This is a genomic window from Flavobacterium hankyongi, assembly GCF_036840915.1.
Classification (GTDB): domain Bacteria; phylum Bacteroidota; class Bacteroidia; order Flavobacteriales; family Flavobacteriaceae; genus Flavobacterium; species Flavobacterium hankyongi.
In genome coordinates this window covers 2075846-2133516 of the sequence record NZ_CP085725.1, presented here as the reverse complement: position 1 = coordinate 2133516, position 57671 = coordinate 2075846, and the positions used below count along the sequence as shown (strand labels likewise).

At 32.8% G+C, this 57671-nt stretch carries 53 protein-coding genes and 2 tRNA genes (2 of these 55 running past the window's edge); 19 read left to right on the top strand and 36 right to left on the bottom strand.

Annotated features, from left to right (window positions below):
• From LJY17_RS09930 to LJY17_RS09920, 3 genes are all read right to left on the bottom strand, one after another.
• A protein-coding gene (locus tag LJY17_RS09930; RefSeq protein ID WP_264543670.1) for a DUF6089 family protein crosses the window boundary here: on the bottom strand, nucleotides 1-281 show its start. The gene continues 406 nt to the left of window position 1, outside the view; 281 of the gene's 687 nt are visible here — the first part of the coding sequence; its start codon is at nucleotides 279-281; the stop codon falls past the left edge of the window.
• Between the two features lie 128 nt (nucleotides 282-409).
• Nucleotides 410-1294 (bottom strand): NAD kinase, encoded by an 885-nt coding sequence (locus tag LJY17_RS09925; RefSeq protein WP_264543669.1) that lies wholly within the window; start codon nucleotides 1292-1294, stop codon nucleotides 410-412.
• A gap of 3 nt (nucleotides 1295-1297) precedes the next feature.
• A complete protein-coding gene (locus LJY17_RS09920; protein ID WP_264543668.1) occupies nucleotides 1298-1957 on the bottom strand; it encodes a CBS domain-containing protein in 660 nt (219 codons plus the stop codon).
• 98 nt (nucleotides 1958-2055) lie between these two features.
• On the opposite strand from LJY17_RS09920, the gene LJY17_RS09915 reads away from it, so the two are divergent.
• The 6 genes from LJY17_RS09915 to clpX all read left to right on the top strand — a co-directional run bounded on the left by LJY17_RS09915 (nucleotide 2056) and on the right by clpX (nucleotide 7537).
• Nucleotides 2056-2781 carry a pyridoxine 5'-phosphate synthase gene (locus LJY17_RS09915; protein ID WP_264543667.1) on the top strand — a complete coding sequence of 242 codons (726 nt, stop codon included), beginning with the start codon at nucleotides 2056-2058 and terminating at the stop codon, nucleotides 2779-2781.
• 4 nt (nucleotides 2782-2785) lie between these two features.
• Nucleotides 2786-3550, top strand: a complete 765-nt coding sequence (locus LJY17_RS09910; RefSeq protein ID WP_264544901.1) for an alpha/beta fold hydrolase — start codon at nucleotides 2786-2788, stop codon at nucleotides 3548-3550.
• A gap of 18 nt (nucleotides 3551-3568) precedes the next feature.
• Nucleotides 3569-3910, top strand: a complete 342-nt coding sequence (locus LJY17_RS09905; RefSeq protein WP_264543666.1) for a phage holin family protein — start codon at nucleotides 3569-3571, stop codon at nucleotides 3908-3910.
• Between the two features lie 183 nt (nucleotides 3911-4093).
• On the top strand, nucleotides 4094-5419 hold the full coding sequence (gene tig / locus LJY17_RS09900; RefSeq protein ID WP_264543665.1) for a trigger factor: 1326 nt from the start codon (nucleotides 4094-4096) through the stop codon (nucleotides 5417-5419).
• Nucleotides 5420-5561: 142 nt separating this feature from the next.
• Nucleotides 5562-6218: an ATP-dependent Clp endopeptidase proteolytic subunit ClpP gene (gene clpP / locus LJY17_RS09895; RefSeq protein WP_264543664.1), complete on the top strand. Its 657-nt coding sequence runs from the start codon at nucleotides 5562-5564 to the stop codon at nucleotides 6216-6218.
• Nucleotides 6219-6304: 86 nt separating this feature from the next.
• Complete coding sequence (gene clpX, locus LJY17_RS09890) at nucleotides 6305-7537, top strand: ATP-dependent Clp protease ATP-binding subunit ClpX (protein ID WP_264543663.1); 1233 nt, start codon at nucleotides 6305-6307, stop codon at nucleotides 7535-7537.
• 47 nt (nucleotides 7538-7584) lie between these two features.
• On the opposite strand, the gene LJY17_RS09885 is transcribed toward clpX, so the two are convergent.
• Nucleotides 7585-9096, bottom strand: a complete 1512-nt coding sequence (locus LJY17_RS09885) for a GH3 auxin-responsive promoter family protein (RefSeq protein WP_264543662.1) — start codon at nucleotides 9094-9096, stop codon at nucleotides 7585-7587.
• Nucleotides 9097-9179: 83 nt separating this feature from the next.
• Here LJY17_RS09885 and LJY17_RS09880 point away from each other — a divergent pair, with 83 nt between their 5' ends.
• Complete coding sequence (locus LJY17_RS09880; protein ID WP_264543661.1) at nucleotides 9180-9974, top strand: DUF2797 domain-containing protein; 795 nt, start codon at nucleotides 9180-9182, stop codon at nucleotides 9972-9974.
• Nucleotides 9975-10004: 30 nt separating this feature from the next.
• Here LJY17_RS09880 and LJY17_RS09875 read toward each other — a convergent pair whose 3' ends face one another.
• Both LJY17_RS09875 and sppA read right to left on the bottom strand, forming a co-directional pair.
• Nucleotides 10005-12644, bottom strand: coding sequence for an AsmA family protein (locus LJY17_RS09875; protein WP_264543660.1), 2640 nt, complete (start codon nucleotides 12642-12644; stop codon nucleotides 10005-10007).
• Between the two features lie 145 nt (nucleotides 12645-12789).
• Nucleotides 12790-14568, bottom strand: a complete 1779-nt coding sequence (gene sppA, locus LJY17_RS09870; RefSeq protein WP_264543659.1) for a signal peptide peptidase SppA — start codon at nucleotides 14566-14568, stop codon at nucleotides 12790-12792.
• A 122-nt stretch (nucleotides 14569-14690) separates the two neighbouring features.
• Between sppA and folK the strand changes: the two genes are divergently transcribed.
• On the top strand, nucleotides 14691-15827 hold the full coding sequence (gene folK, locus LJY17_RS09865; protein WP_264543658.1) for a 2-amino-4-hydroxy-6-hydroxymethyldihydropteridine diphosphokinase: 1137 nt from the start codon (nucleotides 14691-14693) through the stop codon (nucleotides 15825-15827).
• Here the strand turns inward: folK and LJY17_RS09860 are convergent.
• Nucleotides 15824-16357 (bottom strand): RNA methyltransferase, encoded by a 534-nt coding sequence (locus LJY17_RS09860; RefSeq protein ID WP_264543657.1) that lies wholly within the window; start codon nucleotides 16355-16357, stop codon nucleotides 15824-15826. The genes folK and LJY17_RS09860 overlap by 4 nt on opposite strands.
• Before the next feature lie 64 nt (nucleotides 16358-16421).
• Nucleotides 16422-16907, bottom strand: a complete 486-nt coding sequence (locus LJY17_RS09855; protein ID WP_264543656.1) for a DUF1573 domain-containing protein — start codon at nucleotides 16905-16907, stop codon at nucleotides 16422-16424.
• A 143-nt stretch (nucleotides 16908-17050) separates the two neighbouring features.
• On the opposite strand from LJY17_RS09855, the gene mutS reads away from it, so the two are divergent.
• The 4 genes from mutS (at nucleotide 17051) to LJY17_RS09835 (ending at nucleotide 20500) form a co-directional block, all read left to right on the top strand.
• Nucleotides 17051-19654 carry a DNA mismatch repair protein MutS gene (gene mutS / locus LJY17_RS09850; protein WP_264543655.1) on the top strand — a complete coding sequence of 868 codons (2604 nt, stop codon included), beginning with the start codon at nucleotides 17051-17053 and terminating at the stop codon, nucleotides 19652-19654.
• 140 nt (nucleotides 19655-19794) lie between these two features.
• Nucleotides 19795-19867, top strand: a tRNA-Gly gene (locus LJY17_RS09845).
• A 22-nt stretch (nucleotides 19868-19889) separates the two neighbouring features.
• Nucleotides 19890-19974: transfer RNA gene (locus tag LJY17_RS09840), tRNA-Leu, on the top strand.
• Nucleotides 19975-20134: 160 nt separating this feature from the next.
• Complete coding sequence (locus LJY17_RS09835; RefSeq protein WP_264543654.1) at nucleotides 20135-20500, top strand: YegP family protein; 366 nt, start codon at nucleotides 20135-20137, stop codon at nucleotides 20498-20500.
• A 65-nt stretch (nucleotides 20501-20565) separates the two neighbouring features.
• Here the strand turns inward: LJY17_RS09835 and LJY17_RS09830 are convergent, their stop codons facing one another.
• The 3 genes from LJY17_RS09830 to LJY17_RS09820 form a co-directional block, all read right to left on the bottom strand.
• Entirely contained in the window at nucleotides 20566-20793 is a 228-nt protein-coding gene (locus LJY17_RS09830) for a hypothetical protein (protein ID WP_264543653.1), read from the bottom strand.
• A gap of 195 nt (nucleotides 20794-20988) precedes the next feature.
• Nucleotides 20989-23151 (bottom strand): S46 family peptidase, encoded by a 2163-nt coding sequence (locus tag LJY17_RS09825; protein WP_264543652.1) that lies wholly within the window; start codon nucleotides 23149-23151, stop codon nucleotides 20989-20991.
• 71 nt (nucleotides 23152-23222) lie between these two features.
• Nucleotides 23223-24470 carry a 3-deoxy-D-manno-octulosonic acid transferase gene (locus LJY17_RS09820; protein WP_264543651.1) on the bottom strand — a complete coding sequence of 416 codons (1248 nt, stop codon included), beginning with the start codon at nucleotides 24468-24470 and terminating at the stop codon, nucleotides 23223-23225.
• Nucleotides 24471-24563: 93 nt separating this feature from the next.
• On the opposite strand from LJY17_RS09820, the gene LJY17_RS09815 reads away from it, so the two are divergent.
• The gene (locus tag LJY17_RS09815) at nucleotides 24564-25691 is read left to right on the top strand and encodes a DegT/DnrJ/EryC1/StrS family aminotransferase (protein WP_264543650.1); all 1128 of its coding nucleotides are present in this window, start codon (nucleotides 24564-24566) and stop codon (nucleotides 25689-25691) included.
• A 71-nt stretch (nucleotides 25692-25762) separates the two neighbouring features.
• Nucleotides 25763-26782 (top strand): UDP-glucose 4-epimerase GalE, encoded by a 1020-nt coding sequence (gene galE, locus LJY17_RS09810; RefSeq protein ID WP_264543649.1) that lies wholly within the window; start codon nucleotides 25763-25765, stop codon nucleotides 26780-26782.
• A gap of 51 nt (nucleotides 26783-26833) precedes the next feature.
• Here the strand turns inward: galE and LJY17_RS09805 are convergent, their stop codons facing one another.
• From LJY17_RS09805 to fabD, 5 genes are all read right to left on the bottom strand, one after another.
• On the bottom strand, nucleotides 26834-27058 hold the full coding sequence (locus LJY17_RS09805; RefSeq protein WP_264543648.1) for a hypothetical protein: 225 nt from the start codon (nucleotides 27056-27058) through the stop codon (nucleotides 26834-26836).
• Nucleotides 27059-27241: 183 nt separating this feature from the next.
• On the bottom strand, nucleotides 27242-27493 hold the full coding sequence (locus LJY17_RS09800; protein ID WP_264543647.1) for a hypothetical protein: 252 nt from the start codon (nucleotides 27491-27493) through the stop codon (nucleotides 27242-27244).
• A gap of 123 nt (nucleotides 27494-27616) precedes the next feature.
• Nucleotides 27617-28000, bottom strand: a complete 384-nt coding sequence (locus tag LJY17_RS09795) for a DUF3037 domain-containing protein (protein ID WP_264543646.1) — start codon at nucleotides 27998-28000, stop codon at nucleotides 27617-27619.
• The gene (locus tag LJY17_RS09790; protein ID WP_264543645.1) at nucleotides 27978-28769 is read right to left on the bottom strand and encodes a HipA family kinase; all 792 of its coding nucleotides are present in this window, start codon (nucleotides 28767-28769) and stop codon (nucleotides 27978-27980) included. Before LJY17_RS09790 ends, LJY17_RS09795 begins: the two co-directional genes overlap by 23 nt.
• An 87-nt stretch (nucleotides 28770-28856) precedes the next feature.
• A complete protein-coding gene (gene fabD, locus LJY17_RS09785; RefSeq protein ID WP_264543644.1) occupies nucleotides 28857-29726 on the bottom strand; it encodes an ACP S-malonyltransferase in 870 nt (289 codons plus the stop codon).
• A gap of 186 nt (nucleotides 29727-29912) precedes the next feature.
• Between fabD and LJY17_RS09780 the strand changes: the two genes are divergently transcribed.
• From LJY17_RS09780 to LJY17_RS09765, 4 genes are all read left to right on the top strand, one after another.
• Nucleotides 29913-30332 (top strand): hypothetical protein, encoded by a 420-nt coding sequence (locus LJY17_RS09780; RefSeq protein ID WP_264543643.1) that lies wholly within the window; start codon nucleotides 29913-29915, stop codon nucleotides 30330-30332.
• A gap of 135 nt (nucleotides 30333-30467) precedes the next feature.
• Complete coding sequence (locus tag LJY17_RS09775; RefSeq protein WP_264543642.1) at nucleotides 30468-31535, top strand: efflux RND transporter periplasmic adaptor subunit; 1068 nt, start codon at nucleotides 30468-30470, stop codon at nucleotides 31533-31535.
• A 23-nt stretch (nucleotides 31536-31558) separates the two neighbouring features.
• Nucleotides 31559-34771 carry an efflux RND transporter permease subunit gene (locus LJY17_RS09770; RefSeq protein WP_264543641.1) on the top strand — a complete coding sequence of 1071 codons (3213 nt, stop codon included), beginning with the start codon at nucleotides 31559-31561 and terminating at the stop codon, nucleotides 34769-34771.
• Entirely contained in the window at nucleotides 34758-36194 is a 1437-nt protein-coding gene (locus tag LJY17_RS09765; protein ID WP_413614519.1) for a TolC family protein, read from the top strand. The genes LJY17_RS09770 and LJY17_RS09765 overlap by 14 nt, the downstream gene beginning before the upstream one ends.
• A gap of 80 nt (nucleotides 36195-36274) precedes the next feature.
• Here the strand turns inward: LJY17_RS09765 and LJY17_RS09760 are convergent, their stop codons facing one another.
• The 10 genes from LJY17_RS09760 to LJY17_RS09715 form a co-directional block, all read right to left on the bottom strand.
• Complete coding sequence (locus LJY17_RS09760; RefSeq protein ID WP_264543639.1) at nucleotides 36275-36667, bottom strand: DUF1801 domain-containing protein; 393 nt, start codon at nucleotides 36665-36667, stop codon at nucleotides 36275-36277.
• A gap of 135 nt (nucleotides 36668-36802) precedes the next feature.
• Nucleotides 36803-37117: a hypothetical protein gene (locus tag LJY17_RS09755; RefSeq protein WP_264543638.1), complete on the bottom strand. Its 315-nt coding sequence runs from the start codon at nucleotides 37115-37117 to the stop codon at nucleotides 36803-36805.
• 294 nt (nucleotides 37118-37411) lie between these two features.
• The gene (locus tag LJY17_RS09750; protein WP_264543637.1) at nucleotides 37412-37942 is read right to left on the bottom strand and encodes a YceI family protein; all 531 of its coding nucleotides are present in this window, start codon (nucleotides 37940-37942) and stop codon (nucleotides 37412-37414) included.
• A gap of 93 nt (nucleotides 37943-38035) precedes the next feature.
• Nucleotides 38036-38752, bottom strand: a complete 717-nt coding sequence (locus LJY17_RS09745; RefSeq protein ID WP_264544900.1) for a pirin family protein — start codon at nucleotides 38750-38752, stop codon at nucleotides 38036-38038.
• A 259-nt stretch (nucleotides 38753-39011) separates the two neighbouring features.
• On the bottom strand, nucleotides 39012-39587 hold the full coding sequence (locus LJY17_RS09740) for a Crp/Fnr family transcriptional regulator (protein WP_264543636.1): 576 nt from the start codon (nucleotides 39585-39587) through the stop codon (nucleotides 39012-39014).
• Nucleotides 39588-39590: 3 nt separating this feature from the next.
• Complete coding sequence (locus LJY17_RS09735; RefSeq protein WP_264543635.1) at nucleotides 39591-39917, bottom strand: DUF6370 family protein; 327 nt, start codon at nucleotides 39915-39917, stop codon at nucleotides 39591-39593.
• A 210-nt stretch (nucleotides 39918-40127) separates the two neighbouring features.
• Complete coding sequence (locus tag LJY17_RS09730; RefSeq protein ID WP_264543634.1) at nucleotides 40128-41999, bottom strand: peptidase U32 family protein; 1872 nt, start codon at nucleotides 41997-41999, stop codon at nucleotides 40128-40130.
• Between the two features lie 149 nt (nucleotides 42000-42148).
• Nucleotides 42149-43336: a formate-dependent phosphoribosylglycinamide formyltransferase gene (gene purT / locus LJY17_RS09725; protein ID WP_264544899.1), complete on the bottom strand. Its 1188-nt coding sequence runs from the start codon at nucleotides 43334-43336 to the stop codon at nucleotides 42149-42151.
• A 37-nt stretch (nucleotides 43337-43373) separates the two neighbouring features.
• Entirely contained in the window at nucleotides 43374-44561 is a 1188-nt protein-coding gene (locus LJY17_RS09720; protein WP_264543633.1) for a pyridoxal phosphate-dependent aminotransferase, read from the bottom strand.
• 31 nt (nucleotides 44562-44592) lie between these two features.
• Entirely contained in the window at nucleotides 44593-45687 is a 1095-nt protein-coding gene (locus tag LJY17_RS09715) for a fatty acid desaturase family protein (RefSeq protein WP_264543632.1), read from the bottom strand.
• 105 nt (nucleotides 45688-45792) lie between these two features.
• On the opposite strand from LJY17_RS09715, the gene rsmG reads away from it, so the two are divergent.
• Nucleotides 45793-46413 (top strand): 16S rRNA (guanine(527)-N(7))-methyltransferase RsmG, encoded by a 621-nt coding sequence (gene rsmG / locus LJY17_RS09710; protein ID WP_264543631.1) that lies wholly within the window; start codon nucleotides 45793-45795, stop codon nucleotides 46411-46413.
• Nucleotides 46414-46599: 186 nt separating this feature from the next.
• On the opposite strand, the gene pruA is transcribed toward rsmG, so the two are convergent.
• The 10 genes from pruA to LJY17_RS09660 all read right to left on the bottom strand — a co-directional run.
• On the bottom strand, nucleotides 46600-48225 hold the full coding sequence (gene pruA, locus LJY17_RS09705; RefSeq protein ID WP_264543630.1) for an L-glutamate gamma-semialdehyde dehydrogenase: 1626 nt from the start codon (nucleotides 48223-48225) through the stop codon (nucleotides 46600-46602).
• Nucleotides 48226-48359: 134 nt separating this feature from the next.
• The gene (gene apaG / locus LJY17_RS09700) at nucleotides 48360-48746 is read right to left on the bottom strand and encodes a Co2+/Mg2+ efflux protein ApaG (protein ID WP_264543629.1); all 387 of its coding nucleotides are present in this window, start codon (nucleotides 48744-48746) and stop codon (nucleotides 48360-48362) included.
• A gap of 71 nt (nucleotides 48747-48817) precedes the next feature.
• Nucleotides 48818-50068 (bottom strand): DUF5103 domain-containing protein, encoded by a 1251-nt coding sequence (locus tag LJY17_RS09695; protein ID WP_264543628.1) that lies wholly within the window; start codon nucleotides 50066-50068, stop codon nucleotides 48818-48820.
• A 59-nt stretch (nucleotides 50069-50127) separates the two neighbouring features.
• Complete coding sequence (locus tag LJY17_RS09690; protein ID WP_264543627.1) at nucleotides 50128-50898, bottom strand: class I SAM-dependent methyltransferase; 771 nt, start codon at nucleotides 50896-50898, stop codon at nucleotides 50128-50130.
• The gene (gene map, locus LJY17_RS09685) at nucleotides 50898-51722 is read right to left on the bottom strand and encodes a type I methionyl aminopeptidase (protein ID WP_264543626.1); all 825 of its coding nucleotides are present in this window, start codon (nucleotides 51720-51722) and stop codon (nucleotides 50898-50900) included. Before map ends, LJY17_RS09690 begins: the two co-directional genes overlap by 1 nt.
• A gap of 176 nt (nucleotides 51723-51898) precedes the next feature.
• Nucleotides 51899-53269 carry a TolC family protein gene (locus tag LJY17_RS09680; protein ID WP_264543625.1) on the bottom strand — a complete coding sequence of 457 codons (1371 nt, stop codon included), beginning with the start codon at nucleotides 53267-53269 and terminating at the stop codon, nucleotides 51899-51901.
• Complete coding sequence (locus LJY17_RS09675; protein WP_264543624.1) at nucleotides 53269-54618, bottom strand: HlyD family secretion protein; 1350 nt, start codon at nucleotides 54616-54618, stop codon at nucleotides 53269-53271. Before LJY17_RS09675 ends, LJY17_RS09680 begins: the two co-directional genes overlap by 1 nt.
• A 9-nt stretch (nucleotides 54619-54627) precedes the next feature.
• Nucleotides 54628-56280, bottom strand: coding sequence for a peptidase domain-containing ABC transporter (locus tag LJY17_RS09670; RefSeq protein WP_264543623.1), 1653 nt, complete (start codon nucleotides 56278-56280; stop codon nucleotides 54628-54630).
• On the bottom strand, nucleotides 56277-56948 hold the full coding sequence (locus LJY17_RS09665; RefSeq protein WP_264543622.1) for a TetR/AcrR family transcriptional regulator: 672 nt from the start codon (nucleotides 56946-56948) through the stop codon (nucleotides 56277-56279). Before LJY17_RS09665 ends, LJY17_RS09670 begins: the two co-directional genes overlap by 4 nt.
• A gap of 175 nt (nucleotides 56949-57123) precedes the next feature.
• Nucleotides 57124-57671, bottom strand: partial view of a thioredoxin family protein gene (locus LJY17_RS09660; protein ID WP_264543621.1) — the 3' portion only. 19 nt of this gene lie beyond the right edge of the window; the window shows 548 of its 567 coding nt (coding positions 20-567); its start codon lies beyond the right edge, outside the window; the stop codon is at nucleotides 57124-57126.

Below are 57671 nucleotides of genomic sequence, written 5' to 3'. Positions count from 1 at the left end.
TTCTTGAACTGCAACCCTCTTTCTTTTCTTCCGTCTACTTCAGAATCCAAATCGTTTCCTGAAATTTTAGCTTGAATAACTGATGCTCTCCATGAAAATCGTGGGCTTTTATTCCATCTGTACAAAATACCAAAAGCAGGTTCGTTTGGAGCTATATAATTGGTTTTTCCTACATCACCAATGAAATTACTGCCACCACCAAAAACGCCTAATTCGTGAATTTGTGACTGTGCAATATTATATGCTAATAATAAGGTAATTATGTAAAAAAAGTTCTTCATTTTTATAACAGGTTGCAAATATACTAATTATGGGCACTTAACAAAGTAAAACTTTCATTCAAGGATAAAAGTTCTATATTTTATTCAAGTTAAACGAAAAAGTAAGCTTCGTAGTATTTAATATAGTTTTAATTACGTTTGTCTTGCCCAAAAAGAAGTTTGTTTCTTAGTGTTTTTAGAAAAGTTTCTTCTGGAATCTCTACCATGTTTATTTTGAATGGTGTTTTCTTAATTGTCAATACTGATTCATTTTTTACCGAAGCAATTCTTGAATCCAGAGAAACTAAATAATTTTCTTCTCTTCCTGATACCACTAATTTTAAAGTTGTGTTGTCGGGAATGACTAAAGGTCTTGCGTTAAGATTATGTGGGGCAATTGGTGTTATCACAAGGCTTGTAGCGTCTGGAGTTAAAATGGGACCTCCACAACTCATAGAATATCCTGTAGATCCTGTTGGAGTTGAAATTATAACGCCATCGGCCCAATATGATGTAAGATATTCGTTGTTTAAATAAGTTTCAATAGTAATCATCGATGCAGTGTCTTTACGACTCACGGTGATTTCATTCATGGCAAAATTTAAATCACTTATGACATCAATTTTTGGAGTGCCACTTAGACTAAGTAATGTTCTTTTTGAGATTTTATACTCTTTTTTAATAATGAGTTTTAAAATTTTCTCAATATTTTCTTGTTGAACATTAGCTAAAAAACCTAGGCGCCCAGCATTAATGCCTAAAATTGGAATACCTGATTTTCTCACATATGTGACTGCTCTCAAAAATGTACCGTCACCACCAACACTTAAAAGCATATCATATGACTTATCTAAATCTTTGTATGATGAGAAAGTAGGTAAATCAATAGTTATCGCTTTGTTGTCTTGAAGTATTTTTAAAAAATTAGATTCTATCGTGAAATCTACTTTATTGATTTCTAAGAAATGTAAAAGTCGCTCCATTATGGGCGAAGTAGTGTTTTGATAAAATTGTCCAAAAATCGCTACTTTCATAAATTACATATTAAGGTATCGGTCTAAATAGTCAGAGCGTTCTTTTAAAGTTTTTAAATAATCATCTTCTTGATGTTCAGAGATTATTTCATATTCATAACGGCGAAAAGTTTGAATGATCTCGTTTATTCCTCCTTCAGCAATTTTAATAGTGATTTGAACTTTTTCTGTATCTGTATTAGATAAAAATGCGCCTAATAATTTTGCGTTATTCCCTTCTATAATTTGTGAAATTTGGCTAAATGAATAGTCGTTTATGTCTTTTTCTACTATGATAACAGCACCTAATTCTTTTAAGAAAGGAGTCTCATTAAACACCTTAATTACATCTTCAAGTTCATAATAACCAATAAAGTTGTTTTGCTCATCAAGAACTGGTAATACAGTTGTTTCATTTTTAGCAAAATCATCTAAAACATCTAGTAAAACTGAATATTTTCTTGTAAAGAAGCCTTCAAAAGAATATTTGTAATCGACTAATTTTTTTGAAGAGTCAAAATTTTCTACATCTTCTGAAGATACACTACCAATAAAAATACCATTTTCTAAAACTGGAAAATGTGAAAAAGGCAAGTCAAGAAAAAAATCCTGAGCAACAGCAATACTTTCTTGTATATCCAGAGGTTTTAAATCTTGAGTAATATAGTCAGATAAATTGGTCATAATGAATTGTAGTAATCTTCTGCAAAATAATTAAAAAATAAGATAACAGCCTTGTATAAGTTCGTATTTTTGTCGAATCATATAAAAATGACGTCAAAATGACACATAATAATTGTAAGTTAAGCGTAAATATTAATAAAATTGCGACTTTGCGAAATTCACGTGGAGGAAATACACCAAGTGTAATTGAGGCTGCAAAAAAAATTCAAGGTTTTGGGGCACATGGAATAACAATTCATCCACGTCCTGACGAAAGACATATTCGTTATCAAGATGCTCGTGATTTAAAAGATGTAGTTTACACCGAATATAATATTGAAGGTAATCCGCAACACAATTTCATAGATTTAGTATTAGAATGTAAGCCTACGCAAGTTACGCTTGTGCCAGATGCAATTGGTGCATTGACTTCTAATGCTGGGTGGGATACGATTAAAAATCAATCGTATTTGAAAGAAGTAATTGCTGAATTTAAAAGAAACGGGATTCGAACTTCTATCTTTGTTGATCCTATTTTGGAAATGGTTGAAGGAGCTAAAGAAACTGGGACTGATCGAATAGAGTTATATACAGAAGCATTTGCACACGAATATGGTTTGGGAAATAAGAATGGAATTTTGCCTTATGTTGAAGCAGCAAAATTAGCTAATGAATTAGGATTAGGAATTAATGCTGGTCATGATTTGAGTTTAGATAATATTGAATTTTTCAACAAGAATATTCCTGGACTAATGGAAGTTTCCATAGGTCATGCTTTAATTTCTGAATCATTGTATCTAGGTTTAGAAAATGTCGTTAATATGTATTTGCAAAAACTAAAATAATATGTTGCTGCATTCAAATATAGTAGGAGAAGGAAAGCCTCTATTGATTATTCATGGGTTTCTTGGTATGTCTGATAATTGGAAAACTCTGGCTTCACAATATGCTGAACAAGGATTTCAAGTGCATGCGTTAGATTTACGTAACCATGGGAAAAGTTTCCATTCAAATGATTGGGGGTATGATTTTATGGTTAAGGATGTTGTAGAATACTGCCAATATCATCAATTAAAAAATATAGATGTTATTGGGCATTCTATGGGAGGGAAAGTAGTGATGTTACTTGCTACAAATTATCCTCAATTGGTAGATAAATTAGTTGTGGCAGATATTGGTCCAAAGTTTTACGCGCCACATCATCAAACCATTTTAGCATCATTAAATGCTGTTGATTTTTCTAAAAAGCCTTCTCGAGCTGAAGCTGAAGAAATTGTTTCGGGTTATATTCATGATTTTGGAACACGTCAGTTTTTGTTGAAGAATTTATATTGGGTTGAGCCTGGGCAATTAGGTTTTAGGTTTAATTTGAAAGTCTTCACTGAAAATACTTCAGTAATTGGTGATGCGTTACCATTTGAAAACCATTTTGATAAAGAAACATTGTTTTTAAGAGGTGATAAATCAGATTATATTTTGGATGCTGATTTTGAAACTATTTATCATCATTTTCCAAAAGCTGAAATAGAAACCGTTTCTAATGCAGGACACTGGCTTCATGCCGAAAATCCAAAAGAATTTTTTGAAAAAACGATACATTTTTTAAAGAACTAACTCAAAATAAAATTTAAAATGAACTTATTAAAAAAACTACTTATTTCGACAATCATAGTGTTATTATTGTCCTATTTTCTAAAGCCTGGTGTTCAGGTTGATAATATTACAACTGCATTAATAGTAGCTGTTGTTTTGGGACTTTTAAATACTTTTGTAAAACCAGTTTTGGTGTTTTTTACCCTTCCTATTACTTTTTTCACATTGGGATTGTTTCTTTTAGTAATTAATACTGTGATGGTTTACACTTGTGATTATTTAGTAGACGGATTTGAGGTAAATAGCTTCCTTACAGCAATGCTTTTTAGTATTCTATTGTCGGTTTCGCAATGGATACTTTATAAGTTTATAAAGGATTAATATTTAGACGGTTAATTTTTTTTCAGTTAAAAATTAGCTTTTTCAAGGATTTCAAGAACTCACTTTAATGCAATAATTTAAGTGTTAGAATCTGTAAAGTGAGTTTCAGTTAAATAAAATTTGTTGGGTGGTATAAATTATGTAATTTTGCCACCCAAATTTAGTATGTAAAAAACGTATATAATGAATATTACAAAAACCAATATCGATGCGTTAAACGCAGTGGTAACTGTAGAAGTTGCAAAAAATGATTACGCTGATAATGTAGAGAAAGTTTTGCAGAACTACCGTAAAAGTGCTAACATTCCTGGTTTTAGAAAAGGAGCTGTGCCAATGTCTTTAGTAAAAAAACAATACGGTAAAGCAGTTTTAGCTGAGGAAGTTAATAAAGTATTACAAGAAAACTTAAACAAATACTTAGTTGATGAGAAGTTAGATATTTTAGGAAATCCATTACCTAAATTCACTGAAGATTTCAACTGGGAAGCTGAAGATTTTAAATTTGAATTTGAATTAGGTTTAGCACCTCAATTTGATGTTAAATTAGAGGGTAAAAACAATTTAACATATTTCAAAATTGTTGCTGATGACAAAATGCTAGATGAGCAAGTTGTGAGAATTCAAAAACAATTTGGTAAAATGATTTCTAAAACAGAAGTTGCAGAAGGAGATGATATCAGAGGAACTTTTGTTAATGAAGAAAAAGGGATCAATGCACCTGCGCAAATCACTTTGGATATTTTCAAAAGTAAAGCAGCGGTTAAAGCATTCATTGGTAAAAAAGCTGGTGATGTTGTAACTGTTTCGACAAAAGGTTTGTTTGATGATGATCACAAATTAATGGATTATTTACAAGTTGGCCACGATGATGTTCACGGTTTAGATATCAATGTTGATTTCAAAATCGAAGAAGTAACAACTAGCGAGCCAGCAGAATTAAACCAAGAATTATTCGATAAATTATTTGGTGCTGGAAATGTATCTTCTGTAGAAGATGTTAAAGCGAAAATTAAAGAAGATGCTGAAAAGCAATTTGCTCAACAAGCAGATCAAAAATTCTACAACGACGCTACAACTTTCTTAATTGAGAACAACCAAGTAGAATTGCCAGCAGCATTTTTGAAAAGATGGATTCAAACAGTAGGTGAAAAACCACTTTCTGCTGAAGAAGCTGAAGCAGAGTACAGCAAATCTGAAAATGGTTTGCGTTACCAACTAATTGAAAGTAAAATCATTACTGACAATAATTTACAAATCAACTTTGATGAATTAAAAGCTTATGCTGCTGATATCATTAAAAAACAAATGGCACAGTTTGGTCAAACAAATCCAACAGATGCTGATGTTGATGGAATTGTTGCACGTGTAATGTCTAATCAAGACGAAGTACGTCGCATGTCAGAACAAGTTATGAGCGAAAAAATGCTTAACTTGTTTAAAGATAAATTTAATGCTAAAACAAAAGAGGTTTCTTACGAGCAGTTTGTTAAAGAAATGTACGGAGAATAATCGTTAAAAAATCATTATATTTGAGCGTCAGATTTTAAATTTGACGCTTTTTTTATAAAGACAAAATGGCATATTTTAAAAAAGGTACGAAATTTGCTACATTGTCTATGATTTAGATATACAACCTCTTAAATACGCCAAAATGAATTACGGTAAAGAATTTAAAAAGTTTGCTACAAAGCACCACGGAGTAAATAGTATGTACTATGACAAGATTGTTGGTAGTATGACTCCTTATATTATAGAAGAACGTCAATTAAATATTTCACAATTGGACGTTTTTTCACGCTTAATGATGGACAGAATTATCTTTCTTGGAACAGGGGTAGATGATTATATGGCTAATATCATTCAAGCGCAATTATTGTTTTTAGAAAGTGTTGATGCTTCTAAAGATATTCAAATTTACATTAACTCTCCAGGAGGAAGTGTATATGCAGGTCTAGGAATCTATGATACCATGCAGTACATCAAGCCTGATGTGGCAACTATTTGTACAGGAATGGCAGCGTCTATGGGAGCGGTTTTATTGTGTGCTGGTGCAGAAGGTAAACGTTCGGCATTACCACATTCAAGAGTAATGATTCATCAACCATCAGGAGGAGCACAAGGTGTGGCAACTGATATGGAAATCAACTTAAAAGAAATGTTGAAATTAAAAGACGAATTGTACCAGATTATCGCAAAACATTCAAAGCAATCGTTCGATAAGGTTTATAAAGACAGTGAACGCGATTATTGGATGATTGCCGATGAAGCAAAAGAATACGGAATGATTGACGAAGTTTTAAGAAGATAATTTTAAAATTTCAAAATAACAGAGTAGCCGAGTAACATAACTTGTGTCTTACAAATTTGTAACTTTGCGCTTTTCAACTCAAAATAATGGCAAAAGAAATATTAGAATGTTCTTTCTGCGGAAGAAAGAAACCTGAAACCAACCTTTTAATTGCAGGTATCAATTCACACATCTGTGATCGTTGTATTGAGCAAGCTCATGGAATTGTTTTGGAAGAAATTAAAGCAAGTGGTGTTGCTAAAAACACTACTGATTTAGTGCTGCAAAAACCAAAAGAAATTAGAGCTTTTCTTGATAAATATGTAATTGGACAGGAACAAACGAAAAAGGTGATGTCTGTTGCGGTATATAATCATTACAAAAGATTAATGCAACAAGATCATGGTGATGATGTAGAAATTGAAAAAAGCAACATTATCATGGCTGGACAAACAGGTACTGGTAAAACATTAGTAGCAAAGACAATTGCAAAAATGCTTGATGTGCCTTTAGCAATTGTTGATGCAACGGTTTTAACGGAAGCAGGTTATGTTGGGGAAGATGTAGAAAGCATTTTAACTAGATTATTACAGGCTGCTGACTATGATGTTCCAAAAGCAGAAAGAGGAATTGTGTTTATTGATGAAATAGATAAAATTGCTCGTAAAAGCGATAATCCTTCAATTACTAGAGATGTTTCTGGTGAGGGTGTTCAACAAGCTTTATTGAAATTACTGGAAGGTACAGTTGTAAACGTTCCACCTAAAGGAGGTAGAAAGCATCCAGACCAAAAATTTGTTGAGGTAAATACTAAGGATATTTTATTTATTGCTGGTGGTGCATTTGATGGTATTGAGCGTATTATTTCTAAGCGTTTAAACCGTCAAGCAATGGGATTTAGTGCTTCTAAGGAGACAGATAAAATAGATGAAACTAATTTATTAAAATATATTATTCCAAAAGACATTAAAGAATTTGGGTTAATTCCTGAAATCATTGGTCGTTTGCCAGTTTTAACACACATGGATCCTCTAGATAGAGAAACATTGCGTGCTATTTTGACAGAGCCTAAAAATGCTTTAATTAAGCAATACAAAAAACTATTTGCAATGGATGCAATCGATTTTTCGATTACTGATGAAGCTTTAGATTTTATTGTAGATAAAGCCTTAGAATATAAATTGGGAGCAAGAGGATTACGTTCATTGTGTGAAGCAATTTTAACAGACGCTATGTATGAGTTCCCTGGATCTGATGAAAGCGAGTTACATATAGATAAACATTATGTTGAAGAAGCTTTGACAAAAAATTTATTAAAACGTCTAGAAATAGCATCATAAAAAAATCCCGCTTTTGGCGGGATTTTTTAGTTAAATTATTATTGATATTATTGCAACAAAAGTAACTGTTCTAAATAATCACGGTTATTAGAAAGTCTTGGAATTTTATGCTGTCCTCCAAGTTTGTCCTGATTTTTTAACCAATCATAAAATAGATTTTCACGAGCAATATTTATGGTTAATGGATTTAGCGTCATGTTGTTGTATCGCTTTGCTTCGTAATCAGAATTTAATGCCTGAATGTTTTCATCCAGTAATTGACTAAACTTAGATAAATCGTCTGGTTGTTTTCTAAATTCAATTATCCATTCATGAGCCCCTTTTTGCTTACCACTCATAAAAACTGGAGCTACAGTATAGTCTACTACTTCAGAATTGGTAGTTTTACATGTTTTGGCTAACGCTTGATCTGTATTTTCAATCATTAATTCTTCACCAAAAACATTAATGTGATGCTTGGTTCTTCCAGTAACTTTTATGCGATAAGGTTTAAGAGAAGTAAAGCGAACAGTGTCACCTATAAGATAACGCCATAAACCAGAATTGGTTGTTATAACAACCGCATAATTTTTATTTAATTCGACTTCGGCAAGACGTATGGTTTTTTGATGAGGTGTACCAAAGGTATCCATTGGAATAAACTCATAAAAAATTCCATAATCAAGCATCAACAATAAGTCGTTTGAATTGTTTAAATCCTGAATAGCAAAGAAACCTTCCGAAGCATTATAAATTTCATAATACTTAAAGTCATTTTTAGGTAAAATGTTTTTGTATTGTTCTCTGTATGGATCAAAACTTACGCCACCATGAAAGTACACTTCTAAATTTGGCCAAACTTCAAATAAATTTGTTTTACCAGTTTCTTCAAGTACTTTATTTAGTAAAACCATCATCCATGAAGGAACGCCAGCAAAACTAGTCACATTTTCGTTTTTTGTTTCATTAACAATCGCCATTAATTTGGTTTCCCATTCGCTCATTAATGATGTTTTGTTGCTTGGCGTACTACTAAATTCGGCCCAAAAAGGCATGTTGTCAATTAGAATTGCAGATAAATCTCCAAAAAAGGTATTGTTGTCTTCATACAATTGTTTACTACCTCCAAGTCTTAAACTCTTGCCAGTAAATAATTGTGATTCTTCATTATTGTTTAGATATAGACAAAGTAAATCTTTACTGGCCTTGTAATGGCAATCTTCAAGGGCTTGACCGCTTACAGGAATAAATTTACTTTTAGCATTTGTAGTTCCGCTTGACTTGGCAAACCATTTTATTGGTTCGTTCCAAAAAACATTTTGTTCGCCCTTGCGTGTTCTTTCTATAAAAGGTTCTAAATCTTCATATGTAGAAATAGGAACTCTCTCCTGAAAGGTATGATAGCTTTTTACAGATTCAAAATCATATTGCTTACCTAATACTGTATTTTCGGCTAAACGAATTAAATTTATAAGTAATTCTTCCTGTACTTCATTAGGGTATTTTAAAAACAACTCTATTTCATGAATACGTTGTTTTAAAACCCAAGAGGCAATAGAATTTATTATAGGTAGAGGCATTTTTAAATTATGATTTTAACGTTATGAATTATAACTTTACCAAAAATAGAAATTAAATATAAAATATAAAATCTAAATAACAGATGATTTACGAAGGAGTTTTAACAAAAATGCAAACCGAATTTGGTAATCCTATTCAGTATTATTTGGTGTTTGAAAATAGTTTTTTGAATGTAAATCAATTACTTGGAAAGGAATTAGAAATTTCATTTCAAGGTTATCAATGTTTAGAATGTGGTAAAAAGAAAAAAATATTTCGTCAAGGATTTTGTTATGACTGTTTTATGGGAAGCGCTTCGGCAGGAGATTGGATCATGAAACCCGAATTGAGTACAGCTCATTTGGATATAGAAGATCGTGATTTAGAGTACGAAAAAAGGGTTCAGTTACAGCCTCATATTGTGTATTTGGCCGTTTCGAGCGAAGTAAAAGTAGGAGTGACAAGAAAAACACAAGTTCCTACTCGCTGGATAGATCAAGGAGCAGAACAAGCTATTCCTATTGTTGAAGTCCCTAATCGTTATTTAGCAGGAATTACTGAGGTTGCTTTAAAAGATCATTTTACAGATAAAACACATTGGCAAAAAATGCTAAAAAATGAAATTCTTAAAACAGATTTGTTCGAAGAAAGGCTAAAAGTAAAAAAATGGTTGCCTAAAGAAGTCGAAGAATTTTTTGAAAGCACCAAAGAAGAACTTTTCGAGATGCATTATCCAGTAGTAAATTATCCTGCCAAAGTAGCAAGTTTAAATTTAGATAAATCACCTGTATATTCTGGTAAATTATCTGGTATAAAAGGGCAGTATCTTATTTTTGAGGATGGTACCGTTTTTAATATTCGAACGTTTGAGGGATATGTTGTAAAAATTGATATATAATAAAAAAGCTCCTTTTGAGGAGCTTTTTTATTATGGAGTCTGCTGTGCAGGCTTTTTCTTTTTAAATAACCCGTCCAACACTTGATTTGCAGTATTTTTTATCGCATCTTTTTTAGGATCTGCAGTTTTTGTTGTATCTGCTGTATTCTTTTTACCGCCTCCTAAAATGTTAGATAATGCACCTGTGCCTTGATTTAGTAACTTGTCTTTTTGCATTTGTACAATTTGTGAAGCCAAGTTTGTTGTTGCTTGCTTCATGTCAGTACTAATTTTTGGACTTTTAAAATTTCCAGTCATTAATGCAGTAACAGGAACACTTTCTATTTTAGCCTGATCAGCTGGCGTTAATTTGCTTAATAGTTTATTTACTTCACCGCCTAGATATTTTGCTGGCACATCCATTTTGATGTTGTATTTCATGCTTTGGTCAAAGCCATGTGCTCCTCCAACTTCTGCAGTGATATCTTGATATTTAATTTTGAAAGGTTTTACAACTACTTTTCCTTCATCAAATGAAATGGCCGCTTTAATATCATTTAAATTCAATTTTTTTAAGTCTATAAACTTAAATTGAGAAGTCAACGCAGTTAACATTTCTGAATTGTTTGAATTTACAGTTGTTGATAACAATTGTCCCAATAAATCTCCTGTAAGTGTAGATAAAACTGGCGTCATTTCTACAGCGTCAAGATTACCGTTAAGTTTTATGTTAGAGTTTAATTTACCACTTACGGCACCTGCTATTGGGGCAATGGCTTTAAGCATGTCTAATTGTGTGAATGATTTTCCAATATCAACTTTGTCTAGGTTTAGATTCATATTGAATTTAGGTGTTTTTTCTTTGGTAGAAACTACACCATTAAATCCTATTTGACCATCAAAAATATTTGTTTTTACATCCTGAAGCGTTACTGCCTGATCACGAATAATCATTTTTCCAGAAACTTGTTTTAATGTAAGATTGTCATAAACAACAGTGTTTGCTTTTGCTGATATTGCACAATCTAAAAATGCTGGAATTTTTACAGCTTCTTTTTTTGCACCACTTCCTGAACCTGATTTTGAAGAAGATTCTTCAGCTGGTTTTTTAGCAGTTGATGAAGCAGGTTCCATGAAATCAGCAACTAAAAACTGATTGGAATTCATGTTGAAATTACCTTTCAGGATTTGATTTCTGAATAAGAAACCATAGAAGTTGTCTAATGTTCCATTTACATGAATGTCGGACCCTCCAGTTTTCATGTCTAATTGATTCAGTTTTATTTGGCTAGTATTGAAAGCTACAGCTGCTTTCTGAATTTGAACTGGTTTAGCCATTTCTGGTCCGGCATAATTAAAACCAGTCAAAGTCATCATTCCAGAATTTTGAATATTTTGATACTGACTTTTTTCTACAGATTGCATATCGAACTTAGTCGTTACATCAGCATTTAAAATTCCTGATAAAGGTTGGTCTAACTTAACTGGGTAAGCTTTAGAAAAATTAGAAAGGTTAATGGTTCCTTTTAATGAAGCATTTACCAAGGCGTTTGTCATGGCATTTCTAATATTTGCTTTCGCACTAAATACGTCTTGGTCTATTTTGAACGAAAGTTGATCTAAGTTCACATAAGTGTCTGCTATTAATCCTGTTTCATTGATGATTTTAGTATCAATTACGATGTTTTGCACTGATTTTGGTAAATCAGGATATTGGAAAGAAGCATTGTTTGATGCAATTGCAATGTTGAATTTAGGAACAGTATTGTCAGTAAGTTGACCTTTTACTTTTCCGTTTACAGTAAAATCCCCAGATGTTTTTACAGTTTCGATATTACTTGCATAAGCAGAAGGAATTAATCCTAAAAAGTTTTTAAATGAAGAAGTGGGGGTTTTAAAAGTTAAGTCATACTCCTGACCTTCTTCTAAAAGTTGAATGAATCCATTAAATTCTAACGGAAGTTCGTTAATCTTCGCTTTGTTATCTTTAAAAGTATATTTGCTTTTCTTTAAATCTATTCCCAAAACAGCATCAAGACTAATGGCTACATTTTTCATGTAGTTCATTTTATCCATGTCTAACGATATTTTAGTTGTCGATTTTGTATCTAAATCTAAAACTTCAGAAGCAAAATTTCCTTTTCCAGTATGGTTCAATTCGCTTAAAACTAATTTGATTTTAGAACGTTCATCATAATATTTGAATTTGAAATTTTCAACTTCATAATTCTGGATGTTCATAGAGAAAGGTTTACTTTCTTTAGTTTCTTCTTTTGGTTTATTATCCTTAATTGCGATGTCGAAATTTCCAACGCCATCCTTGTTAAAAAGAATATTAGCTTTTCCTTTTTTAACCGAAATAGCTTTTAAGGTCATTGGTTCATTTTCGCCGTTAAATAATTCGGCAACCGACATTTGAAGGTTTAATTCCTCAAAAGCAACTAAAGTATCACCAACAAAAGGTGCTTTGTTTATGATGATAAGTTTTTCAATCCCCACGTTTGCATTAGGGAAGTTTTTAAATAAACTCAAAGTAGCGTCATCAAAAGTTACCTTGGCATCAACATTTTCATTGATGCTTTGCTCGATTTTAGCTTTTATCTGATCTTTAAAAAATATAGGGATTGCTGCTAAACTTACTATTGTAACTAATAGAAAAATGCCTATGCCTATTAAAATTTTCTTTTTCATTGCTATTGAATTTATGTTTTAGAAATGGGTGTTCAATGTAACTCTTCTTACAAAAATACTATTTATCATGTATTTGATGTGTAAAGTTTTCATAAAAAAATCCGTCCTAAATATAGAACGGATTTAAAAGTTGAATAGTATTAGTTTAGTTGATATTTACTTCGAAAGGCATAATGGCTTGCACACCTTTTTTAGAATTTAGACTTTTAATGTTTTGAATCATTTGGTAGTTTTCTTCACCTAGTTCTTCTTTTAGTAGCGTTTCAGTCGATTGGAAAAGTCCTAAAGAGCTAAAGAAACCATTGCCTCCAAAGAAAGAGTCAATATCCTTTTCATATTCTGGATAATCTACCGTTGCATAATCTTTTACATTAACTAATGATGCTGCATATGCAATGGCATCGTCCATTCCTCCAATTTTATCTACCAATCCCAGTTTTAAAGCATCGGTTCCACTCCAAACTCTACCTTGAGCAATAGCATCTACTTGCTCAAATGTCATTTTACGACCAGCAGCAACTCTTGATACAAATGTTTTGTAAATACTTTCTACACCTTCTTGAGTAAAGTTTTTAAAATCATTATCTATTGGTTGGAATGGGTCATATCCACCAGCGTTTTTATGCGTTTCTACCATTTCAGAGTTGAATCCGTATTTTGAAGCAATACCGTGGAAATTAGGTAACATTCCAAAAACCCCTATCGAGCCTGTGATTGTTGATGATTCTGCGAAAATTTTATTAGCATTACATGAAATGTAATAACCTCCTGAAGCGGCTAAATTACCCATGGAAACAACCACTGGTTTCACTTTTTTAGTCAATTCGATCTCTCTCCAAATCAAATCAGACGTCAAAGCACTTCCACCTGGACTGTCTACTCTTAAAACAATAGCTTTTATATCATCATCTTCACGAGCTTCTTCTAGAGCACGACGCATAGAACCTTCACCTATTTCATTTACATCTCCTTCGCCACTTGTGATTTCACCTTGAGCATAAATGATTGCAATTTTGTCTTTACTTGAAAAAGTTTCATCTTCTACTGTGCTTTCAGCATAATCTAAAATTGAAATTTTGTTGTAATTTTCTTTTTGATCTTTTATGCCAATTACACTTTTGATGTAATCATGATATTTATCTTCATAAGCTATAACATCTACCAGCTTATTTTCTAAAGCTAATTGTGGGGTTCTAGCTGATAATTCAGAAGCAATACTGTTTAGTTTTTCAACAGGTATATTTCTTGATTTAGAAATATCTTGCACAATTGAACTCCAAATAGAATTTAAAAAAGTTGTTATTTGCTCACGATTTTCTGGACTCATTGTGTTTGTCAAGAAAGGCTCTACAGCACTTTTATATTTTCCATGACGAATAACTTCCATTTTAATTCCAGATTTATCCTGGAAATCTTTCATGTATAGAATTGAACTAGAAAGACCTTTAAAATCTACTTCTCCTACTGGGTTCAAAAATACCTTTGAAGCAACTGAATTTAAATAGTATTCTTTTTGAGTCATTACATTGCTGTATGCAACCACAAATTTGCCTGATTTTTTGAATTTTTCTAATTCATCACGAAGCGCTTTTGTTTGAGCAACCCCAAGATTAAGTGGATTGTTCAGTATAGAAATACCTTCAATTTTGCTGTCTTTTGAGGCAATTTCGATGGCTTTTATTACATCAGACAAACCTTCTTTTTCTGCTTTGTCATTTAGGAAAGGCATGTCTTTATAGTTAAACTTCCCTCCATAATCATTAGTTACTTTGGCTAAATCAAGCTCAATAACCGATTTATTTTTTACCTCAATTTTTTCTTCACCTCCAAGTAATGCTCCTAACAATATTATGAAGAAGAAAAACGCAAAGAAAAAAATAAAAATACCTACAACTGTAGATAAAACATTCTTTAAAAAATTCATATCAAATTATTTTTTAAACATTAGTATGTTTTTTTAGAAAATGTTACATTAAAAAATAGTTATTAACAGCTTAAGGAATATGCTGTCATTCTACAATTCTTTTTAGTTAATTTGTGGTGGTTATGAGCAGGCAGCAAAATGTTGTGCTTTCGTTAGGAAGCAACATAGGAAATCGGTTAGAGAACATTCAAAATTGTATCCAATTAATTCATGAGAATATTGGGTTGGTTTTGCGTGTTTCTAAGTTATATGAAACCCCAGCTTGGGGTTTTGAAAGTGATGATTTTTATAACTGTGCATTACTCGTTCATACTTCTTTTTCAGCAGAAAAAATTCTAAAAAAAATTGCCAATATTGAAAAAGAATTAGGACGTTTTAGAAAAAGAACAGATTTATATGAAGCTAGGGTTATAGATATTGATATCATCATGATTGAGGACTTGGTTGTTCAAACCGACCATTTACAAGTGCCACATTCGCAAATGCAATTCAGGAAGTTCGTTCTTTTACCTTTGTTAGATTTGAAAATCGATTATAATCATCCAGTTTTACATCAATCAATAGAACAACTTTATAGAAGTTGTGAAGATGAGAGTAAGTGTGAAGTTGTTGGGGATTTAATTTTGCCTACAAAAAAATACAGTATCAATCTCCTTAACTATATTGCGATTGAAGGAAATATTGGTGCTGGTAAAACAACATTGGCTACTAGGATATCTGAAGATTTTAATGCTAAGTTGGTTTTAGAGCGCTTTGCAGATAACCCTTTTTTACCAAAGTTTTATAAAGATCAAGGGCGTTATGCATTTCCGTTGGAAATGTCTTTTCTTGCAGATCGTTATCAGCAACTGGCCGATGATTTATCACAGTTCGATTTGTTCAAAGATTTTGTTGTTGCAGATTACCATATTTTTAAATCTTTGATTTTTGCCAAAGTAACATTGCAGGAAGATGAATTTAGATTGTACAAAACATTGTTTGATATTATATATAAAGAAATGCCTAAGCCTGATTTGTATGTGTATTTATACCAAAATACTGACAGACTTTTGAAAAATATCAAAAAAAGAGGTAGGAGTTACGAACAGGAAATCCCAGGTGAATATCTTGAGAAAATCAATCAAGGATATTTAGATTATATAAAAACTCAAACCGATTTGAATGTATTAGTTATCGATGTTTCTGAATATGATTTTGTGAAAAAGCAAACAGATTACATCAAAGTTCTAGATGCAATTCAAGAAAAATTAGACAGTTAAACGGTTTTAAGTTTACAAAACAAATCCCAAATTACGATTCCAGTACTTACAGAAATGTTTAAGGAGTGTTTAGTTCCTAATTGAGGAATCTCAATTGCGCCATCACACATTTTTACAGCTTCTTGATTAACTCCAAATACTTCATTGCCAAAAACTAATGCATATTTTTTGTTATTTTCAACCTCAAAGTTGTCCAGAAAAATAGCTCCTTCAACTTGTTCGATTGCAAACACGTCAATGTTTTGGGATTTTAAATCTTGGATAACTTCAAGTACATCTTTTTTGTATTCCCATGTTACAGTATCGGTTGCTCCAAGAGCAGTTTTGTTAATTTCTTTGTTGGGTGGAGTGGCAGTAATACCGCAGAGATATATTTTTTCGATTAAAAAAGCGTCACTAGTTCTAAATACAGATCCAATATTATGTAAACTTCTTATGTCATCAAGAACTACAATAATAGGAGTTTTTTTTGCTTCTTTAAATTCTTCTATCGATTTTCGGTCTAATTCGCTATTCTCAATTTTTCTCATACTGCAAAATTAAATAAAAAAAGCTCCCTTAAAAAGAGAGCTTTTATATTAAAAGTAATATTAATTAGCTTTTTTGAACGTCCATTGCTGGTTTAGCTGCTGGAGCATTTACAGTTCCTTTAATAGTTAAAACTTTTGAAGGGTTTACTGTAGCGTTAGAAGTAATAGTTACGTTTTTAGTGAATGCACCAACTCTGTTAGTGTCATACTTGACACCAATAACCGCTTTTTGACCAGGCATGATAGGTTCTTTAGGGAAAGTTGGAACAGTACAACCACATGAACCTACTGCATTACTGATGATTAATGGTTTGTTACCATTGTTTGTTAAAACGAATTCACGTTTTCCATCAGCATTTTGCTCAATTGTTCCATAGTCAATAGTTTCATTTTCAAAAACCATTCCTACTCCGTCAACCGAAGGTAATGCTTCTTTTTTAGCTTTTTTAGCTTTTTTCTCAATTTTAGTTTTCGCAGCAACTTCTTGTGCAGTAGCATCTAATGTTCCAAATAAAGCAACAGCTGCAACCATTAATAGTATTTTTTTCATAATCTCTTTTTTTGTTAAGTAACAAATGTATAAATAATTTTAATTGACAATTAAGATTAACTCTAAAATTGTTGTTAAATATTTTAAACAAATATTAGGCCAAAAATAATTAAATTCGTCACCTATTATTAAAATTTTAAGTTTTGTCAGCAAAAGAAAAAGCACCGAAGGAAACTCCGTTAATGAAGCAGTATAATGAAATCAAGGCTAAGTATCCTGATGCTTGTCTATTGTTTCGCGTGGGGGATTTTTATGAAACTTTTGGGGAAGATGCCATTCGTGCATCAAAGATTCTTGGAATTACATTGACAAAACGTGGAGCAGGAAGTGATTCAGAAACAGCTTTAGCGGGTTTTCCACATCACTCATTAAACACCTATTTGCCAAAATTAGTAAAAGCTGGACTTCGTGTGGCAATTTGTGACCAGTTAGAAGATCCTAAAATGACAAAAACGATTGTAAAACGTGGAGTTACTGAGTTGGTTACACCTGGTGTTTCTATGAATGATGAGGTTTTGGTTTCTAAATCAAATAATTTTTTGGCATCTGTTTATTTTGGTAAAAAACAATTAGGTGTTTCATTTCTGGATGTTTCTACTGGTGAGTTTTTGACTTCTGAAGGGAACTCGGAATATGTTGATAAACTACTTCAAAATTTTAGTCCGAGTGAAATTTTAGTTCCAAAACAAAATAAAAAAGATTTTCTAGAAACCTTCGGAGATAATTTTCATGCTTTTTATCTAGAAGATTGGATTTATAAAGAAGATTATGCAAAAGAAAGTTTGATGAATCATTTTCAAACCAATTCTTTAAAAGGATTTGGAATTGAAGAATTAATTCATGGAATTATAGCTTCTGGAGCTATTTTATATTACTTGTCAGAAACACAACACAACAAAAACAATCATATTACTTCAATTCATCGTATAGCTGAAGATGCTTACGTATGGATGGACCGTTTTACTATTCGTAATTTAGAATTATATCATAGCTATAATCCTAATGCGGTTACGCTTTTAGACGTAATTGATAAAACGCTTTCGCCAATGGGGGGAAGATTGTTGAAAAGATGGTTGGCGCTTCCTTTAAAGGATATCAATAAAATTACGGGTCGTCATGAAGTGGTAGCTTATTTAAAGGAAAATCAAGGAGTCTTACAGCAAATCCAATATCAAATCAAACAAATCTCCGATTTAGAACGATTGATTTCTAAAGTGGCGGCAGGAAGAATTTCTCCAAGAGAAGTTATTCACTTGAAAGAATCTTTAGATGCGATTATTCCAATTAAAGAATTGGCTTTAAAAAGCCCGCAAGAAGCAGTAAAGGTGATTGGTGATAGCTTACATGCTTGTGATTTACTGCGTGAAAAAATTGCGACAACATTAAATCAAGATGCTCCTGTTGCTATCAATAAAGGAAATGCTATTGCTTTTGGAGTTAATGAAGAGTTGGATGAACTTAGAAATATATCAAATACTGGTAAAGGGTTTTTAGAAGCTATTGAAAAACGCGAATCGGAAGCAACAGGGATTCCGTCGTTAAAGATTTCTTTCAATAATGTTTTTGGTTATTATATTGAGGTAAGAAATACACATAAAGATAAAGTGCCTTCTGAATGGATTCGTAAACAGACATTAGTAAATGCTGAGCGTTACATAACGGAAGAATTAAAAGAATATGAGGCTAAAATTCTGGGTGCCGAAGAAAAAATTCAACAGCTAGAAACACAATTGTTTGAACAATTAATAGCTTGGATTGCTACTTACATAAAACCAGTTCAACATAATGCTAATTTAGTAGCACAGTTAGATTGTTTGTCATCATTTGCACAATTGGCTATAGATCACAATTATGTTTGCCCTGAAATCAACGATTCTTTTGAATTAGATATTAAGAATGGTCGACACCCAGTAATTGAAAAACAATTACCTATTGGGGTCCCTTATATTGCTAATGATGTTTATTTAAATAGAGATTCACAGCAAATTATTATGATTACCGGGCCTAATATGTCGGGTAAGTCGGCAATTTTACGTCAAACGGCTTTAATTGTATTGCTGGCTCAAATGGGAAGCTTTGTTCCTGCTGATGCTGTTACGATGGGTTTGGTAGATAAGATTTTTACCAGAGTAGGAGCAAGTGATAATATTTCGATGGGTGAATCAACATTTATGGTCGAAATGAATGAAACAGCTTCTATCTTAAATAATATTTCGGATAGAAGTTTGGTGCTTTTAGATGAAATTGGTCGTGGGACGAGTACTTATGATGGGGTTTCTATCGCTTGGGCAATTGCTGAGTTCTTGCATGAAAATCCAGCACAGCCAAAAACGTTATTTGCGACGCATTATCATGAGTTGAATGAAATGACTGAGAGTTTGTCTCGTATTCAGAATTATAATGTGTCTGTAAAAGAATTAAAGGATACCGTTTTGTTTATACGTAAACTGGAAAAAGGAGGAAGCGCGCATAGTTTTGGTATTCATGTAGCAAAAATGGCTGGAATGCCGCAAACGGTTATTCAAAAAGCTGGGAAAATATTAAAGAAATTGGAAAAGAATCATTCGGGAGAAGTTTTAAGCGGAATTAAACCACAAGATGAATTACAACTGAGTTTTTTCAATTTAGATGATCCTTTATTGGAAGAAATCAAAGAAGAAATTCAAAATTTAGATATTAATACGCTTACTCCAGTTGAAGCTTTGATGAAATTGAATGAAATTAAACGAATGTTGTCAAAAAAATAATTTTGTAAAATATTACATTTCAATAGCTTAAAAAAAACATGTAATTTTTTTTCAAAAAGTTCTTGCAGAAGTAATTTCTTGTTGTATATTTGCACTCGCAATACAGAACAAGTATGGCGAAGTTCTTTAAAAAGCGCAATGCGAAAATAGCTCAGTTGGTAGAGCGCAACCTTGCCAAGGTTGAGGTCGCGGGTTCGAACCCCGTTTTTCGCTCTACTACCTATAAAATATATTTGCTCGAGTGGTGGAATTGGTAGACACGCTGGACTTAAAATCCAGTGAACATTTCGTTCGTGCGGGTTCAAGTCCCGCCTTGAGTACAAAAGCCTTAAACATTGTTTAAGGCTTTTTTGTTTTTTATAATGTTTGTTTCTTCAGTTAAAAAAATCCTCTATTAATTTTAACTACGTTTCCTAAAGTTGTTGATATTTTGTATGAGCAATTCTTTTAACGTTGTTTCTTTGCTTTTATATTTGCATTATGGCAACTTTTGTAATAAGTAAAAGACTGGACGAAAATTATAAGTTTGAATTTGTTTCTCGTAAGGGAAAAACAATATTAACTAGCGATAGTTATGAACTGCGCTTTGAATGTGAAGAGGATATAGAAAAGTTGAAAGTCTTTTTAGAAAGCGCTACAGTTATGCGTTTTAAAACTTCGAGTGGAAAATTCTACTTCCGATTAATTATTGATAAAAAAGAAATCGCTACAAGCCGTAAGTATACCACGCAATTGTTAATGCAGAGAGGGATTGATGAGATGATGCGTTCTGCTAGAGCTGCAGAAGTGCTAGATTTTGCTTCAAACGATTTTGTCTTTCCTGAAATAGAAGCTTTTCAAGATTAGAAATGACAGTAAAAAGAAAAGCTCCGCGATGCGGAGCCTTAGCTAAAAATATTAGAGTTATCTAATTATTTTTTTACTTCTTCTTTAGCAGGTGCAGCAGCATCAGCAGCAGGAGCAGCTTCTGTAGTAGCAGCAGCTGAATCAACAGCAACAGCAGCAGTATCTACAGTTTCAGCAGTAGCTTCAACAGCCTCTTCCATTACTGGAGCTTCAGTAGCAGCCTCAGCATTTTGATCTTTACAAGAAACTAATACAGCAGCAACGAATGCTAAGCTTAAAACAACTTTTTTCATCTTACTTAATTATAAAAGGTTAATTATTAATTCGTGGCAAAGATATAAATTTTTTAATATGAAATATTTTTTTTCAAATTTTTTTTCAAAAACCCAAAACTTTGCCGTTGCAAGTTATTTCTCAAATTACGTGCCAAAAAAATAGAGCAACTATCAATAAAAATAGTTGCTCTGATTATTTACTTGAAAAAGATGTTATTTCTTTTTTGTAGGAGTTTGTTTTACAATTTTTAACTCATCAATAATATTTTTTGCACCTGCATATTTATCAATAATAAATAAAATATAACGAGCATCTACCATGATGTTTCTACATATTTCAGGACTGTAATAAATGTCGCTCATTGTCCCTTCCCATACGCGGTCAAAATTACAACCAATGAGGTTTCCATTTGCGTCTAAAGCAGGTGACCCTGAATTACCACCTGTTGTGTGGTTTGTTGCGATGAATGCTACAGGAACTTTCCCATTTTTATCTGCATATTGCCCGTAATCTTTATTGTTGTATAATTCGATAAGTTTCTTTGGAACATCAAATTCGTAATCACCAGGAACATATTTTTCCATTACACCATCTAAATAAGTCATTGAAGAATATGTTACAGCATCAGAAGGTTTGTATCCTTTTACTTTTCCATACGTTACACGAAGTGTGCTGTTAGCATCTGGAAATATACGAGCCGATTTAGGACTTAACTCCATAATCGCTTTCATATAAGTACGTTGTGATGCGATGTTTTTTAGATTTAACTCGTTGAATTTAGGTAGCACATTTTTTTCATATGCTTCAGCAATTGATTTTGCTAAAATATAACCTTTATCTTGATTTATTTTTTCAATTACAGATTTTGCATCACCATTCATCAATTCTTTTAAACCTTCGTAAGAAGTTAATTTCGTATTTTTATAAATATCCGAAGCTAACTCAGAAGAGTTGATATTGTTTAATGAGTTTGGTAAAAACTGCTTAGGCGATTTTGTAACATATAAATTAATTACTTGTTCAAAAATGGCTTTGTCAACAGTTGGGTTGAATTCTTTGTAGAAACCTTCAAAAGCATTTACAAGATTTGTTTTTCTATCGTTGAAAGCCTGTTCACCTTTAGTGTTGTAAACTTGTTCTAATTGATATAGTTTGTAACCAAAATTTAATAAATCCATGTTGGAATTACGCAAGAAAATTTCGGTTGCATATTCACGAGCCAAAGCATAAGGAGTTATTGCTTCATAATTTGTTTTAAAATCTGCTAACAAGTTTCCGTATTCTGCTTGTTTTCCAGCTTTTGCAATTTTATCTGTAAATTCTTTTTCAAATTTTTGTTTAGCTCCTAAAGCATTCGATTTTTTTAAACCTTTTACTTCACCAATCCATTTTTTCCAATAGTTGGCTGTACTTGCATATTTTGCAGCGTATTGAATTTTGATAGCATTGTCTTTACGCATAAAACCATCCTGAACTTTTAATGCATGATTACGGATTTCGATTCTTGCCGGATCAATTGTAGTCATAATTTGATCTACTGCATAAGAAGGTAAGTATTCCTGAGTTCTTCCAGGATAACCCATTACCATTGTAAAATCGTTTTCTTGAATTCCTTTTATAGAAATTGGGAAGAAATGTTTTGGAGTATAAGGAATATTATCTTTTGAGTATTCAGCAGGACGACCATTTTTATCAGCATAAACTCTGAATAATGAGAAATCTCCCGTGTGTCTAGGCCATACCCAGTTGTCTGTATCTGAACCGAATTTTCCAATAGATGAAGGTGGAGCACCTACTAAACGAACATCTTTGAAATTTTCAACCACAAATAAAAGGTATTGATTTCCGTCATAAAACGTTCTAATTTGGTTTTCCTGCCAAGATTCTTTCGGTAATGTTTTAGAAAGGGTTGCAATATTTTCTTGTATTTTTTTCTGTTTTTCAGCTTCTGAAGCAATCGAAGCTACACCTTCCAGAACTTTTGTAGTTACGTCTTCAATACGAACGATGAATGTTACATACAAATCTTTGTTAGGCAATTCTTCGTCCATTTTATAAGCCCAAAAACCATTTGTTAAATAGTCGTGTTCTAAAGAAGATTGATTTTGTATAGCATCAAAACCACAGTGGTGATTAGTTAGTAAAAGTCCTTTTGATGAAATCATTTCAGCAGTGCAACCTCCATTAAATTGAGGTACAGCATCTTTTAAGCTTGATTTGTTTGCCGAATAAATATCTTCGGCAGTGATTTTCATGCCTAAATTTTTCATTTCTGTTTCGTTCATTCCTTTTAACAACGAAGGAATCCACATTCCGCCTTGTTGTGCGAATGTTGGTAAAACGAATAAAATAAGAAGTAGTCTTAAGAATTTCATTATTCTAGTTTTTGATTTTGAGTGTGCAATTTACGATTTTTATAAAAATCGACTTTTTATTTAAGGTTTTGTTAAGAAATGTGTTTTAAAATTTTATCAGTGGCACCTTTATTCATTTGTACAAATGTGCTACAAATATGCCCTTTTTCATGGCGCTCATCAGGATTTTGTACTAATAAATCAAGAGCTTGATTCATTTCTTTTTGGTCACGTACTGAAATGCAACCTTCTTGATGTACAAGTGCAGTAGCCTCTGCAAAGTGAGTGTAATTTGGGCCAATTACAATAGGAATGCCAAAAGTGGCTGGTTCTAAAATATTGTGAACACCTGGATTACCAAAACCACCACCTACATAAGCAATATCAGCATAACTGTATATTTTGGTTAAAATTCCAATAGTGTCAATGATAAAAACATCATAATCAGAAAGATTTTTACCTTCCATTTCTGAAAAGAGGACTGTTTTTTTAGCTATTTCCGATTTTAGATTGGCAATCTGTTCTGGTTTAATATTGTGAGGAGCAATAATAAATTTTAATCGGTGTGATGTTCGATTAATGTAGTTTAATAGCAACTCCTCATCTTTTGGCCATGAACTTCCAACAACTATAGTTGTCATTTTAAATTCATGTAATGGGTTTTTACAAAAAGTATCAATAAAATCTAATGTATTGTCTTTTTCTAAAATAGCTACTACTCTGTCAAAGCGGGAGTCACCAGAAGTAGTGACGTTAGTAAAACCTATACTTTGTATTAATGTTTTAGAAGCATCATTCTGAACAAAAAAATGATTGAAGCTCTTTAAAGCATTTCGATAAAATCCACCATACCATTTAAAGAAAGCTTGGTCTTTTCTAAAAATACCTGAAATCAAAAAAGTTTTAATGTTTCTCTTTTTAAGTTCATTCAGATAGTTAGGCCAGTATTCGTATTTGATAAAAAATACCATTTCAGGTTTAACCAAATCCAAGAAACGTTTGGCATTAGTTTTAGTGTCAAGCGGGAGATAAATCGTCACATCAGCAACAGTATTGTTTTTGCGAACTTCATATCCTGATGGTGAGAAAAAAGTCAATATAATTTTGTGGCTAGGAAATTTGGCTTTTACTTTTTCTATAACAGGAAGCCCTTGTTCATATTCACCTAATGAAGCAGCATGAAACCAAATGGTTTTGCCTTCTTTGTTGAGTTTTGTTTCTAATGTTTTGAAAACATCTTTTCTGCCATTAATAAATAATTTCATTTTTGGACTAAAAAAAGTTACTATTTTAAGTAGTTGTTGTACGATTTCAACGAATAGAGTGTAAAGAAAAAACATAGTTTTGATTTTGTGTTGCTAAAATACATTAGTTTTCTAAAACTTATTATAAAAGCTATTAAATTAGTAGCTTTGCATTCTAAATTTTAGTCCATGAAAAAGCTACAAATGGTTGACCTAAAAAGTCAATATGATAAAATAAAAGGCGAAGTAAATGCTTCAATTCAAGAGGTTTTAGATACAACAACATATATAAATGGTCCGTTAGTACATCAATTTCAAGCGGATTTAGAAAAATATTTAGGAGTGAAGCACGTAATTCCTTGTGCCAATGGTACCGATGCGTTGCAAATTGCCATGATGGGTCTTGGATTAAAACCAGGGGATGAAGTTATTACTGCTGATTTTACGTTTGCGGCAACTGTAGAAGTGATTGCTTTGTTGCAATTAACTCCGGTATTAGTGGATGTTGATATGAATAATATGAATATCTCTATTGAAGCTATAAAAAAAGCAATAACTCCAAAAACTAAAGCAATTGTGCCAGTACATTTATTTGGCCGTGCGGCGAATATGGATGCAATTATGGAAATTGCAACAGAGCATAATTTATATGTTATAGAAGATAATGCACAAGCTATTGGTGCAGATTATACTTCAAAGGATGGTTCTAAAACAAAAGTAGGTACTATTGGACATGTAGGGGCTACCTCGTTTTTTCCATCAAAAAATCTTGGTTGTTATGGAGACGGTGGTGCGATTTTTACCAACGATGATGAATTAGCACACACTCTTCGAGGAATAGTAAATCACGGAATGTACGAAAGATATCACCATGATGTAGTAGGGGTGAATTCACGTTTAGATAGTATTCAAGCTGGAGTTTTAAAAGCAAAATTACCGCATTTGGATGCTTACAACAAAGCACGTCAAGAAGCAGCAAGAAAATACAGTTTATCTTTAAGTGTAAATCCAAATATTTGGGTTCCAACTATATGTGAATCTTGTGATTGTCATGTGTTTCATCAATATGTAATTCGTATTATGAATGGAAAACGGGATGGTTTATTAGAACATTTACAAGCAAAAGGAATTCCATGTGCAATTTATTATCCAATTCCATTACACAGTCAAAAAGCATATGCAGATTCCCGTTATAATGAAGGTGATTTTCCTGTGACTAATCAATTGGTAAAAGAAGTTATCGCTCTACCTATGCATACTGAACTTGATGAGGAACAAATTAAATTTATCACTGACGCAGTTTTAGAATTTGTTTAATCGCGAGTTAATGGTTTATTGTTTGCAGTTTTAAACTGTTATTTTAAACTGTTAGCTGTTAGCTAAAAAAAATGAGAATATTAGTAACAGGAGGTTTAGGTTTTATAGGGTCGCATACAGTTGTAGAGTTGCAAAATGAAGGTTTCGATGTAGTTGTGATTGATAATTTATCAAACTCTTCAATTGAGGTTCTGCAAAGAATTGAAAATATTACAGGTAAGAAACCAGAATTTGAGAATATAGATTTGCGTGATAAGAAGTCTGTACAAGATTTTTTCAAAAAATATAATGACATTAATGGTGTGATTCATTTTGCAGCGAGTAAGGCTGTTGGTGAAAGTGTCGAGAATCCTTTGTTGTATTATGAAAACAATATTAATGCGCTAGTATATTTATTGCAAGAATTGCAAAATATGTCAGATTCATATTTTATATTTAGTTCATCATGTACCGTTTATGGTCAAGCTGAAGTTATGCCTATTACAGAAATTGCTCCTATTCAGTCTGCGATGTCTCCTTATGGAAATACAAAACAAATTGGGGAGGAAATAATTTTTGATGTTGCTAAAGTATCAGGTTTAAAAGCTGTTTTATTGAGATATTTTAATCCAATAGGGGCTCATTCTTCTGTTGAAATTGGTGAATTACCTTTAGGGGTTCCTCAAAATTTAGTTCCTTTCATAACACAAACAGCGATTGGTTTGCGAGAAGAATTATCGGTTTTTGGAAATGATTATCCTACACCTGACGGAACTGCAATTCGTGATTATATTCATGTGGTTGATTTGGCTGAGGCACATGTTGTTGCTTTAAGAAGACTGGTTGAAAAAAAGAATGTAGAAAATGTCGAAATTTTTAATATTGGGACTGGAAAAGGGAGTTCTGTTTTAGAAGTAATTACTGCTTTTGAAAAAGTGACTAGTCGAAAGTTATCATATAAAATTGTTGGAAGAAGAGAAGGTGATGTTGTTGAGGCTTATGCAGATACTAAAAAGGCAAATACAGTTTTAGGTTGGAAGGCAAAACTATCTCTTGAAGAAGCTCTAGAAAGTGCTTGGAATTGGGAGCAAAGAATTAGAAATAGTATATAATTAAAAAAACCGAGCATTGCTCGGTTTTTTTATTTTGAAAGTTGTCAAAAATTATTTTTTAACTTCTTCTTTAGCAGGAGCAGCTTCTGTAGCAGGAGCAGTTGCAGCAGCTGAATCAACAGCAACAGCAGCAGTATCAACAGTTGTAGCAGCTGAATCAACAGCAACAGCAGCAGTATCTACAGTTTCAGCAGTAGCGTCAGTAGCAGTTTCATTGTTTTTGCAAGATGTCATTAAAGCAGCTACGAAAGCTAAGCTTAAAATTGTTTTTTTCATTTTCGTTGTAAATTAGAATTAATAATAATAATATTTTCGGGCGCAAAATTATAAAAATATCTTTTAGAAAAAAAATTTATTTGCTTTTTAATGATTTTTTTTCAAAATCACTTTAAAATCAAGTAAATAGGAATAAAAAAATCTGCACAAAGGCAGATTTTATTTTTATGGAATATAAAAGAATTATTTCTTAACTTCTTCTTTTACTTCTTTTGCGGCTTCTTCTACTTTAGCAGCACCAGCAGCAGTGGCGTCTTTAGCAGCATCTTTTACTTCTGTCGCAGCAGAATCCATAGTTGCAGCAGCAGAATCTACAGCTTCTGTCATTTCTGTCCCAACTGCATCAGCAGCTTCTGCAGCCTCTTCTTGAGTTTTTTCTTTGCAAGATGTCATTAAAGCAGCTACTAAAGCTAAGCTTAAAATTGTTTTTTTCATTGTGTGGTAGGTTTTAGAATTAATAATGTATCTATTTAACGCAAATATTAAATAAAATATTCCGTAATTCCAAATATTTTTACAATTATGCAGAGATTGTAAAAAAAGCGATAAAAAATTACGTTATAAAACTAATTCATGGTAAAGTTTTTCGAAAGTTTTGTTTAATTCAAAACTAAACCCTGGATGTGGCCTTGAGATTTGAATACTGGAGCTTCGTACTGCTGTGAGCCAACGGAAACGTTCTGCGACATCTAATTGTGCTATGGGACCTCCATCCAAACTTCCTATGGATATTTTGTTAAAAGAAAACATATTTTCTTCTAACTGTTCTAAGTCGAACTCCATACACAGCATTTTAATTTTATCAGAAGGAATAACATATTCCATACGAAGGTATTTCTTTTGTTTACAAAAAAGAAGCAGTCCGATATTTAGAAATTCTTCACGTTCCACCCTTGGCACAACACGAATTACGGCATATTCATATAAGTGTTTTTCGTGCATCTTGGGCTTGTTTTAAGAATAAATCGGCATTTTGTAACCGGGTCATCAAAAACTGAAAATAAACGTTTCGTATTGTTTCTGGAGCAATTGAATGATCTTCCCAGAGTAACCAATCTTGAGGAATTAGCCCAACAATTTTACGCAGTATTTCTTCGTTTAATTTTGATGTAAATTCCTGATGAGCTTCGTCTAATTTTCTCGCTTTCGGCAATAAAACATGATCTTTAATCAGTGCAAAAGGTGTAATGGCACTGGCTTCCCAATTGTTCCATGCATGGTGAAAGTAAAATGAAGCTCCGTGGTCAATCAACCACAATTCTTTGTGCCATATTAACAGGTTGGTGTTGCGAAATGTGCGATCTACATTGGTAATGAAAGCATCTAGCCATACAATTTTTGAAGCAAGCAATTCGTCACAATTATTCACTGCAGCATCATATGTAATGGCTCCAGAGAGATAGTGCAAGCCTAAATTTAATCCTTGACTGAACTTCAGTAAATCCTGAATTTCCTCATCTGCTTCCGTACGCCCAAAGGCTTCATCTAAAGTGGCAAAAACCAATTCTGGAACTGCTAAACCTAAATAACGAGCGATTTCCCCACCTAATAATTCGGCAATTAAGGCTTTTATGCCATGTCCAGCACCGCGAAATTTTAATACGTATTTGAAATCGTCGTCTGCTTCTGCCAAAGCAGGTAATGAGCCACCTTCCCGTAAAGGGATGATGTAACGCATAACGTTAACTGTTCGCAAATTAATTGGAGTCATAATGGTAATCTTCTGAGACAAATATATTACTAAAATAAAAAACTCCGACGTTTTAGCATCGGAGTTTCTGTGTATTTATGTTGTAAGTTATGCTGAAATTGTCTCAATTTCTTTATTAATCTTATTAACTAATCCTACTAATACTTTTCCAGGACCAACTTCTGTAAAACTTGTTGCTCCATCAGCAATCATTTGTTGAACGGATTGTGTCCATTTTACTGCCCCTGTTAATTGTGCAATTAGGTTTTTCTTAATTTCAGTTGGATCAGTTACTGCATTTGCTGTAACGTTTTGATAAACGGGGCAAGTTGGAGTGTTGAAAGTAGTTGCTTCGATAGCAGCGGCAAGCTTTTCTCTTGCAGGTTCCATCATTGGTGAATGGAAAGCACCTCCAACAGGTAAAATTAAAGCACGCTTTGCCCCAGCTTCTTTCATTTTTTCACAAGCTTCTTCAACTGCTTTTAATTCTCCTGATATTACTAATTGTCCTGGGCAGTTATAATTTGCGGCTACAACAACTCCATTGATAGAGGCACAAATATCTTCTACTACTTTGTCTTCAAGGTTTAATACAGCAGCCATTGTACTAGGCGTGATTTCGCAAGCTTCCTGCATGGCTAATGCTCTTTGAGAAACTAGTTTTAATCCATCTTCAAAAGATAATGCTCCATTAACAACTAAAGCAGAAAACTCTCCAAGTGAATGTCCTGCAACCATGTCTGGTTTTACATCTAGTACTTTTGCTAAAATTACAGAGTGTAAAAAAACAGCGGGTTGTGTTACTTTGGTTTCTTTTAATTCTTCGGCAGTACCCTCAAACATAATGTCTGTAATACGAAAACCTAAAATCTCATTTGCTTTTTCAAATAATTCTTTTGCTAGATCAGATGATTCGTATAAATCTTTACCCATTCCAGTGAATTGAGCTCCTTGTCCAGGAAAAACGTATGCTTTCATTATATAAATTTATAAGTTGATTTTTATTTAAATTGTTAATAGCAAAAGTACACAATTTTATGGGTAAAATGATTTTGTGTTATTTGACTATTAAATGGTGCTTTTTGTTATAATATTATTTCTTAACAGTAAATTATATTTTATGTATTGTATTAAATGTTAAGATTGTATACTTTTGCCCCAATTATGAAAAGATTTTTAAAATATTTCTTTTTCTTTTTTGCATCCTTGTTGATTGGGAACGTTTTGTTTGCATATTCAACAGAGGAGAAGTCTCCTTTAGATAAAGTTGGAATTCATCAACATTCAACTTTAAACTTTAATACATCAGAAGCGGCATTAAAAACTCATTACAAACATTATGTTTCTGCACTTGAAAAAAGTGGTGATGTAATTGAAGTTTCTGAAAACGAAAATGACACTGAAGATTATCATGTATCTAGTCAGTCGTTTAATGCTCCTGCTAATTATTTAAATTTCTTCTCTGGAATACTTTCTGGAAATTACGATATTGTAGAAAAGAAAGGGCTTGTTTCTTACAAGTTCCTGTCGTACTTATCGACAATTGATTCTTTGCATATTATTTTCTGTGTTTACAGAATTTGATTTTCTACAATTAACATAACCTTATTTGATACTTAGCGTATTCAATGTCATTATTGGCACTGAAAGGTATTTGCTATTATCTCCAAATTATTTCTATTTATTTTATTGATCATTATTATGGCTAAAAGAATTTTAATGCTAGTTAGCTTATGTGGCTTATTATTTAGCGCAAGCTGCAACAGCAAAAAAGAAGAAAAAAAAGAAGAAACAAAATTTTTAGTAACTAGTCCTATTAAAAAGGATACTTTGATTACTAAATCATACGTTTGTCAAATCCAATCTATCAATCATATAGAATTAAGAGCTCAAGAAAGAGGTTATTTGCAAAAGATCTTTGTTGATGAAGGTCAGTTTGTAAAAAAAGGGCAATTGTTGTTCCAAATTATGCCTAATCTTTATAGAGCCGAAGTCCAAAGAGCTCAAGCAGAAGCAAATTATGCTCAAATTGAATACCAAAACACTAAAAAACTTTCTGATAAAAATGTAGTTTCTCCAAATGAATTGGCAATGGCAAAAGCCAAATTAGATAAGGCTAATGCAGAATTGTCTTTAAATAAAGTTCATTTGCAGTTTACAGAAATTAGAGCACCTTTTGACGGAATTATAGACAAATTCCACGTTCGTTTAGGAAGTTTATTAGAAGAAGGAGAGTTATTGACTAACCTTTCAGACAACAGTAAAATGTGGACATACTATAATGTGCCCGAAGCTGAATATTTAGATTATAAATCTAAAGCAAGTGCTAATGCGAAAACCAAAGTAAACTTGTTAATGGCAAACAATGAAATTTTTCCTTTCACAGGTGTAGTTGAAACCATTGAAGCAGACTTTAACAACGAAACTGGTAATATTCCTTTTAGAGCTACTTTCCCAAATCCTAAAGGATTGTTACGTCACGGAGAGACAGGAAGTGTACAAGTGAACCTTCCTCTTAAAAATGCATTGTTGATTCCACAAAAAGCAACTTTTGAAGTATTAGAGAAAAAATACGTATATGTAATTGATAAAAACAATGAGGTAAAATCAAGAGCAATTACTATTGCAGCCGAGTTACCACACATATTTGCTATTAGTAGTGGTTTGTCAGAAGGAGACAAAATTCTTTTAGAAGGTTTGAGACTTGTTAAGGAGAACGAAAAGATTGAATTTGAGTTTGTAAAACCACAATCTGTATTATCTCATTTAGAGTTATACGCTGAATAATTTAATCGTAAATAAAGAGAAAAATGTTTAGTAAATTTATACATAGACCTGTATTTGCGATTGTAATTTCAATCATAATACTTTTTGTAGGGTCTTTGGCAATTAAGCAGTTGCCAATTTCGCAATTTCCACAAATTGCGCCTACCACAGTAAATATCTTTATTGCTTATCCTGGAGCAAGTGCAGATGTTTTGGTTAAATCGACACTTATCACACTTGAAAACTCTATTAATGGAGTTGAAGGAATGCGTTATATTGCTACCGATGCAACTAGTGCCGGAGAAGCTACATTAAGAATTATTTTCGAACCAGGAACGGATCCCAATCAAGCTGTTGTTCGTGTAAAAACAAGGGTCGATCAGGTAATGCCACTTTTGCCAGAGTTAGTACAACGTGAAGGGGTGGTAATTACACCTATTCAGCCTAGTATGTTGATGTACGTGAATTTATATTCGAAGGATAAAAGTATCGATGAAAAATTCTTGTACAACTACGCCAGTGTAAAAATGATTCCTGAAATCAACCGATTAAAAGGAGTTGCACGTTCGCAAATATTAGGAAGTAGAACATACGCAATGCGTGTTTGGTTAAATCCGGACCGTATGAGAGCTTATAATATTTCAGTTGATGAAGTCATGACTGCACTTGGTGAACAAAGTATTATTGGTCGTCCTGGTCGTATTGGACAAAGTTCCGGTATTGCCGCTCAATCCTTAGAATATGTATTAACCTACAAAGGAAGATATAGTGAACCAAGTGAGTACGAAAATGTAATTATTCGTGCTAATTCGCAAGGTGAGAGCATTCGTTTAAAAGACATCGGGAAAGTTGAATTAGGAAGTGAATTCTTTGATATTTATTCAAATCTTGATGGTCACCCATCGGCAGCTATTGTATTAAAACAAAATTATGGTAGTAATGCAAGTGATGTAATCAAAGAGATTAAGGACAAACTGGAAGAAATGAAAAAATCTTTCCCTCCTGGTGTAGATTATAAAATCAGTTATGACGTTTCGCAATTCCTTGATGCATCAATTGAGCAAGTAATTGATACTTTACGTGATGCGTTTATTCTTGTGGCACTTGTAGTATTTGTCTTCTTAGGAGATTGGCGTTCTACTTTGATTCCTATTTTAGCGGTCCCAGTATCGTTAATTGGAGCTTTCTTTGTAATACAGTTCTTCGGACTTTCAATCAACTTAGTAACTTTATTTGCATTAGTATTAGCTATTGGTATTGTGGTCGATGATGCCATAGTCGTCGTGGAGGCAGTGCATGCCAAGTTTGAAGAAGATCCACATATCACACCTTATAAAGCTGTTAAAAAAGTATTAGGAGAAATCAGTGGTGCGGTAATCGCAATTACTGCGGTAATGGTTTCGGTATTTTTACCAATCTCATTTATGAGTGGTCCTGTAGGAACATTCTATCGTCAGTTCTCGATTACAATGGCGAGTTCAATTGTAATTTCGGCACTAATTGCTCTTACGTTGACACCTGTATTATGTGCTATCATGCTGAAAAATCATCATGGTCATGAACGCAAAAAGAATATATTGACAAAAGCATTAGATAGCTTTAATAGAGCATTTGATAAAATGACAGGGAAATATGTTGCCTTGTTAAAATCAATTGTTAGTAGAAGAGTTGTTACGTTTGGAGTGTTATTAGCATTTTGTGCTGGAACATTTTATGTAAACAAAATTTTACCTTCTGGATTCATTCCAAGTGAGGATCAAGGAACGATTTATGCCATTATTCAAACACCACCGGGATCAACATTAGAAACAACTAATCAAGTTTCACAAAAACTTCAAAAAATTTGTGAAAAAGTAGATGGTGTAGAGTCGGTTTCTTCATTAGCAGGTTACGAAATCATGACTGAAGGTCGTGGATCTAATGCCGGAACATGTCTTATCAACTTAAAACCTTGGGATGAGCGTGAGCATACTGTAAAAGAAATAATGGAAGAGTTGGAAGAAAAGTCTAAAGGGCTAGGAGCAATTGTTGAGTATTTTGAGCCACCAGCAATTCCCGGATTTGGTTCTTCAGGAGGTTTCTCAATGCGTTTATTAGACAAAAATACAACTACTGATTACCAGGATTTTGATAGAATCAATAAAAAATTCATGGAGGATTTAGGTAAACGTAAAGAGTTAACAGGATTATTTACATTCTTTGCGGCTAATTATCCTCAATATGAATTAGAAATTAACAATGACCTAGCAATGCAAAAAGGAGTTTCTATTGGTAAAGCCATGGAAAATCTTAATATTATGATTGGTAGTACATATGAGCAAGGTTTTATTAAGTTTGGACGTTTCTTTAAAGTGTATGTGCAGTCTGATCCTAAATTCAGAAGACTTCCTTCAGATATTTTAAACATGTTTGTGAAAAATAATCATGGCGAAATGGTTCCTTATTCTGCGTTTATGACACTTAAAAAAGGACAGGGACCAAATGAGATTACGCGTTATAATATGTACAATTCATCAGCTATTCAAGGTTTACCTGCACCAGGTTATACCACTGCCGATGCTATTCAGGCAATACGTGAAGTGGCCGAAGTATCATTGCCAAAAGGATATGATATTGCTTGGGAAGGACTTTCTTTTGATGAGTCAAACCGTGGTAACGAATCAATCTATATTTTCTTGATTGTATTAGCATTCGTATACTTTGTTCTAGCAGCACAGTATGAAAGTTTCATTATTCCATTGTCGGTTATTCTTTCACTTCCTGTGGGTATTTTTGGATCATTCCTAGTACTTCAGTTAATGGGATTAGAAAATAATATTTATGCCCAAATTGGATTAATCATGCTTGTTGGATTACTCGGTAAAAATGCCGTGTTAATTGTTGAATTTGCGATTCAAAAAAGAAGTGAAGGATTTACCATTCTTGATGCGGCTATTGAAGGAGCTAAAGTTCGTTTCCGTCCAATTTTGATGACATCTTTTGCGTTTATTGCTGGTTTAATTCCATTGATTATTGCCACTGGAGCAGGAGCAATTGGAAATAGAACTATTGGAGGAGCTGCTCTAGGAGGAATGCTTTTCGGAACGATTTTCGGTGTAATTATTGTTCCAGGTTTATATTACATTTTTGGAACAATGGCAGATGGGCGAAAATTAATTAAAGATGAAGAGGAAAGTTCATTGACAGAGAATTTTGTTCACATGATGGATGATTTTAAAACAAATAATCACAACGAAGGAAATGATGAAAGTAAATAAAAATTTTAAAATTTCAGTTGTGGCTTCTGCTTTAGTTTTATCGACTGTTATTGGTTGTAAAACTCCAGAAGTAGCAAAAAGAAATGAAAATAAAAACATGCCTGAACAGTTTGCAACTGTTCAGGATACTGTTAACTCAGGAAAAATCTCTTGGAAAGAATACTTTAAGGATACTTATTTGCAATCGTTAATAGATGAAGCATTGAAGAATAATCAGGAGCTGAATATTACAATGCAAGAAATCGAGATTGCAAAAAACGAGATTAAAGCAAGAAAAGGAGAGTATTTACCATTTGTAGGATTAAAAGCAGGAGCTGCCGTAGATAAACGTGCTCGTTATACCAATATTGGTGCAATGGAAGCTAATACTGAAATTGAAGAAGGTAAAGAAATGCCAGAACCTTTACAGGATTACGGTGTTGGAATTGTTGCCAATTGGGAACTAGACATTTGGAAAAAGCTTCGTAACGGAAAAAAAGCGGCTGTAAATAGATATCTTTCTTCTGTAGAGGGTAAAAACTTTATGGTTACAAATCTAATTGGAGAAATTGCTAATTCTTATTACGAATTATTGGCTTTAGATAATCAATTACAAATTGTTAATCAGAATATCGAAATTCAAAGTAATGCTTTGGAGATTGTTAGAATCCAAAAAGAAGCTGCTCGTGTTACTGAATTAGCGGTGAAAAAATTTGAAGCTGAGGTTTTTAAAACTAAGAGTATTCAGTTTGAAGTACAGCAAAAAATTGTAGAAGCTGAAAATAAAATTAACTTTTTGGTAGGTAGATTTCCGCAACATATCGATAGGAGTACAGTTGCTTTTAATGATATTTTGCCAAATATTGTTCATGCAGGTATTCCATCACAACTTTTAGCTAACAGACCAGATATTCGTCAAGCTGAATTTGAATTGGAAGCATGTAAACTGGATGTAAAAGCAGCAAGAGCTAGATTTTATCCTTCTATAGGCATAACAGCAGGAATTGGTTATCAAGCATTTGATCCTAGTTATGTTTTCAAACCAAAATCATTGTTGTATTCTTTGGCGGGGGATTTAGTTGCTCCACTAATAAATCGTAATGCAATAAAAGCAAGTTATAACACAGCAAATGCTAAACAACTTCAGGCTGTTTACAATTACGAAAAATCGATTTTAAATAGTTATGTTGAGGTAGCTAATCAGATTTCAAAAATTAGTAATTTAGAGAAAAGCTATAATTTAAGAGCACAACAAGTTGATGCGCTTACGACTTCAATTTCAATTTCAAACGAGTTGTTCCGTTCTGCTAGAGCAGATTATATGGAGGTTTTATTAACGCAAAGAGATGCTTTAGAATCAAAATTTGATTTAATAGAAACTAAAATGCAACAGCTTAATGCTATGGTAAATATTTACAGAGCATTAGGTGGAGGATGGAATTAAAATAGTAATGTTTTTTGAGTTAATTTTAAAGGCCATTCTACAGAATTGTATAATGGCTTTTGCTATTTAAGATATTTAAATTATTTAAGTCTTTCCAATACTCCCTTACGTTTTATAATGTTTTTATAATCCCACTGAATGTTTCTACTTTTTTCAAGCCATCTTTGTAAATCTGAAGTATTAATTTGACTGGCTTCAGTATAAAAAATAGAAGCATCTTTGAACTTTCCTGTTTCAGATTTCAATTTTTCTTCTTCAAAATCTACACCACTCCAAAACATTAAACGAATTCCAGCTTTTTGTTTGCTATAACCCACAATAGGGTTTCCATCTAAAAACCAAACTGGATGTACATGCCATATTTTATTTTCGGCTTCTGGGAGTACTTTGTTGATTTCTTTTTCTAAAGTTTGGCAAATGAATTTGTCTTCTGGTTCTTGTTTGTTATTGTATAGGTTTGTGTCCAAATTCATAATTTAGATTTTTTGTAATCTTAAAGTTATAAAAAAAGTAGTAAACGGTTTTTATTTGGGTAAAAAAATAAAACAATCAAATCATTTGGTATTGAATTGATTAAATAAAGAAAATAAGGCTTTGAACTTTATTGTTTATAACTCTTCGTTAATTTTTTCAACAAAGTAAATGTATTCTTTTTTTAAATCTACCAATAAGCGTAATGAGAAATTGTAAGGAATAAAATCGAAAGGTGAGTTTTTTAATTCAGGAGGGACAACTCTTGCATATTCATGCTCAAACTTTTCAATTTCGTAACTAAAGAGATCTCTAAATCGATTTAAGATTTCAAGAGAGGGTTCATTGTCCTTATTTTTATAGTAAAATGTATGCATTTTATCTATTATTCCTTTTGATATAAGCAAGATTTTAAGCTTGTAATCTACAATTATTTGCGCAGAATTGTCCATAACAAATAGTTTTGGTTTATAATTCAGAAAATCCAAGTTTGGATATTAGTTTGATGGAAAAATAGGTAAGTCAGCACAAATGCTCTAGTATTCTTTCTTAACTAAATTTAAGAAATAATTTCGTTATACAAAGTTAATATTTTATAATATTACATTTAAAAAGCTTGTAATGAGAGTTATATTGTTTTTTGTGGCAATTTCCATTTCTCTTTTTTAGATTTCTTTATAAAAAAATAACCCTGTGTTCCAAAAAAAACACAGGGTTGTCATAAACAAACCAAAAACTTAACTTACTTATTGTTTAACTAATTGTAATTCGATATCTAGTTTTACATCTTCGCTTACTAAAACACCACCAGTTTCAAGGGCTGAATTCCAGTTTAATCCCCAGTCTTTACGATTTACTTTTCCTGAAATGTTTAAACCTGCTTTAGTATTACCCCATGGATCAATCATTAATCCGCTGAATTCAGCTGGAAATTTTACAAATTTTGTTACTCCTCTCATCGATAAATCACCTGCGATTTCGTAGTTTTCATCGTCAACTTTTGTTAATGAAGAAGCTTTAAAAGTCATTTTAGGATGGTTTTCTGCATCAAAGAAATCGGCACTTTTTAAGTGATTGTCACGATCTGCATTACGAGTATCTATTGAATTGATATCAGCTGAGAATTCGATGTTTGATTTTGTAAAATCATCATCCTCTGTAACGATGTTTGCTTCGTAGTTTTCAAATTTTCCTGATACATTAGTAAACATCATGTGTTTTACTTTAAAACCTATTGTTGAGTGTGTTGGGTCTATTGACCATTTTGTTGTTGACATAATTTTATTTTTTAAATGTTGTTATTAAATTTTGATAGTTCAAAGGTAGTTTGACTTTGTCTTCCAAGTACTTAATCTAGATTAAGAAATGTATTAAATGTGCATTGGAACTTCCATTAGCAAAAATTCTGCATCTGAATCTGCTTTAATAGAAACACTGTTAGTATTCCAAATCCCCAAACCATCTCTTTTGTTTAAGTTTTGTCCATTTATAGTCAAATCACCATTTAGCACAAAAACATATAATCCGTTAACTTCTTTTTTGAAATTATAAGTTGTAGCAATGTCTTTGTCAAATTTTCCTAAATGAAACCATGCATCTTGATGTATCCAAACACCTGCATCATCTGCATTTGGAGATAAGATTTGTTGTAATTTATTATGTCTGTCTTCCTGATTTAAAGTGATTTGGTCATAACGAGGAGCAACTCCTTTTTTGTTAGGAATAACCCAAATTTGAAGAAATTTTACTGCTTCATCTTCATTTTTGTTGTATTCGCTGTGTTGGACTCCAGTTCCGGCACTCATCACTTGAATGTCACCATTTTTTATCACGGTTTTATTTCCCATACTGTCTTGGTGTTCTAAATCACCTTCTAATGGGATACTGATGATTTCCATATCCTGATGAGGGTGTTTTCCAAAGCCCATTCCAGCAGAAACTGTATCGTCATTAAGTACTCGAAGTACTCCAAAATTCATTCTTTCAGGGTTGAAATAATTAGCAAAGCTAAAAGTGTGAAAACTTTGTAACCAACCATGATTAGCATTACCGCGTGTATCGGCTTTGTGTAAAACGATATTTTCCATAATTTTTGAGTTTGTGTTTTGAATGTGATTGAATCCGATGGTTTCTTTTTCGGATTCAGTAGTTTTTTTAGCTAAAGCAGTTCCTGTTAGAATTGCTCCGCAACCTAAAGCTACTTTTCGGATAAAATCTTTTCGGTTCATAACTTGTTCATTTTGATAGGACAAAGTTATGATAGAGGGAAGGGTAGAATACTTAACCTAGATTAAGAAATGTTTTATGTCAAAAGCCAAAAGATAGAAGAGGAGAACTACCTTGCTATTATTTTTTCAGTAATCTGGCTTTCATTTTACTGAAAAATTCAGGAGTTACTCCTATATAAGAGGCAATTTGCTTTTGAGGAATGCAGTGCGCTAAATCGTTGAATTTTTTAAGGAATTTGTCGTAACGAGCTTCGGCAGTGAAACTCATGTTGTCAATAAGTCGTTGTTGGCTAGCAACTAAAGAGTTTTCTATAATAATGCGGAAAAAACGTTCCAGTTTAGGGATTTCGGAATACATTTTTTCTTGATTTTCTTTAGAAATGGCAAAAACTTCTGCATCTTCGTTTACTTCAATGTATAATTGGCCTGGGCGTTGCGATAGAAAACTGTACATATCAGCAATCCACCAACCAGGGCAAGCAAAACTTACAACATGCTCTACGCCGTTTTCATCCATATTATAACTCCGAATAATGCCTTTGGTTACAAAATAGGAATGGGTGCAAACTTCCCCTGATTTAAGAAGTATAGTTTTTGCTTTAAATTGTAAGGGTTCTGTAAAAGATAAAACACGTTCCTGCTCTTGTGGAGTGAGTGAAACGTGTTTAGCTATGTTTTCGAGAAGTAAATTCAAAAATTATTTTTTTGTTTTTTCGTCAACCAAAGCAAAATCAGTTGCTAAAAATTTATCATTTTTGATTTCTCCACTAACTTGAGCTTTTCTAACAGCATTACAAAAGCCATTTTCTGCATGTGCATCACCATGTTTGTCAATCGAAGTACCTTCAACAAAATAAGCTTTGCCATCAATGCGTACGGCTAAATCACATCCTTTTTTGCTTGTTAAACCAAAATTGCATTGACCACAAGAAGCCTCAACAACTTGATTTTTTATTTCTTTTTTCTCTTGCGCACTAATGCTAAACGACACTAGCGTTAGTAACAATAAAATTATTTTTTTCATAATTTAAATTCTTTTGATTTTTGATTTCACATCGTCTTGGGCCACATTTCATTCGATGAGGTCCGCAAGATGTAATGGTAAAGATAATAAATAAAAAGAAAACTATTTTTCTCATATTATAGATTTTACATTTACTAATGTAACCATTTTTTTGTTCTTTTTATTGTGTAAAAAAACCGATGTTTTACTAAAAAAGCATCGGTTTGTATATTAATGCATATGATCTTCTTCAATTTCGAATTCGGCATCTTTTTCCCAAATCTCCATTTCACAAGGTTTACAGTTGAATTTTAATTTGTATTCCAGTTCGCCTTGTTTTAATACCAATGGTTCTTTCAGTTTTTGATCCATGTTTTCACGATGGTATTTCGGGCATCGCTCCAATTCGTATTTGATGCAGTATTTAGTTGTCATTACACGAGATTTTCCAGGATCCCATTGTAATTCAAATGCTTTTTCAATTTCGGTAACACCGTGGCGTTCGTAAAACTTACGAGCTGTTTTGTTGGCTACGTTATAGGTGAAATCTAATTTGGTTTCAGGATAAGGATGTGACGTTTTTTCTAGTTGGTGTTCATGACGAACGTAGTTTTGTAATCTAATTTCAGATAATTGTTCGAAAACATTTCTTCTCATTTCGTTGATTTTTGAAATAGGAAGGAACCAGTTTTCAGAAAATTCTATAGTAATTTCATCAGCAGTATAAGGTGTGAAACCTGTTTTTGCCAAATTTACTTTGAAATTCTCCTCGATAGATTCGTTATTTTTAGTTCTTTCTTTTGGATGAGCCAATTGAACCTTACTTACATTACCATCTTCATCAGTAGCTATTAGTTCAAAACCATTTTCGTTTTCTTTCAGCAATAATGTTGTACTGATTTTTCGAATAGCACTGTCTTCTCTTTCAACTAATCTGATAAATGCCGCATCGTTATTACGGTAAATCTCCGTTCCGTTTGCGATTTCTTTCAATACATTTGGATAAACAATGCCGTTTTCAACTTTGTTTACATAAATTCCTTCGGCTTCATTGTTTTCATTAATGTAGCAAAGTCCGTCACCATTGTTTAATAATTCTCCGTTTTCAATAATATAAGAGTTTCCAATAGTATTTACTAATTTACCAATGAATTGCCCTTTTGATTTTGGACTTTCCCAAGAACCAATCGACTGATGTCTTTCGTTTACGAAATAATCGGTATAACCACGGTTGAAGGTGCGACTCAATTCAGAATCGAAAGTATAGGTACAGCTTCCTGAGGAAGCTTTGGTATATTTATCGTCATTTTCGGCCAGAAAAGCATCCAGTTTTTTTCGTAAGAAAGAAACATTGTTTTTTACATATACAATATCTTTTAGGCGTCCTTCAATTTTGAAAGAACAAATACCTGCTTCGACTAAATTTGGAATCTGATCCGAAACATCAAAGTCTTTGATAGAAAGTAAGTGACTGTTTCTGATTAAAGTTTCCCCGTTTCCGTCGATTAAGTTGTAAGGCAAACGGCAGTTTTGCGCACAAGAACCTCTGTTGGCAGAACGTTCTCCGTTAGCCACACTCATATAACAATTTCCACTGAATGATACACATAATGCACCAGTAACGAAGAATTCCAATTCCACGTCTGTAGCTTCGCTGATTTCTTTGATTTGGTGTAAATTTAATTCACGTGCTAAAACCACACGTTGGATTCCGGCATCGGCTAAGAATTTTATTTTTTTAGGGTCACGATTGTTGGATTGTGTACTGGCATGAAGCGCAATAGGAGGTAAGTCCAATTCCAAAAGCCCCATATCCTGAATGATAAGCGCATCGACACCAATATCATATAGTTTCCAGATTAACTGACGGCAGGTTTCCAGTTCGTTGTCATAAATAATGGTATTGATAACCACAAAAATCTGTACGTTGTACAAATGTGCGTATTGCACCAATGCCGCAACATCTTCTATGGAATTGTTTGCGTTTGAGCGAGCGCCAAATTTAGGAGCGCCTATATAAACGGCATCGGCACCAGCATTTATCGCTGCAATACCGGTTAACAAATCTTTTGCCGGAGCTAAAATTTCAATCTTCTTCTTCATTTCTAAAAACTTATTTTCCGAATGTTACCGAAAAAATGAGTGCAAATTTCCGAAAAAAAAATAAGGTTACGAATTATCGTTGCGTTTTTTGATTAAAAGATATTGTTTTTAAAGAAATTACTTCATTACCAGATAAGTAATTCCGTTTTTTATGGATTCACTTTTACTAGAGCTGCTGTTTTTTTAGCTTTTTCTACAATTTCTTCAATTGGAGTATTAAGTGAATCATTTATTAAAACAACACCCATTCTTCTATAAGGTCTTGAAGTAGGTTTTCCAAAGATTCTAAAATCGGTTTTTGATAAACTTGCAACTTTTTCGATACCATCAAATGTTGGATTATTTGAATTTTCTGTTGCTAAAATTACGGCACTGGCTCCAATTTTTTCCTGAGTGATTTCGGCAATTGGAATGCTTAGAATAGCACGTAAATGCAGCTCAAACTCATTAAAATTTTGCGTTTTTGCCAAAGTAACCATACCAGTATCATGTGGTCTTGGAGATAATTCAGAGAAATAAACACCTTCATCTGTTAAAAAAAACTCAACACCAAAAAGTCCTGCACCACCCAACGCTTCGGTTACTTTTCGGGCCATATCTTGTGCTTCTAAAATGTCTTTTTGAGAAACATTAGCGGGCTGCCAGCTTTCCTGATAATCGCCTCTTTCCTGACGATGTCCAATTGGCGCACAAAATAATGTTGGATGATTGTTTTGGGTAACTGTCAATAGTGTTATTTCTGAATTGAAATTAACAAAAGCTTCTACAATTACTTCTACAATATCACCTCTTGATCCTTCTACGGCATATTTCCATGCTTTTTCAATATCTTCTTGGTTTTTTATAGTCGATTGTCCTTTTCCTGAAGAACTCATTAATGGTTTTACCACACACGGAATGCCAACTTCTGCAACTGCTGTTTCTAATTCTTGTTCTGTTGTAGCATAACGATAGTTTGCTGTACGAAGCCCTAAGTCTTTAGCTGCTAAATCACGAATGGCTTTTCGGTTCATGGTAAAGTTTGCAGCTTTAGCCGAAGGAACAACTTTTATACCTTGTTTTTCGTAATCATAAAAACGTTCGGTGCGGATGGCTTCAATTTCAGGAACGATAAAATCAGGATTGTGTTTGGCAACAATTCGGTCTAGTTCAGCTCCATCGAGCATATTGATGATTTCAAATTCGTGTGCAACTTGCATTGCCGGGGCATTAGCATAACTATCTACAGCAATTACATATTGCCCAATGCGTTGTGCAGCGATAACGAATTCTTTTCCTAATTCTCCTGAACCTAATAAAAGTATTTTTTTTTGCATTTGTTGTGTTGTGGTTTGTATAAAATAAAAAAGCCCCAAGTTTCCTTGAGGCGTGATATTATGATAAAGCTTCTTTAATTCTCTTTATTGCTTCTCTTAATACTTCTTCACTGGTTGCATACGACAAGCGAATACAGTTCGGATTTCCAAAAGCATCACCTGTTACCGTTGCTACATTTGCTTCTCCTAATAGGTACATAGCAAAATCATTTGCATCTTTAATTTCTTTTCCTCTTAATGTTTTTCCGAAGTATTCGGAAACATCTGGGAAGAAATAAAAAGCGCCTTCAGGCATAGTTAATTTGAAACCAGGAATTTCAGAAAGTAATTGGTACACAATTCCTCTTCTGCTCTCAAAAGCATCTACCATATATTTAATTGCAGAAGGAGCAGCTTCGACAGCGGCTTTAGTAGCACGTTGTGCAATTGAATTAGCACCGCTAGTTACTTGACCTTGCATTTTGATACAAGCTTTAGCAATAAATTCTGGAGCTCCAATGTAACCAATTCTCCATCCTGTCATGGCAAATGCTTTTGCAACACCATTTACAGTTATGGTATTGTTTTCCATTCCTGGGATTGAACCAATGCTACAGTATTTTCCTGTGTAATTGATATGTTCGTAGATTTCATCAGAAACCACGTAAATGTTAGGGTGTTTTTTTAATACTTCTGCTAATGCTTCTAATTCTTCTTGGCTATATACAGAACCTGATGGATTACAAGGCGAGCTAAACCACATCATTTTGGTTTTTGGTGTGATGGCAGCTTCTAATTGTGCTGGAGTAATTTTAAAGTTTGATGTTACTGAAGTTTCAACCGGAACTGGAATACCGCCAGAAAGCTTAATTATTTCAAAATACGATACCCAATAAGGTGCTGGAAGAATTACTTCATCGCCATCGTTTAACATCACTTGAGCAATATTGTAAAGTGATTGCTTTGCTCCTGTAGAAACTACAATTTGAGCGGGTGTATAATTTAAATTATTATCTCTTTTGAATTTATTGCAAATTGCCTCTTTTAAATCTGCATATCCTTCAACTGGAGGATAAGTAGAATAATTGTCGTCGATTGCTTTTTTAGCTGCTTCTTTAATAAAGTCAGGAGTATTAAAATCAGGTTCCCCTAAACTTAAACTGATAATATCTCTTCCTTGGGCTTTTAACTCTCTGGCTAATGCAGCCATAGCTAAAGTTTGTGAAACGGCTAGGTTGTTAATTCTTTCCGATAAAATTGTATTCATTTTAGTTTTTAAATTGTGTTGTGTGTTTGATTTATGCTAGTTGTGGTTTTTGTCCTAATTCTTTTAAATGGCGGAAATGTGAAACTACAGCTGCTCTCATGGTTTTGTATTCGTGATAAGGCAAGTTGCATTCTTGAGCTGTTTGCTTTACGATTTCAGCTATTTTAGTGTAATGAACATGACTAATGTTTGGAAAAATATGATGTTCTATTTGGTGGTTCAAACCTCCAGTGTACCAGTTTATTAACCAGTTTTTAGGAGCGAAATTTACTGTTGTAAATAATTGGTGAATAGCCCAAGTATTTTCCATTTCACCTTCAGATGACGGTTCTGGAGTTACAGTGTCTTCGATAACGTGAGCTAATTGGAAAATTACACTTAAAATTACACCTGCAGTATAATGCATAACTACAAAACCAATAAGTACTTCCCACCATGCAATCCCCAAAACCATTGGAATAACTAACCAAATTGAAAAATAAATAGTTTTAGTGATTACTAAAGTTGTCCATTGTATAGCAGGGCTTTTGAATTCTCCGTATGATAATTTACGTTTTAAATAACGTTTCATCTGAAGAAAGTCAGTAGTGATAGCCCAGTTAAAAGTTAACAACCCATAAAGAAAAACAGAATAATAATGTTGAAATTTATGGAAACGACGCCATTCTGCTTGTTTGCTAAAACGCATGATTCTTCCTGCTTCTAAGTCTTCATCATGACCTGGAATATTCGTATACGTGTGATGCAACACATTGTGTTGAACTTGCCAGTTATATACATTTCCTGCAAGGATATAAATACTTCCGCCCATGATTTTGTTTAGCCATTGTTTAGAAGAATAAGATCCATGATTACCATCGTGCATAACATTCATTCCTACACCAGCCATTCCAATTCCTATTACGATAGATAGTAATAAGTGTGCCCAAAAAGGTAAATCTAAAGTAAGAATTAGAAAATATGGAGTTAAAAACAAAGCAAACATGACAATTGTTTTTAAGTGTAATTTCCAGTTCCCAGTTTTTTGTATGTTGTTTTCTTTGAAATAGTTGTTGACTCTAGAATTTAAAGTTCTAAAAAACTTCATTGAGTCAGTTCTTGAAAAAGTTGGAATTGTTGTACTCATAATATTTACAATAAGTGCCAAAGTTAATGTTTAATAAATTTAATTGGTACTCATTAACACAAATTTTAACCCTTAAATTGTGTAATTTTGTAAAAAATTTAATATATGGAAGAAATACTAAAGTATTTTCCTAATTTGTCACGAGAGCAAATTAATCAGTTCACAAAATTAGAAGCCTTATATCAAGATTGGAATGCTAAGATTAATGTAATTTCAAGAAAAGATATTGAAGAGTTATATATAAAACACGTATTACATTCGTTAGCTATTGCTAAAATTCAAGAGTTTAAGCCTGGAAGTACAGTTTTGGATGTAGGGACTGGTGGAGGATTTCCAGGGATTCCGTTAGCGATTCTTTTTCCTGAAACAAAATTTTATTTGATAGATATTATTGCCAAAAAAATAAAAGTAGTTAATGAAGTTGCTGCTGGTATTGGTTTAAAAAATTTAAAAGCAGAACAAAAAAGAGCAAACACAATTAATGATAAATTTGATTTTATTGTTAGTCGTGCAGTAACTAATATGCCTGATTTTGTAAGTTGGGTAAAAGGAAAAACTAAAAAGAATGATGCTCATTCTGAACGAGCAAACGGGATTTTGTATTTAAAAGGTGGAGATTTAACAGAAGAGTTGAATGATTTTCCAGAATCAATTCAGTATAATATTTCAGATTTTTTTACAGAAGATTTTTTCGAAACAAAAAAGGTAGTTTATTTACCATTATAGAAAAACATCTGGCATTTTGCCAGATGTTTTTTTAATTGAGCTTTATTGGCTTAAATTTTATATGTGTGTATAATAATTTTTTTACACAAAGTAGTTTTTTATGATATTTCAAAATATTCATCTTAAAAATTGCGAATATAAAAAAACCGTGTTTCTGACACGGTTTTAAGAATTTTGATTTTTTTATTAGTCTAGAAAAGGATATCTATAATCTGTAGGAGTAACAAATGTTTCTTTGATTGTTCTAGGAGAAACCCAACGCAATAAGTTTTGAGCAGAACCTGCTTTATCGTTTGTTCCTGATGCTCTTGCTCCACCAAAAGGTTGCATTCCCACAACCGCACCTGTTGGTTTGTCGTTAATGTAGAAGTTACCTGCACTGTTTTGTAACGCAACTGTAGCTTCTTCAATAGCATAACGGTCTTGGCTGAAAACAGCACCTGTTAATGCATATTCAGATGTTGAGTCTACTAATTTTAATACACTAGTCCAGTCTTTGTCTTCATAAACATAAACTGTCAATACAGGTCCGAATAATTCGGTTTCCATTGTTGTGTATTTTGGATTTGAAGTTAAGATAACTGTTGGTTCAACAAAATATCCAACAGATTTGTCATAACCACCACCAAAAATAACTTCTGCGTCAGTATCAGCTTTTGCTTGGTCAATGTATTTGGCTAACTTATCAAATGAACCTTCGTGAATTACAGCAGTTACAAAGTTTGAAAAGTTTTGAGGTGTACCTTGTTTGATTGTCGCTAGTTCTTTACCCATTTCTTCTTTAATAGAAGGCCATAAGCTAGCAGGGAAATAAGCTCTAGAAGCAGCAGAACATTTTTGTCCTTGAAATTCGAAAGCACCACGAATTGTATTGGCGACTACTTGTTTTACATTAGAAGATGGGTGAACTAAGATAAAATCTTTTCCTCCAGTTTCACCAACAATTCTTGGATATGTTTTGTATGTGTGGATGTTTTCTCCAATTTTTTTCCAAATTTCTTTGAATACAAAAGTAGAACCTGTATAGTGTATTCCAGCAAAATCAGGAGAAGCTAAAACTGTGTCAGTGATCATTACGGGATCACCAAAAACTACATTGATAACTCCATCAGGAACGCCAGCTTCTTTGAATACATCAATTATTACTTTTGCAGAAAATACTTGGCTGTCTGATGGTTTCCAAACAACAACATTACCCATTAAAGCAGCACTAGCAGGCAAGTTAGCAGCAATAGCTGTAAAATTAAACGGAGTGATTGCGTAAACAAAACCTTCTAATGGACGGTATTCTACACGATTCCAAACATCAGAATTTGATGCTGGTTGGTCTTTATAGATTTGAGTCATGAACTCAACATTATATCTTAAGAAGTCAATTAATTCACAAGCTGCATCAATTTCTGCTTGGTGAATTGTTTTTGACTGTGCAATCATTGTTGCGGCATTTATTTTAGCTCTGTATGGTCCGGCTATTAATTCGGCAGCTTTTAAGAAAATAGCAGCACGTTGTTCCCAAGCCATATTTGCCCATTTGGCACGGCTTTCTAAAGCATTTGCAATAGCTTTTTCAATATGTGATTTTTCAGCTAAATGGTATGTTCCTACAACATGTTTGTGATTGTGAGGAGGAGTCATGTTGCGAGTGTTGCCTGTTCTGATTTCTTCACTTCCTATGTATAGTGGAACATCAATTTTCTCATTCCACATTGCGTTGTAAGCTTTGTGTACTGCTACTGTTTCTGGTGAATCTGGTAAATATGATTTTACGGGTTCGTTTACCGCTTTGGGTATATTAAAAAATCCTTTAAGCATTTTTTTTATTTTGAAAATTAGACAATTGTGATGTTGATTTCGAGTACAAAAGTACAAAGGTTTTTTGGATTAGCCCAGATAGATGAGTAAAGCTTTTTGGTGAAAAATTTGAACTTTTCAACCCGAATTACTCCCTAATTTAATGCGAATGGAGCATTTAATTTAAATGTAGGAACAATTACTTTGAATGACCTTGTTGAGGTGAAGTTTATCATTTCGAAATGTCCTTTCATACTTCCGTGAGGAGAACAAAGTAAGCAGCCAGAACTATAAGTGTGGGTTTCACCAGGTTTTAATACTGGTTTTTTGCCAATAACACCTTCGCCATCAACGGTTTCCATTTCGTTAAGAGCGTCGAAAATTTCCCAATGACGTGCCATTAGTTGAACAGAATCTTTACTATGGTTTTCTATCGTAATATGATAGCTGAAAGCAAAATGCATTTTATGGTTTTTGAAGTAAGTACCTTCAAAAGCAGTCATGACTGAGATTTTAATGCCTCTTGTAATTTGAGTTACCATAAAATACAATTTCTACATTTTCACAAAGTTATGAATTTATTGAAAACAAATATTAATTGAAATGATAAATTTTAATTGGTGATATTTGTTGAGTTTGTATCTCCTTTTCCAATCACTCTATCATAGCGATCACCATTTGCTCTGTAATACACTAGGGCAGTATAATTGTTTTCAGTTTCGTAGTAATTTCCATCTATAGCATTTTCGTTATCAATGTTGTGTTTGCTATCTATTAAGGTGTAATTGTAATTGTTGAACCCTTGTTTTATTAAAATTGCTTTTTGAAAAATACCTTTTTCAGTATTGTATTCCATTTTGTTTTCAGAAGTCAGGGCGTTGTTGTTGAACATTCCTGTGATATAAATGTTTGAATTTGCTTGATATTCTGGAGCAAAAAGTGAAAAATAGACCCAAGTATAATCCGCTTCGACATCACTGTTCTGAGCAGTTAAATTTCTTGGTTGAAAATTTCCATTTACATCAGGAAAAAAAGTATAACCTTTGTTTTTTCTGGGTGAATTAGTATATAAAAATGTATTGTAAAGTCCGCTGTTACTATCTACTTTAGATATGGAGTTGGTTGCAGCTCTAATTTCTTTATTGTCAAAATATAAATATTCATTACCTGCAAAAAATTGAGTTTCTTTATTGTATTTGAAAATTAAATCGTTGCCAATTGTAAATTGTGGTTTTACATTTACAATGCAGTTGTTCCATTTTCCGTTTTGAAAAAGAATGACTTTTACATTTTGCATTGGGTTTTGAAAAAGTATGTTTTGTGATTTTATACTAAATTCAACATTGTGCATTTTTTTGTTATCAGCAACTATTCTTGATCTTTTTATTTGCATTGGGACATCAACTAATTCTTCGTAGACAACAAATCTTTTCGAAAAAATTAAATCTCGGGTACTGTTGTAAATAGATATTAAGTAGTTCCCACTTTTTGTAATATGGCAAAAGTTGTTTGGAAAATTTAATCGGTAATGAGAATACAATTGAAGTGTGTTGAAAGAGTTTTCGTAATCTTGAATTCGTTGATTGTCAATTCCTGAAAGGTATTCTGCTTTTGCTAAATCAGATGGTGTCCAATTATAATTGTAGTGTGTGACTGTAAAATAATAGTCTTCTTCATTGCCATACAGGTCATCGAAGCTAAATTGAAATGGTTCTCCTAATCTAAAAAAAGGATATACATTGTTAGTGTTTTGTGTAAACGTAACTGTTTTTATGTTAAAAGGAGCATCTGTTTCACTTACAGCCTGAGCATTTAAGTGACTTCCTAAAAAAGCGAAAACAATAAAAAGAATGATTCGTTGCATTATTTAATATCTGTATTCAGTAAAGATATAATTTTTACAACTAATTTTATGCCAATAAATTATTTATAACAAATAGGTATGATTTCTCCTTTTGCCAAACAATATTTTTCTACTAATTCTGATGAAAGTTTTGAAGTGTAATCTTCTTCTGTGACTTTAAAACCAATGCTTCTTAATTTGTCAAAATAATCTCTTCCGTAAACACGTACATGATCGTATTGTCCAAATATTTTAGCACGCTCTTTAGGGTCAGTGATAGAATCATCGCTAAAAGTCGTTGCTCTTGATAAGTCCTGCGGTATTTGAAAAATTCCCATACATTCAGGCTTTAAAACACGATATAATTCTTGCATGGCTTTAGTGTCATCTGGAATGTGTTCTAAAACGTGGTTGCAAAAAATTATATCGTAAGAGTTGTCTTCAAATGGTAAGTTACAAATGTCAGCCTTTACATCAGCCAATGGTGAAAATAAATCAGTTGTTGTGTACTCTATATTTTGCTGTTTTTTGAAGCGCTTGTAAAACTCTTGTTCAGGAGCAAAATGAAGTACTTTCTTTTTTTCTTTTGAAGTAAAAAAATCGGTTTCATTTTGTAAATATAACCAAAGCAATCTGTGTCTTTCTAATGAAAGTGTACTTGGAGAAAGTACATTATTACGTTGTGATCCATAACCATAAGGTAAAAACATACGGAAACTTTTCCCATCGATAGGATCTGTAAATTTATTTCCTTTCAATAAAAAGGCTAAAATAGGGCGAATAACAATACTTACTCTAATTAGTATTGGTCTTGGAACAACATTTAAAAAGAATTTGAATATTTTTTTCATTAGATAGCTAAAGGTACTTTTCTAAATTCATCTTCTTCATTGCTCACGATTCCTAAAGCTTTGTAAATATATGCGAAAGTCGAAAGTAATTCAGGCTTGCCATCAACAATAGCTACATCATGTTCAAAATGTGCTGAAGGTTTTCCGTCAGCAGTAGTGATAGTCCAGCCGTCTTTATGTTGTTTAATGTTTTTTGTGCCTTGATTAATCATAGGTTCGATTGCTACAACCATTCCTTCCTGAAGTAATTTTCCACGACCTCTTTTACCGTAGTTAGGCATTTCAGGAGCTTCATGCATCGTGCGTCCTAAACCATGTCCAACTAATTCTCTTACAACTCCGTAACCATTACTTTCGCAATATTTTTGAATAACATAACCTACATCTTCTGTACGATTACCAGCTTTAAATTCTCTAATTCCAGCGTATAAAGATTCTTTGGTAGTTTTTAATAACATTTTAGTAGCTAAAGCGACTTCACCTATTTCAAAAGTATAAGCATGATCACCATAAAAGCCATTTTTTAATGCACCACAATCAACAGAGATAATATCGCCATCTTCAAGAGGTTTGTCTGTTGGGATTCCATGTACAACCTGTGAGTTTGGACTCATACAAAGTGAATTAGGAAATCCATACATGCCTAAAAAAGCAGGTGTAGCTCCGTGATCACGGATGAATGTTTCGGCTAATTTATCAAGGTAAAGAGTAGTTACTCCAGGTTTAATTTCTGAAGCTATCATTCCTAATGTTTTAGATACAACTAATGCGCTTTCACGCATCAATTCAATTTCTTCGCGGGTTTTTATAATAATTGCACTCATGTTATTTACATAGGATTGCAAAAATACAACATTCTAGGAATAAATACTTAAATTTATAGGAATATGAATTTTGTTATATTTTATGAGATTTTTCAAGGAGTAATTTTTTTAAAATTGTAGGTTATTAGTGAATTGCCTAATTTATTCTGTAAACAAGTGTTAAGTTGATAATATAATTAAGGATTTCCTATTGCTCGATACAAATTTAATAGCGCATTATAATATCGATTTTCTAAAGCTATATCAGAAAGTTTAGAACTTACCAATGAGTTTTCTCTGGAATTTATCAGAAACAAAGAACTTTCTCCAATTGAAAATAAACGTTCTTCGGCAGTTAGCATTTTCTCGAAATCTGAAACTAATTTTTTATTGATTCGAAGCTGTTTTTCTAAAGAAGTTTGTTCTTGATTTAGCGATTCGATTTTATTTTTTAATTGTTGCTTTTCAAATTGTAAACTAAACTCGGTATCCTGAACTTTTAGTTTGGCTAATTTTAAACTTCCTCTTTCTTTTCTTAAAAATAAAGGCATGGTAAAGTTTACCCCTAATTTATAATCCTGAAATCGGTAATCAGTAAAATAATCCGGCTCGGAAAGATAATTGTAACTTACGTCTAACTTGGGTAAAAGTGCATTAGCTTTTAATCGTTGTTCTATAGTAAGCATATCAATTTTAGCGTTTAAGGCTTTTATTTTAGGGTGATTTTCAATATTAAATTGATTTAATCCGTTTTGTGACAGCGTGCTTTTAATTGTTTTGTCCAATTCGATTTCCGGAAATAAACTATCATCAATTTCTAAAGGGATATTGTTTTCAGTCCAAATATAATTGGAGACTTCTAATCTGGCTTTTGCCAATTTTAATTTGGCATCTTCTAAATTTAACTCACGATTTCGTACGGTCATACCAGCTTCAATGCTATCAATGGCAGGCTTGTCACCTTGTTCGATGAGCTTTCCTACACCATTAAAACGGATAGAAGCGTTTTTTAGATACGTTTCATACAGTTGTACTTCGTGATGGATTTTTTTCCAATTGAAATAACTTACAGATGCTTCATATAAAACTTCTAGCGCTTGTAAATCCCGTTCGGCAGTATTGAGAGTAAGTGCTAGTTTGGCTTTACGAATGTCGGCCATGCGCTGGTTGATAAATAAACCTTGACCCAAAGGCACACTAATGCCTAATGAGGTTAAACCCGAGTTTGGGGTGGTCATGTCTGGGTTTATATATATTCCTTCGTTGTTATCAAATGCGGCTTTTAGCTCGATTCCATACCAAGTTGGTATTTTAAAACTGGCATTAAATAACGAATAGTAATTTTTATCCTTAAATTGTTTTTCATTGAATTCGGCTTCTATTTTGGGGTCAAAAGCACCGCGTGCCTGCATTAATTGTGCTTGCGCTTCAGAAATATTCAGCTGTGCCTGCTTTACCAGTGGATGGTATTTTTTTACATAACCTAAGAATTCATTATAAGTGAGTTCTTTCGATTGCCCATAAATAGTGACCTGAAAAATTAATAGGATGTATACTAATTGCTTCATTATTTCTTTTCCGTTTTTGATTGACTTTCCGTTTTGTAAAAGTTAGGAGGGAAACCGTTAAGTGTTCGCCATATTTCAAACCAAATAGGGACATCTTCTAACAGTGCAAGCGTTTCGGAACCAGCACCTATACTAAGGAGTTCAGGCCATTTTTTATCTTTAGGATCTGGAGCTATTAGTACCCTGTATTTTCCGTTAGTACTAATGAAATTTTCTTTTGCAACGATAACACCTCCAAAAGTACCGTAGGAGACACCTGGCCATCCGCTGAAAACAATAGTAGGCCATCCGTCAAACCAAACGCTAACTTTTTGCCCTTTATGGACTAAAGGAAAATCTATGGGGTCTATATAAGTTTCTACTGCCAATTCAAAATTGGCAGGCATAATACTTACTAGAGAAGTACCTTCTTTAATGGTTTCACCTATGCCTGATTGCAAAGCTCTGTTTACATATCCGTCTTGTGGTGCCGTGATGTAATAGAGTCCGTTGCGGATTTTGTAATTGGTATATTGGTTTTTAAGTTTATTCACTTGAGCTTCTGTGTCAAATTGAGAACTCAAGGCTGTTTGTTTATCACTGCTTGCTTTGGCTGTTTTTTCAGAATATTCGGCATTAATACGACTCAATTCCATATTGGCATTCAACACTTCATTTTTAGAAGCCAGATATTTGTTTTCCTGAGTGATTATTTTTGCTTCAACATCTTGTAATTTGACTCTTTTTTCTTCAACATCTGTCAAGGGTTTTAAACCTTCATTATTCAAATTGACCGATCGGTTAAATTGCGTTCTAGCAATTTTAAGTTGTGTTTTAACAGCTTCCAAATCAATACTGTCACTTTTTACTTTTAGATAGGCTTGTTTGAGTTTGTTTTGAGCCTGTTTGAACTTTAATCCTCTTTCATTTTGTATAGCTCCCATTTGGCTTTCTAAAGCTTTTACTTTTTCTGCATAGGATTCTACGGCACTTTCTTTGGCCTTGACTTGATTTCCCGTATTTTCGACTAAATTAGGGTCAAAATAATCTTCTTTGATCTCAGATATATAAACAATTGTGTCTCCCTTTTTTACAAAGTCACCTTCTTGAACAAACCATTTTTCAATTCGTCCGGCAATAGCTGTTTGTATTTCCTGTGGTCTTTGGTTGGGTTTTAATGTAGTGACGTAACCGCTTCCTTTTATATTTTGTGTCCAAGGAAAAAACATAAATAGGAGTAAAACGATACCAGTGCCAATAAATATCCTATTGATGATCTTGTAATGACTATTTTCTCCAAAAATTTTAGCAGATCTGTATTTGTTCAGATCTACTGATTTTTCGATTCTATTGTTTGTGATATTAAGCATGGTAGATTCTTATTGTAATTTGCCGTTGTTAATAGTAAATATTTTGTTACATTTTTCCTCCCAATAATTGTTTTTGCTGATGACAACTAGTGTCCAGTTGTTTTTTGAGCTGGTTAAATAATCAATAATTTCCTTTGCAGATTTGTCGTCAGATTTATCTACGGGATCTTCTAAGAATAGAATTTTTGGGTTTTGAATAATACATCTTGCCAAAACAATTTTTTGAGCCACTGATGAATTGATTTGCTTGCCTTCCGGAAATAAATGAGTATCCAGTCCGTTTGGTAAATTTTTTATGACTTCTGTCAATTGAACTGTTTCAAGAACCTCAGTTACTTTTTCTATCGTAATATTTGGGTCGTTATAGGTTATGTTTTCTAAGATTGTTCCTTCAAAAGGAGCTTCATTCAGTGTGATTACCCCTATGTTGGATCTGAATTCATCTAAAGAATATTTTTTATAATTGGTTTCGTTCAAATAAATACTCCCGGAAGTAGGTTCGATGATTCTGGCTAAAAGTCGGACAAGAGTTGTTTTGCCGGCACCATTATCCCCTTTAATTAAAACCTTGTCATTTTGATTTATTTTCAGATTGATGTTTTGTAAAGTAGGAACATCAGCGCCTTTATATTGAAATGATAAATCTTTGGTTGCGATGGTTATGGGTGTGTCGCTGTTTATTTTGTAAAGAGCATTTTCAATAGTTAGGTTTTCTACTTCTTTGTCTACTACGGTGCCAAGTTTTTCTAAAGAAGTAAGTACGTCATAGTATAATTCCAGACCTGAAAATAATTTTTCAACGGCAGCTATAATGCTCAAAATAACAATCTCGGCTGCTACGAATTGTCCTATATTCATTTGCTGGTTGAGTACTAAAATTCCTCCAATGATTAACAAGCCAGCCGTTAGTAAAATTTTAAAACCTACAAGTTGAATAAATTGTTTTCTAAGAATTTTAAAATGACTTTCCCTCTGTGCTAAATATTCTGAAACTAAATTATCATTTTTTTCTAACGAGAATAAGAATAATTTGTTGTTTTTGAAACTGATATGATTGCGCGCAATCTCTTGCAGCCAATGTGCTACTTTGTATTTGTATTTTGATTCTTTTAAGCTGGTTTCTAAACCAATTTGGAAATTCATACGATAGATAAGGTATAGCAATCCACAAAGTACCATTCCGAAGAATATAAAAAAGGAATGATACAGAGAGAGTAGAAGAATTCCGAAAAGGATTTGTAATAGAGCTGTTGAAATATCTAATAATAGTTTAGAAACTCCTTTTTGAACATTTAAGGTGTCAAAAAACCTATTAGCAAGTTCTGGAGGGTATTCGTTGTAAAACTCGTTTTGTTTTATTCTTGGGAATCGATAAGCAAATTCGAAAGAAGCTCTAACAAATATTTTTTGCTGTAGGTTTTCTGTAATACGAAATTGCATAATGCGCATTACTCCCACAAGTGTCACTCCTATAAGTACCATAAAAACCAGTACCATCCATGAAGTGCTTACTTTTCCTGCCTGAATAAAATTCACAATAGACTGTATCCCAAGAGGCAAAGACAAGCTTATGATTCCCGCGAAAATGGCGTATAAAAATATCTGATAAATATCTTTACGGTCTAATTTGATGAGGTTTTTAAAACGTTCTATTGGTGTCATACTACTGCTTTTTTTGCTAGATCAATATAAAAGGCTGAAATATCGTCTGTTTCTTTAAAGTTTGTGATTGTCTTGAAATGCTGTTTCAAAAATTGTTGATGCAGTGCGCCTTCAACTATTGAAGAGGCTAAGCTTCTGGAATAAGTATAGTTTGGATTGACTTCATGGATTATTTCAATCAAGCGGTTAACGACACATTTGTAGATTAAAAAAAAGCCTTCTTTGTTTTCTTCATCTACTTCTTTGGTTAAGAAGGTTTTTGTGAATTCTGAAATTATAATTCTATTCAAAATAGCTTCGTTGATATGAGGAGTGTTCAGATCATCCGTGATGTTTTGTGTTACAATGCGTATTGCTTTCTCTAATTTTTCTTCTGCATTTGATATGTTGGCAGTAGAGAAAACTAAATTGTAGTCAATCCATGTCCAATACCATGAGGAAAGATAAACTAGTAGTTTGTGCTTATTTTCAAAATAGCGGTATATAGAACTCTCATTGGATTGAATTCTTTCTCCCAGTTTTTTAAAAGTAAATTGCTCAAACCCAATTTCATCAATTAATAGAATACTATTTTCTATAATCTTTTTACCCAGTTCGGAAGTTTCCGGGTCTTTAACATACAATTTATTATTAACGGCTATTTTAATATTTGATAAGAGATTTTTCATTGTTTAAATTTAATATCAACAAACTTACAAACAAAAATGAAAGTATTACTATTATTTAAGAATGTTTAACTTTTGTTTAATAAAAAAACCACTTGTAAAAGTGGTTTAATTAATTGATTTTTAATTTATTGTGTTTTTTTAAACTTTGGCTAAAATGATTTTTAGTATACTAAATTTAATTCTCGTATGTGTGTTTGTAAGGTTGTCCAGTGACTATTTTGAACATATCTTTTTCTAATGATTCTACAGGAGTTTCCACTATTCTGTGAAGTTCTTTTCCGTCTTTGTAAAAAATGAATGTTGGAACATTGGTTATATTAAGTCCATTTTCAAATTTTTCTGGAGTAGTTTTAGACCTGTCTACGGTGATTAGTTTTACTTTAGATAAATCAAAATCTATTGCGTCTAAGATTTTATAAAAACGAGGAACTTGCTGTTTGCTGTCATCACACCATGTTCCCATAAAAATTGTTATTGTATAATCTTGATTTAGATTTCTAAGAGAAAACAAAGTTTCCTGATTTGCTACATAAGAAGCTTCTTCAGGAGTAAACCATGAAGCGTAAGGTTCTTGTTGTAGGTCTGATTTCAAATGTTGTCCAATAAGCATGACTTCTTTAGGTTCTTCCGTTTTTACTTCTTGTTTGATTTCTTGAGAAACAACTTGTTGTTCCTGAATTTGTTTTGTTTTGCATCCAATAAATAATATTGAAGAAAGTATTA

Bases quoted from the DNA above. Each gene is read 5' to 3' on its own strand.
- LJY17_RS09885 (WP_264543662.1), bottom strand. From the start codon at position 9,096: ATGCCTCTACCTATAATAAATTCTATTGCCTCTTGGGTTTTAAAACAA.
- LJY17_RS09715 (WP_264543632.1), bottom strand. From the start codon at position 45,687: ATGAGTACAACAATTCCAACTTTTTCAAGAACTGACTCAATGAAGTTT.
- apaG (WP_264543629.1), bottom strand. From the start codon at position 48,746: ATGGTAACTCAAATTACAAGAGGCATTAAAATCTCAGTCATGACTGCT.
- LJY17_RS09920 (WP_264543668.1), bottom strand. From the start codon at position 1,957: ATGACCAATTTATCTGACTATATTACTCAAGATTTAAAACCTCTGGAT.
- LJY17_RS09665 (WP_264543622.1), bottom strand. From the start codon at position 56,948: ATGAAAAATCTCTTATCAAATATTAAAATAGCCGTTAATAATAAATTG.
- pruA (WP_264543630.1), bottom strand. From the start codon at position 48,225: ATGCTTAAAGGATTTTTTAATATACCCAAAGCGGTAAACGAACCCGTA.
- LJY17_RS09675 (WP_264543624.1), bottom strand. From the start codon at position 54,618: ATGCTTAATATCACAAACAATAGAATCGAAAAATCAGTAGATCTGAAC.
- LJY17_RS09730 (WP_264543634.1), bottom strand. From the start codon at position 41,999: ATGAAGAAGAAGATTGAAATTTTAGCTCCGGCAAAAGATTTGTTAACC.
- galE (WP_264543649.1), top strand. From the start codon at position 25,763: ATGAGAATATTAGTAACAGGAGGTTTAGGTTTTATAGGGTCGCATACA.
- LJY17_RS09720 (WP_264543633.1), bottom strand. From the start codon at position 44,561: ATGAATACAATTTTATCGGAAAGAATTAACAACCTAGCCGTTTCACAA.
- LJY17_RS09670 (WP_264543623.1), bottom strand. From the start codon at position 56,280: ATGACACCAATAGAACGTTTTAAAAACCTCATCAAATTAGACCGTAAA.
- LJY17_RS09905 (WP_264543666.1), top strand. From the start codon at position 3,569: ATGAACTTATTAAAAAAACTACTTATTTCGACAATCATAGTGTTATTA.
- sppA (WP_264543659.1), bottom strand. From the start codon at position 14,568: ATGAATTTTTTAAAGAATGTTTTATCTACAGTTGTAGGTATTTTTATT.
- clpP (WP_264543664.1), top strand. From the start codon at position 5,562: ATGAATTACGGTAAAGAATTTAAAAAGTTTGCTACAAAGCACCACGGA.
- LJY17_RS09830 (WP_264543653.1), bottom strand. From the start codon at position 20,793: ATGAAAAAAGTTGTTTTAAGCTTAGCATTCGTTGCTGCTGTATTAGTT.
- LJY17_RS09735 (WP_264543635.1), bottom strand. From the start codon at position 39,917: ATGAAAAAAATAATTTTATTGTTACTAACGCTAGTGTCGTTTAGCATT.
- LJY17_RS09780 (WP_264543643.1), top strand. From the start codon at position 29,913: ATGAAAAGATTTTTAAAATATTTCTTTTTCTTTTTTGCATCCTTGTTG.
- map (WP_264543626.1), bottom strand. From the start codon at position 51,722: ATGAGTGCAATTATTATAAAAACCCGCGAAGAAATTGAATTGATGCGT.
- LJY17_RS09875 (WP_264543660.1), bottom strand. From the start codon at position 12,644: ATGAAAAAGAAAATTTTAATAGGCATAGGCATTTTTCTATTAGTTACA.
- rsmG (WP_264543631.1), top strand. From the start codon at position 45,793: ATGGAAGAAATACTAAAGTATTTTCCTAATTTGTCACGAGAGCAAATT.
- LJY17_RS09925 (WP_264543669.1), bottom strand. From the start codon at position 1,294: ATGAAAGTAGCGATTTTTGGACAATTTTATCAAAACACTACTTCGCCC.
- LJY17_RS09690 (WP_264543627.1), bottom strand. From the start codon at position 50,898: ATGAAAAAAATATTCAAATTCTTTTTAAATGTTGTTCCAAGACCAATA.
- LJY17_RS09775 (WP_264543642.1), top strand. From the start codon at position 30,468: ATGCTAGTTAGCTTATGTGGCTTATTATTTAGCGCAAGCTGCAACAGC.
- LJY17_RS09855 (WP_264543656.1), bottom strand. From the start codon at position 16,907: ATGAAAAAAATACTATTAATGGTTGCAGCTGTTGCTTTATTTGGAACA.
- LJY17_RS09765 (WP_413614519.1), top strand. From the start codon at position 34,758: ATGAAAGTAAATAAAAATTTTAAAATTTCAGTTGTGGCTTCTGCTTTA.
- folK (WP_264543658.1), top strand. From the start codon at position 14,691: ATGAGCAGGCAGCAAAATGTTGTGCTTTCGTTAGGAAGCAACATAGGA.
- LJY17_RS09760 (WP_264543639.1), bottom strand. From the start codon at position 36,667: ATGAATTTGGACACAAACCTATACAATAACAAACAAGAACCAGAAGAC.
- LJY17_RS09745 (WP_264544900.1), bottom strand. From the start codon at position 38,752: ATGGAAAATATCGTTTTACACAAAGCCGATACACGCGGTAATGCTAAT.
- clpX (WP_264543663.1), top strand. From the start codon at position 6,305: ATGGCAAAAGAAATATTAGAATGTTCTTTCTGCGGAAGAAAGAAACCT.
- fabD (WP_264543644.1), bottom strand. From the start codon at position 29,726: ATGAAAGCATACGTTTTTCCTGGACAAGGAGCTCAATTCACTGGAATG.
- LJY17_RS09825 (WP_264543652.1), bottom strand. From the start codon at position 23,151: ATGAAATTCTTAAGACTACTTCTTATTTTATTCGTTTTACCAACATTC.
- tig (WP_264543665.1), top strand. From the start codon at position 4,094: ATGAATATTACAAAAACCAATATCGATGCGTTAAACGCAGTGGTAACT.
- LJY17_RS09750 (WP_264543637.1), bottom strand. From the start codon at position 37,942: ATGTCAACAACAAAATGGTCAATAGACCCAACACACTCAACAATAGGT.
- LJY17_RS09805 (WP_264543648.1), bottom strand. From the start codon at position 27,058: ATGAAAAAAACAATTTTAAGCTTAGCTTTCGTAGCTGCTTTAATGACA.
- LJY17_RS09680 (WP_264543625.1), bottom strand. From the start codon at position 53,269: ATGAAGCAATTAGTATACATCCTATTAATTTTTCAGGTCACTATTTAT.
- LJY17_RS09770 (WP_264543641.1), top strand. From the start codon at position 31,559: ATGTTTAGTAAATTTATACATAGACCTGTATTTGCGATTGTAATTTCA.
- LJY17_RS09880 (WP_264543661.1), top strand. From the start codon at position 9,180: ATGATTTACGAAGGAGTTTTAACAAAAATGCAAACCGAATTTGGTAAT.
- LJY17_RS09795 (WP_264543646.1), bottom strand. From the start codon at position 28,000: ATGCACGAAAAACACTTATATGAATATGCCGTAATTCGTGTTGTGCCA.
- LJY17_RS09755 (WP_264543638.1), bottom strand. From the start codon at position 37,117: ATGGACAATTCTGCGCAAATAATTGTAGATTACAAGCTTAAAATCTTG.
- LJY17_RS09695 (WP_264543628.1), bottom strand. From the start codon at position 50,068: ATGCAACGAATCATTCTTTTTATTGTTTTCGCTTTTTTAGGAAGTCAC.
- LJY17_RS09790 (WP_264543645.1), bottom strand. From the start codon at position 28,769: ATGACTCCAATTAATTTGCGAACAGTTAACGTTATGCGTTACATCATC.
- LJY17_RS09915 (WP_264543667.1), top strand. From the start codon at position 2,056: ATGACACATAATAATTGTAAGTTAAGCGTAAATATTAATAAAATTGCG.
- LJY17_RS09860 (WP_264543657.1), bottom strand. From the start codon at position 16,357: ATGAGAAAAATTGAGAATAGCGAATTAGACCGAAAATCGATAGAAGAA.
- LJY17_RS09835 (WP_264543654.1), top strand. From the start codon at position 20,135: ATGGCAACTTTTGTAATAAGTAAAAGACTGGACGAAAATTATAAGTTT.
- LJY17_RS09820 (WP_264543651.1), bottom strand. From the start codon at position 24,470: ATGTTTTTTCTTTACACTCTATTCGTTGAAATCGTACAACAACTACTT.
- LJY17_RS09815 (WP_264543650.1), top strand. From the start codon at position 24,564: ATGAAAAAGCTACAAATGGTTGACCTAAAAAGTCAATATGATAAAATA.
- LJY17_RS09800 (WP_264543647.1), bottom strand. From the start codon at position 27,493: ATGAAAAAAACAATTTTAAGCTTAGCTTTAGTAGCTGCTTTAATGACA.